60 protein-coding genes and 1 CRISPR repeat array (2 of these 61 only partly in view) are annotated in these 53698 nt (G+C 73.8%); of the genes, 30 read left to right on the top strand and 30 right to left on the bottom strand.

Features of this window, described 5'->3' with window-relative positions:
* Positions 1-431: the 3' end of an RtcB family protein gene (locus EMA09_RS26350; RefSeq protein ID WP_129843453.1), read on the top strand. The gene continues 760 nt to the left of window position 1, outside the view; only the last 431 of its 1191 coding nucleotides appear in the window; its start codon lies beyond the left edge, outside the window; it ends in the stop codon at positions 429-431.
* An 11-nt stretch (positions 432-442) separates the two neighbouring features.
* On the opposite strand, the gene EMA09_RS26345 is transcribed toward EMA09_RS26350, so the two are convergent.
* The 4 genes from EMA09_RS26345 to EMA09_RS26330 all read right to left on the bottom strand — a co-directional run bounded on the left by EMA09_RS26345 (position 443) and on the right by EMA09_RS26330 (position 3199).
* Positions 443-790: a hypothetical protein gene (locus EMA09_RS26345; RefSeq protein ID WP_129843452.1), complete on the bottom strand. Its 348-nt coding sequence runs from the start codon at positions 788-790 to the stop codon at positions 443-445.
* Positions 791-854: 64 nt separating this feature from the next.
* The gene (locus EMA09_RS26340; protein WP_129843451.1) at positions 855-2030 is read right to left on the bottom strand and encodes a macrolide family glycosyltransferase; all 1176 of its coding nucleotides are present in this window, start codon (positions 2028-2030) and stop codon (positions 855-857) included.
* A gap of 131 nt (positions 2031-2161) precedes the next feature.
* On the bottom strand, positions 2162-2551 hold the full coding sequence (locus tag EMA09_RS26335) for a hypothetical protein (RefSeq protein WP_129843450.1): 390 nt from the start codon (positions 2549-2551) through the stop codon (positions 2162-2164).
* Between the two features lie 129 nt (positions 2552-2680).
* On the bottom strand, positions 2681-3199 hold the full coding sequence (locus EMA09_RS26330; protein ID WP_129843449.1) for a cupin domain-containing protein: 519 nt from the start codon (positions 3197-3199) through the stop codon (positions 2681-2683).
* A gap of 156 nt (positions 3200-3355) precedes the next feature.
* Between EMA09_RS26330 and EMA09_RS26325 the strand changes: the two genes are divergently transcribed.
* Entirely contained in the window at positions 3356-4147 is a 792-nt protein-coding gene (locus EMA09_RS26325) for a hypothetical protein (protein ID WP_129843448.1), read from the top strand.
* A gap of 49 nt (positions 4148-4196) precedes the next feature.
* Here the strand turns inward: EMA09_RS26325 and EMA09_RS29175 are convergent, their stop codons facing one another.
* Positions 4197-4379 carry a hypothetical protein gene (locus EMA09_RS29175; RefSeq protein WP_240796582.1) on the bottom strand — a complete coding sequence of 61 codons (183 nt, stop codon included), beginning with the start codon at positions 4377-4379 and terminating at the stop codon, positions 4197-4199.
* A 315-nt stretch (positions 4380-4694) separates the two neighbouring features.
* Between EMA09_RS29175 and EMA09_RS26315 the strand changes: the two genes are divergently transcribed.
* From EMA09_RS26315 to EMA09_RS26305, 3 genes are all read left to right on the top strand, one after another.
* Positions 4695-6398: a SpoIIE family protein phosphatase gene (locus EMA09_RS26315; protein ID WP_168220599.1), complete on the top strand. Its 1704-nt coding sequence runs from the start codon at positions 4695-4697 to the stop codon at positions 6396-6398.
* 414 nt (positions 6399-6812) lie between these two features.
* Positions 6813-7949 carry a peptidoglycan recognition family protein gene (locus tag EMA09_RS26310; protein ID WP_240796581.1) on the top strand — a complete coding sequence of 379 codons (1137 nt, stop codon included), beginning with the start codon at positions 6813-6815 and terminating at the stop codon, positions 7947-7949.
* 143 nt (positions 7950-8092) lie between these two features.
* Positions 8093-8719, top strand: a complete 627-nt coding sequence (locus tag EMA09_RS26305) for a GNAT family protein (RefSeq protein ID WP_129843447.1) — start codon at positions 8093-8095, stop codon at positions 8717-8719.
* A gap of 28 nt (positions 8720-8747) precedes the next feature.
* On the opposite strand, the gene EMA09_RS26300 is transcribed toward EMA09_RS26305, so the two are convergent.
* Entirely contained in the window at positions 8748-9362 is a 615-nt protein-coding gene (locus EMA09_RS26300; protein WP_129843446.1) for a TetR family transcriptional regulator, read from the bottom strand.
* A 74-nt stretch (positions 9363-9436) separates the two neighbouring features.
* Here EMA09_RS26300 and EMA09_RS26295 point away from each other — a divergent pair, with 74 nt between their 5' ends.
* Positions 9437-9934, top strand: a complete 498-nt coding sequence (locus EMA09_RS26295; RefSeq protein ID WP_346655860.1) for a short-chain dehydrogenase — start codon at positions 9437-9439, stop codon at positions 9932-9934.
* A gap of 9 nt (positions 9935-9943) precedes the next feature.
* Here the strand turns inward: EMA09_RS26295 and EMA09_RS26290 are convergent, their stop codons facing one another.
* Positions 9944-11020: a saccharopine dehydrogenase NADP-binding domain-containing protein gene (locus EMA09_RS26290; RefSeq protein WP_240796580.1), complete on the bottom strand. Its 1077-nt coding sequence runs from the start codon at positions 11018-11020 to the stop codon at positions 9944-9946.
* Positions 11021-11170: 150 nt separating this feature from the next.
* Between EMA09_RS26290 and EMA09_RS26285 the strand changes: the two genes are divergently transcribed.
* The 4 genes from EMA09_RS26285 to EMA09_RS28555 all read left to right on the top strand — a co-directional run bounded on the left by EMA09_RS26285 (position 11171) and on the right by EMA09_RS28555 (position 13232).
* A complete protein-coding gene (locus tag EMA09_RS26285; protein WP_129843445.1) occupies positions 11171-12103 on the top strand; it encodes an AraC family transcriptional regulator in 933 nt (310 codons plus the stop codon).
* A 31-nt stretch (positions 12104-12134) separates the two neighbouring features.
* A complete protein-coding gene (locus EMA09_RS26280) occupies positions 12135-12329 on the top strand; it encodes a hypothetical protein (protein ID WP_129843444.1) in 195 nt (64 codons plus the stop codon).
* Positions 12330-12444: 115 nt separating this feature from the next.
* Positions 12445-13050 carry an XRE family transcriptional regulator gene (locus EMA09_RS26275; RefSeq protein ID WP_129843443.1) on the top strand — a complete coding sequence of 202 codons (606 nt, stop codon included), beginning with the start codon at positions 12445-12447 and terminating at the stop codon, positions 13048-13050.
* A gap of 38 nt (positions 13051-13088) precedes the next feature.
* Positions 13089-13232 (top strand): DUF6126 family protein, encoded by a 144-nt coding sequence (locus tag EMA09_RS28555; RefSeq protein WP_168220811.1) that lies wholly within the window; start codon positions 13089-13091, stop codon positions 13230-13232.
* A 15-nt stretch (positions 13233-13247) separates the two neighbouring features.
* On the opposite strand, the gene EMA09_RS26270 is transcribed toward EMA09_RS28555, so the two are convergent.
* The 5 genes from EMA09_RS26270 to EMA09_RS26250 form a co-directional block, all read right to left on the bottom strand.
* Complete coding sequence (locus EMA09_RS26270; protein ID WP_129843442.1) at positions 13248-13913, bottom strand: hypothetical protein; 666 nt, start codon at positions 13911-13913, stop codon at positions 13248-13250.
* A 36-nt stretch (positions 13914-13949) separates the two neighbouring features.
* A complete protein-coding gene (locus EMA09_RS26265) occupies positions 13950-14975 on the bottom strand; it encodes a B12-binding domain-containing protein (protein ID WP_129843441.1) in 1026 nt (341 codons plus the stop codon).
* A complete protein-coding gene (locus EMA09_RS26260) occupies positions 14972-16699 on the bottom strand; it encodes a PP2C family protein-serine/threonine phosphatase (RefSeq protein WP_129843440.1) in 1728 nt (575 codons plus the stop codon). The genes EMA09_RS26265 and EMA09_RS26260 overlap by 4 nt, the downstream gene beginning before the upstream one ends.
* A gap of 143 nt (positions 16700-16842) precedes the next feature.
* Positions 16843-17442 (bottom strand): M23 family metallopeptidase, encoded by a 600-nt coding sequence (locus EMA09_RS26255; protein ID WP_129843439.1) that lies wholly within the window; start codon positions 17440-17442, stop codon positions 16843-16845.
* A gap of 429 nt (positions 17443-17871) precedes the next feature.
* Complete coding sequence (locus tag EMA09_RS26250) at positions 17872-18894, bottom strand: LacI family DNA-binding transcriptional regulator (protein ID WP_129843438.1); 1023 nt, start codon at positions 18892-18894, stop codon at positions 17872-17874.
* Positions 18895-19140: 246 nt separating this feature from the next.
* On the opposite strand from EMA09_RS26250, the gene EMA09_RS26245 reads away from it, so the two are divergent.
* Entirely contained in the window at positions 19141-21162 is a 2022-nt protein-coding gene (locus EMA09_RS26245; RefSeq protein ID WP_129843437.1) for a beta-L-arabinofuranosidase domain-containing protein, read from the top strand.
* A gap of 84 nt (positions 21163-21246) precedes the next feature.
* Positions 21247-22107, top strand: a complete 861-nt coding sequence (gene bla, locus EMA09_RS26240; RefSeq protein WP_129843436.1) for a class A beta-lactamase — start codon at positions 21247-21249, stop codon at positions 22105-22107.
* Between the two features lie 8 nt (positions 22108-22115).
* Here the strand turns inward: bla and EMA09_RS26235 are convergent, their stop codons facing one another.
* Positions 22116-23522, bottom strand: coding sequence for a short-chain fatty acyl-CoA regulator family protein (locus EMA09_RS26235; RefSeq protein WP_129843435.1), 1407 nt, complete (start codon positions 23520-23522; stop codon positions 22116-22118).
* A gap of 335 nt (positions 23523-23857) precedes the next feature.
* Here EMA09_RS26235 and aceA point away from each other — a divergent pair, with 335 nt between their 5' ends.
* Positions 23858-25156: an isocitrate lyase gene (gene aceA / locus EMA09_RS26230; protein WP_129843434.1), complete on the top strand. Its 1299-nt coding sequence runs from the start codon at positions 23858-23860 to the stop codon at positions 25154-25156.
* Here the strand turns inward: aceA and EMA09_RS26225 are convergent.
* Positions 25095-25955, bottom strand: coding sequence for an MBL fold metallo-hydrolase (locus EMA09_RS26225; RefSeq protein WP_168220810.1), 861 nt, complete (start codon positions 25953-25955; stop codon positions 25095-25097). The genes aceA and EMA09_RS26225 overlap by 62 nt on opposite strands.
* 160 nt (positions 25956-26115) lie before the next feature.
* Between EMA09_RS26225 and EMA09_RS26220 the strand changes: the two genes are divergently transcribed.
* Both EMA09_RS26220 and EMA09_RS26215 read left to right on the top strand, forming a co-directional pair.
* The gene (locus EMA09_RS26220) at positions 26116-27291 is read left to right on the top strand and encodes a low temperature requirement protein A (protein ID WP_129843432.1); all 1176 of its coding nucleotides are present in this window, start codon (positions 26116-26118) and stop codon (positions 27289-27291) included.
* A gap of 73 nt (positions 27292-27364) precedes the next feature.
* Complete coding sequence (locus EMA09_RS26215; protein WP_129843431.1) at positions 27365-27853, top strand: hypothetical protein; 489 nt, start codon at positions 27365-27367, stop codon at positions 27851-27853.
* A 5-nt stretch (positions 27854-27858) separates the two neighbouring features.
* Here EMA09_RS26215 and EMA09_RS26210 read toward each other — a convergent pair whose 3' ends face one another.
* The 4 genes from EMA09_RS26210 to EMA09_RS28550 all read right to left on the bottom strand — a co-directional run bounded on the left by EMA09_RS26210 (position 27859) and on the right by EMA09_RS28550 (position 31038).
* Positions 27859-28551, bottom strand: coding sequence for an RraA family protein (locus EMA09_RS26210; RefSeq protein WP_206306100.1), 693 nt, complete (start codon positions 28549-28551; stop codon positions 27859-27861).
* A gap of 116 nt (positions 28552-28667) precedes the next feature.
* Complete coding sequence (locus tag EMA09_RS26205) at positions 28668-29678, bottom strand: hypothetical protein (protein ID WP_129843429.1); 1011 nt, start codon at positions 29676-29678, stop codon at positions 28668-28670.
* Positions 29679-29946: 268 nt separating this feature from the next.
* Positions 29947-30672, bottom strand: a complete 726-nt coding sequence (locus tag EMA09_RS26200; RefSeq protein WP_129843428.1) for a class I SAM-dependent methyltransferase — start codon at positions 30670-30672, stop codon at positions 29947-29949.
* A gap of 204 nt (positions 30673-30876) precedes the next feature.
* On the bottom strand, positions 30877-31038 hold the full coding sequence (locus EMA09_RS28550) for a hypothetical protein (RefSeq protein ID WP_168220809.1): 162 nt from the start codon (positions 31036-31038) through the stop codon (positions 30877-30879).
* Between the two features lie 178 nt (positions 31039-31216).
* Here EMA09_RS28550 and EMA09_RS26195 point away from each other — a divergent pair, with 178 nt between their 5' ends.
* A complete protein-coding gene (locus EMA09_RS26195) occupies positions 31217-32113 on the top strand; it encodes an SDR family oxidoreductase (protein WP_129843427.1) in 897 nt (298 codons plus the stop codon).
* 58 nt (positions 32114-32171) lie between these two features.
* Here the strand turns inward: EMA09_RS26195 and EMA09_RS26190 are convergent, their stop codons facing one another.
* Positions 32172-32351 carry a hypothetical protein gene (locus tag EMA09_RS26190; RefSeq protein WP_129843426.1) on the bottom strand — a complete coding sequence of 60 codons (180 nt, stop codon included), beginning with the start codon at positions 32349-32351 and terminating at the stop codon, positions 32172-32174.
* 91 nt (positions 32352-32442) lie between these two features.
* Positions 32443-34254 carry an amino acid transporter gene (locus EMA09_RS26185; RefSeq protein WP_240796731.1) on the bottom strand — a complete coding sequence of 604 codons (1812 nt, stop codon included), beginning with the start codon at positions 34252-34254 and terminating at the stop codon, positions 32443-32445.
* Between the two features lie 555 nt (positions 34255-34809).
* On the opposite strand from EMA09_RS26185, the gene EMA09_RS26180 reads away from it, so the two are divergent.
* Positions 34810-35388 carry a TetR family transcriptional regulator C-terminal domain-containing protein gene (locus EMA09_RS26180; protein WP_129843425.1) on the top strand — a complete coding sequence of 193 codons (579 nt, stop codon included), beginning with the start codon at positions 34810-34812 and terminating at the stop codon, positions 35386-35388.
* A gap of 5 nt (positions 35389-35393) precedes the next feature.
* Positions 35394-35885, top strand: coding sequence for an NUDIX domain-containing protein (locus tag EMA09_RS26175; RefSeq protein ID WP_129843424.1), 492 nt, complete (start codon positions 35394-35396; stop codon positions 35883-35885).
* 7 nt (positions 35886-35892) lie between these two features.
* Positions 35893-36592: a CRISPR direct-repeat array (repeat unit 29 nt; unit sequence GGGACCATCCCCGCGCGTGCGGGGAGCAC).
* A 175-nt stretch (positions 36593-36767) separates the two neighbouring features.
* Here the strand turns inward: EMA09_RS26175 and EMA09_RS29525 are convergent.
* Positions 36768-38423 (bottom strand): bifunctional NAD(P)/FAD-dependent oxidoreductase/class I SAM-dependent methyltransferase, encoded by a 1656-nt coding sequence (locus EMA09_RS29525; protein ID WP_129843423.1) that lies wholly within the window; start codon positions 38421-38423, stop codon positions 36768-36770.
* A gap of 85 nt (positions 38424-38508) precedes the next feature.
* On the opposite strand from EMA09_RS29525, the gene EMA09_RS26165 reads away from it, so the two are divergent.
* Entirely contained in the window at positions 38509-39126 is a 618-nt protein-coding gene (locus EMA09_RS26165; protein WP_129843422.1) for an XRE family transcriptional regulator, read from the top strand.
* A gap of 64 nt (positions 39127-39190) precedes the next feature.
* On the opposite strand, the gene EMA09_RS26160 is transcribed toward EMA09_RS26165, so the two are convergent.
* Positions 39191-40411, bottom strand: a complete 1221-nt coding sequence (locus tag EMA09_RS26160) for an MFS transporter (protein WP_129843421.1) — start codon at positions 40409-40411, stop codon at positions 39191-39193.
* A gap of 80 nt (positions 40412-40491) precedes the next feature.
* Between EMA09_RS26160 and EMA09_RS29160 the strand changes: the two genes are divergently transcribed.
* Positions 40492-40941: a hypothetical protein gene (locus EMA09_RS29160; RefSeq protein ID WP_240796579.1), complete on the top strand. Its 450-nt coding sequence runs from the start codon at positions 40492-40494 to the stop codon at positions 40939-40941.
* Here EMA09_RS29160 and EMA09_RS26150 read toward each other — a convergent pair.
* A complete protein-coding gene (locus EMA09_RS26150; RefSeq protein ID WP_129843420.1) occupies positions 40872-41513 on the bottom strand; it encodes a hypothetical protein in 642 nt (213 codons plus the stop codon). The two genes, EMA09_RS29160 and EMA09_RS26150, sit on opposite strands and share 70 nt — an antisense overlap.
* A 416-nt stretch (positions 41514-41929) precedes the next feature.
* Between EMA09_RS26150 and EMA09_RS26145 the strand changes: the two genes are divergently transcribed.
* Both EMA09_RS26145 and EMA09_RS26140 read left to right on the top strand, forming a co-directional pair.
* Positions 41930-42517: a TetR/AcrR family transcriptional regulator gene (locus EMA09_RS26145; protein WP_129843419.1), complete on the top strand. Its 588-nt coding sequence runs from the start codon at positions 41930-41932 to the stop codon at positions 42515-42517.
* Positions 42518-42551: 34 nt separating this feature from the next.
* Positions 42552-43352: an alpha/beta hydrolase gene (locus EMA09_RS26140; protein ID WP_240796578.1), complete on the top strand. Its 801-nt coding sequence runs from the start codon at positions 42552-42554 to the stop codon at positions 43350-43352.
* Between the two features lie 20 nt (positions 43353-43372).
* Here the strand turns inward: EMA09_RS26140 and EMA09_RS26135 are convergent, their stop codons facing one another.
* Complete coding sequence (locus EMA09_RS26135; protein WP_129843418.1) at positions 43373-44224, bottom strand: maleylpyruvate isomerase family mycothiol-dependent enzyme; 852 nt, start codon at positions 44222-44224, stop codon at positions 43373-43375.
* A gap of 113 nt (positions 44225-44337) precedes the next feature.
* Here EMA09_RS26135 and EMA09_RS26130 point away from each other — a divergent pair, with 113 nt between their 5' ends.
* A complete protein-coding gene (locus EMA09_RS26130; protein WP_129843417.1) occupies positions 44338-45030 on the top strand; it encodes a maleylpyruvate isomerase family mycothiol-dependent enzyme in 693 nt (230 codons plus the stop codon).
* Between the two features lie 16 nt (positions 45031-45046).
* Here EMA09_RS26130 and EMA09_RS26125 read toward each other — a convergent pair whose 3' ends face one another.
* The 4 genes from EMA09_RS26125 to EMA09_RS26110 form a co-directional block, all read right to left on the bottom strand.
* A complete protein-coding gene (locus tag EMA09_RS26125; RefSeq protein WP_129843416.1) occupies positions 45047-45781 on the bottom strand; it encodes a 5-formyltetrahydrofolate cyclo-ligase in 735 nt (244 codons plus the stop codon).
* A gap of 91 nt (positions 45782-45872) precedes the next feature.
* Positions 45873-46091 carry a DUF397 domain-containing protein gene (locus tag EMA09_RS26120; protein WP_129843415.1) on the bottom strand — a complete coding sequence of 73 codons (219 nt, stop codon included), beginning with the start codon at positions 46089-46091 and terminating at the stop codon, positions 45873-45875.
* Between the two features lie 147 nt (positions 46092-46238).
* Entirely contained in the window at positions 46239-46457 is a 219-nt protein-coding gene (locus EMA09_RS26115; protein WP_129843414.1) for a DUF397 domain-containing protein, read from the bottom strand.
* A complete protein-coding gene (locus EMA09_RS26110; protein ID WP_129843413.1) occupies positions 46447-47346 on the bottom strand; it encodes a helix-turn-helix transcriptional regulator in 900 nt (299 codons plus the stop codon). The genes EMA09_RS26115 and EMA09_RS26110 overlap by 11 nt, the downstream gene beginning before the upstream one ends.
* Before the next feature lie 145 nt (positions 47347-47491).
* Here EMA09_RS26110 and EMA09_RS26105 point away from each other — a divergent pair, with 145 nt between their 5' ends.
* Genes EMA09_RS26105 through EMA09_RS26095 form a run of 4 tightly spaced genes read left to right on the top strand, consistent with a single transcriptional unit; the run spans position 47492 to position 48512 of the window.
* Complete coding sequence (locus tag EMA09_RS26105; protein WP_240796577.1) at positions 47492-47755, top strand: hypothetical protein; 264 nt, start codon at positions 47492-47494, stop codon at positions 47753-47755.
* Between the two features lie 18 nt (positions 47756-47773).
* Entirely contained in the window at positions 47774-47917 is a 144-nt protein-coding gene (locus EMA09_RS28545) for a hypothetical protein (protein ID WP_168220808.1), read from the top strand.
* Positions 47918-47922: 5 nt separating this feature from the next.
* A complete protein-coding gene (locus EMA09_RS26100; protein ID WP_129843412.1) occupies positions 47923-48285 on the top strand; it encodes a hypothetical protein in 363 nt (120 codons plus the stop codon).
* Positions 48282-48512, top strand: coding sequence for a hypothetical protein (locus EMA09_RS26095; protein WP_129843411.1), 231 nt, complete (start codon positions 48282-48284; stop codon positions 48510-48512). Before EMA09_RS26100 ends, EMA09_RS26095 begins: the two co-directional genes overlap by 4 nt.
* A gap of 79 nt (positions 48513-48591) precedes the next feature.
* Here the strand turns inward: EMA09_RS26095 and EMA09_RS26090 are convergent, their stop codons facing one another.
* Entirely contained in the window at positions 48592-49038 is a 447-nt protein-coding gene (locus tag EMA09_RS26090; protein WP_129843410.1) for a helix-turn-helix domain-containing protein, read from the bottom strand.
* Positions 49039-49166: 128 nt separating this feature from the next.
* Between EMA09_RS26090 and EMA09_RS26085 the strand changes: the two genes are divergently transcribed.
* Entirely contained in the window at positions 49167-50039 is an 873-nt protein-coding gene (locus EMA09_RS26085; RefSeq protein WP_129843409.1) for an aldo/keto reductase family oxidoreductase, read from the top strand.
* A gap of 40 nt (positions 50040-50079) precedes the next feature.
* Here EMA09_RS26085 and EMA09_RS26080 read toward each other — a convergent pair whose 3' ends face one another.
* On the bottom strand, positions 50080-51177 hold the full coding sequence (locus tag EMA09_RS26080) for a glycoside hydrolase family 15 protein (RefSeq protein ID WP_129843408.1): 1098 nt from the start codon (positions 51175-51177) through the stop codon (positions 50080-50082).
* 275 nt (positions 51178-51452) lie between these two features.
* On the opposite strand from EMA09_RS26080, the gene EMA09_RS26075 reads away from it, so the two are divergent.
* Together EMA09_RS26075 and EMA09_RS26070 are read left to right on the top strand one after the other, a co-directional pair.
* Positions 51453-52652, top strand: coding sequence for a glycoside hydrolase family 6 protein (locus EMA09_RS26075; protein WP_240796576.1), 1200 nt, complete (start codon positions 51453-51455; stop codon positions 52650-52652).
* A gap of 148 nt (positions 52653-52800) precedes the next feature.
* Positions 52801-53698: the 5' portion of an RHS repeat-associated core domain-containing protein gene (locus EMA09_RS26070; RefSeq protein ID WP_346655859.1), read on the top strand. It continues 3722 nt past the right edge of the window; 898 of the gene's 4620 nt are visible here — the first part of the coding sequence; its start codon is at positions 52801-52803; its stop codon lies beyond the right edge, outside the window.

The raw sequence follows: 53698 nt of genomic DNA, 5'->3' as shown, positions 1-53698 counted from the left end.
TCGCCAAGGCCCGGCCGCGGTTCGACGACGTGATCTCCTGCCACCACAACTACGTGGCGGAGGAGCGGTACGACGGCATGGACCTGCTGGTGACCCGCAAGGGCGCCATCCGGGCCGGGTCGGGCGACCTCGGCATCATCCCGGGGTCCATGGGCACCGGCTCGTACATCGTGCGCGGGCTCGGCAGCACGGCGTCCTTCCGGTCCGCGTCGCACGGCGCGGGGCGGCGGATGAGCCGGACGGCGGCGAAGCGGCGGTTCACCGAGCAGGACCTCGTCGCGCAGACGCGCGGCGTCGAGTGCCGCAAGGACTCCGGCGTCGTGGACGAGATCCCGGGCGCCTACAAGCCGATCGAGCAGGTCATCGACCGGCAGCGGGACCTGGTCGAGGTCGTGGCCGCGCTGAAGCAGGTCGTCTGCGTGAAGGGCTGAGGGTCCGCCGGTCAGGAGCCCTCCGTGCCGTACGGCACGGAGGGCTCCCGCGCACCCATCCAGACCGACGCGCACCAGCCGAGCAGCACCAGCGCGGCGCCGACGGCCAGGAGACGCGCCCACCGGCGGCGCAGGACGGCGCCGGCCGCGAGGTGGACGAGCAGGGCCGCCACCGGGACGCCGCACACCACCAGCGGCAGGTCGACGGTGTACGGGGCGCTCGGCCCCTCCCCCTCGAACGACCAGCGGTACCCGGCCGGCGGCGCGTACAGCCACGCGCCGAACCCGACGGCGGCCCCGACACCGGCGATGGCGCACACCACGCCCATGGCGCCCGGCGAGTCCCGACGTGTCGTCATGATCCCGCGGACGCCGGGGCGTGCCCCGCCGGTTCCCGGCCGGGCCGGCCGGGAACCGTGAGGGTCAGGGCAGCAGCTCCTCGATCAGGTCGGCCGCCCGTCGCGTGCCGCCCTCGGCGAGCGCGTCGGCGCGCAGCCGCGCCGAGCGGCGGGCGACCTCCGGGTCGGTGACCAGCTCGTGCAGCGCCGTGCGGAGTGCGTCGGCGGTGGCGTCGGCCGTGTCGATTCGGCGGGCGACGCCGAGTTCGACGAGCCGGTCGGCGTTGGTGAACTGGTCGACGGCCTGGGGGACGGCGATCATCGGAACACCGGCGAGCAGCCCCTCGGCGCTGCTCCCCATTCCGGCGTGGGTGATGAACGCGTCGGCACGCTCCAGGACGGCGGGCTGCGGCACCCAGGAGCGGACCTCGACATTGCCGGGGATGCGCCCGAGCCCGGCCGGGTCGGTGTACTTCCCGATCTGGAGCACCATGTGCCAGCCGGGCAGGTCACCGAAGGCGGCCAGGCACTCCCGGTAGAACTCGGGGCGGCGCGTGTAGGCGGATCCGAGGGAGACCAGCAGGACCCGTTCGGCGCCGTCCGGGCGTTCCCAGGTGCCGTCGGCCGACCGGTCCCCGGGGCAGGGGCCGACGAACGTGACCGTGTCGCCGTCGGTCTCGTCCGCGTGCGGCTGCATGGCGCGCGGGATCAGGGCGAGCACCCGCGGCGGGCGTCCCGAGAAGGCGTCCATGTCGGTGGTCGTCGCGCCGCAGCCGGCCAGCCACCGCCCGAACCGCTCCCGGTACGCGTCGGCGCCGGGCAACCGCCAGATGTGGGCCGCGACTTCCCGCTCGTAGCTCTCCCACGCCACATAGGTCGGGGAGAGCTGGACGAGCGGGCGGCCCTGCGACTCGGCGAGGACGCGCGCGGCGTACGCGCCGATGTCGTAGAGGTAGAGGTCCGCGGGGTCGGGGTCGTAGACGGCGCGGAGCTGCGGGAGCGCCCGGACTGCGTCGTCGAGGAAGAGGCCCATGGCGGCGATCGGGTCGTCGGGCCAGGCGTTGTCGGCGACGGGGAGGGTGGAGGCGCACCGGACGAACTCGGCCCCGGTCGCGGTGATCAGGTCGGCGACCGGGAGGTCGTTCGCGTAGGTGACGCGGTGGCCACGGGCCACGAGTTCACGGATGACGGCGAGACCGGGCAGGACGTGGCTGACGGCGGGGATGCCGACCATCGCGACATGGGCGCGGCGACGGGACATGGAGGATCACTCGATTCAGGTGTACGGCTGGTGGGAGACGGCAGGCCGACGCGCCACCCGACGCCGGAGGCGTGGGGCGCGGTGGGCGGGGGCCGTGTCAGCCGTACATCAGGATCTGCATGGAGCGGAGTCTAGCCGGGGGCGTGATCCGGGCGCGCGGGGTTTTCCCGGACGCCCGGCGGTGTGCGGGGAGCCGGCCGCGCCGCGAGCCGGGTGAGGAGCACGCCGGCGGCGCCGTAGGCCAGGAGCAGCGTCCCGTTCCTGACGTCCCGGCGCCGCTGGGCCGACTGCACCCGCTGCTGCTGCGCGTACGTCCTGGTGGCGACCGCCGTCGATCCGTCGAGCACCGAGCACTCGGTGTCGCCCGGACGCATCGGCCCCGGTCGTTCCTCCCCGTCCGCGCCCACGTTCTCGCCGGGGCACACGACCTCGTCGGACGCGGTCAGGCCGCCGGCGAGATCGGCCGCTCCCCACACGGCAGGCAGCAGGAACAGCGCCACGAGAACGCCTCGGTACCCCATCGTGTTCTCCCTCCCGCCCGGACCGGCCCCACCCTATTGGGGTCCGGCCGCTCCGGCCCGGGGAGGCGGCCCCCCTGCCCGGGCCGGAGCGGTTGTCCCCGAACTCGGCAGTCCCTCGGCGGCCCCGGACTACTCCTTCCCGGGCTCAAGGTCTTCCACGAAGTAGCTGTCGTGCCGGATGCGGAACCGCTTGAGTTCCTCGCCACCGCGCCGCGTCATCTCCGCGACCCGCTCGAAGTACTCCTCGCGCGGTGCGCCGGGAGAGAAGAGCATGAGCATGGACATGGGCTCGTCGGTCACGTTCTTGAAGGCGTGCAGGCCGCCGACCGGTACGTACAGGAAGTCGCCCACGCGGCCCGTGACCCACTTCTCGCCGTTGTAGAGCTCCAGTTCGCCGGAGAGGATGTAGAAGGACTCCGACATCGCCTTGTGGAGGTGGGTCTTGGCTCCAGCGGACCGTGCGCCCAGCTCCACCTTGTACAGGCCGAATTCACCGCCGGTCGACTCGTGGGTGGCGAGGTAGTGGGTGGTGGCGCCGGGTGAGGAGATGTCCGGCGGGGTGCCGGCCGGGCGGAAGGTCGCGCTCACCTCGCCCTTGTCGCCGTGGTAGCGGACTTCCGGGTACGCGAGGTCTTCCGGGTACGACATGATGCGCTCCTCCTGATAGGTCTCCACCGGCATGGTGGTTCCCGCCTCACGAAGGCGGCATCGGGCTTGCGGATGGTCTTGCGGTCGGCCCGGGCTTACGGCTGGGGACTTGGCTAAGCTGGCGCGGTCCGCACGTGCTCGACGAGGGGAACGGACATGACGGGCTACGAGGACGGACTGGTGGCCATGCTCGCCGGCCTCCGTGACAACGACGCCATCACGGTGCGCGTCGCGGACAAGGCTCCCCTCGCCACCTGGCTCACCGGTCCCGAGCACGCGCTTGAGGTGATCAGGAAGGTCGCGGGCCTGGCCCTCGCCCCGTCCATGGCCCGCAACTTCCACCGGTACGGCGACCTGTGCTGCTACTGGAGGGCGACCGAGGACACCACTATCGGCGGCGAGGTGGGGCTCACCCATCTGGTGAACGCCTGCGTGGGCTCGGTTCCCGACACGGTGTCCGAAGGGGACTGGCCGGCGCCGGAGCGCGGAGACCACGGACGGGTCGCCAACGTTTCCGAGGTCTACGGCCCGGGGGACGAGGACGGCGAGGACGAGGAAGAGGAAGGCGGGTTCACCGAACGCGTCCTCCACGGCTTCGACGGCACCGCGCACACGGGGAACGGCGCGATCGCCGGGTTCAGGGCCGAGGACGGCGTCGTCCTCGACGGGTCCGGGCAGCCCGAGATCTGGTACTCCGTCAGCACCTCGGGCACCCTGGTACGCCTCGGCCTCAGCTACCCCGAGTACCTGGAGGCGCTGCTGCTCACCCGCGGCCTGCACGGCTGGCAGTACCTCTTCGCCGATCCCCACGACCCCGGCTTCCCGCCGTACTTCCGTCTGGACATCGGCTCCGGCCTCGACTTCATCGCGCGGACCTTCCCCCACGACGACTTCTCCGCGCTGCGCGCCCGGCATGAGGCTTTCACCCGAGCCCGCAAGGAAAGGTGACGACGTCGGTCCTCACGGCCACGACGGGTCATGAGGACCGGCGTCACGCTCAGCCCTGGACGGGGGCGTCCGGTGTCTCCTCCGTGAGCATCCACAGCACGAGGTGCCAGTCCTGGTCGTTCGCGAGCGGGTCGGCCCGATGCGCGGGACGGTCGTCGACCGCAGAGGGCGTGACGAAGGCGCAGGTGGCCGAGCCGTCCTCGTGGTGGTTCGCCATGTTGGCGGCGAGCACGGCGCGGGGCGTTTCTTCCGTGGCCGGCCCTCGAAGGGCTGGGTGAGGCGAGGTGAAACCATTCAGGACACGGTGCGAGAAAACCGCACGTGCCGTGGCGGTCCGGCGCAGACGCTACCGGCCCGCAGAGGAGTGTCAAGAGCCGCAGGTGACCGGCGCGCGCCTGGGTATCCGTCACAGGGGGTCGCCCGTGTACGACCGGACCGGAGCCCGGGGCACGTCCGCGCGCTGTGTCGGCGCCCCCCGGGGGCGCGGATCGGGGATCATCGGGGTCACCGAACGACCGGCCCGGCGGGAACCGACTGGAGGGCGCGCGTGGACGAGAGCGGCGACCGTGGGAAGGCGCTGGAACCGGACTTCTGGCAGAGCCTCTTCGCGCAGCTCGGCACACCGCTGGCCGTCGTGGACCCGGCGGGACGGATCCTCGCGGCCAACCCCGCCGCCCGCCGGCTGCTCGGCCGCACCGCGGAGGAGCTGCACGGGAAGGACGCCCACGGACTGCTGCACCGGCACACCGACGGGACCCCCGTTCCGCGCGGCCGGTGCGCGCTGCTCCGGGCGCTGGAGAGACGCACCGAGGCCCGCGGCGGGAACGACTTCCTGCTGCGCGGTGACGGGCGGGCGCTCCCCGTCGCCTGGTCCGCCGCGCCGGTCGTCCACGACGGGGTCTTCCGGGGCATGGCGGTGCTGTTCACCGACATCACCGCCGACCGCAGCGCGGACCGACGGCGCAGGGCGCACACGTCCGCGCTGGAGGAGCTGACGGACCGGCTGACCCTGGTCACGGAGATCACCGGGGTGCTCACCCGGACGCTGGACACCGAGGAGAGCCTCTCCCGGCTCGGCCGTCTCCTCGTCCCCCGCCTCGCCGACTGGACGGCCGTGGACTTCCGCACGGCGGACGGCGAGGCGCGCCGGGTCGCGGTCAACGGTCCCGAGGGCCGGGAGATCGGCGGGGAGACCTGGCAGGGCCCGCTGCCCGGCGACGGCGGACGGTCCCGCGCGCCGCTGGTGCGCGCCCTCCACGGCGGCGAACCCGTGATCCAGGGCGCCGCCGAGATCGCGGAGGAGCCCGACTCCCCGCTGGCCGCCGTCCAGAGCCGCTTCCTGCGGGCCATCGGGGCGACCTCCGTCATCGTGGTCCCCCTGGGCTCCGGCCGCCAGCTGACCGGCGCCCTGACGCTGGCCAGGACCGATCCCGAGCGGCCCTTCGACGCGGACGACCTGCGCCTGGCCACCGACATCGGCCACCGGGTCGGCCTGTCCCTCGACAACGCCCGCCGTTTCGGGCAGCAGCGCGACATCGCCGAGGCCATGCAGCGCAACCTCCTCACGCCGCTGCCCCGGCGCGGTCCGCTGCGTCTCGCCGCCCGTTACCAGCCCGCGCCGGCCGGGTCGCAGGTCGGCGGCGACTGGTACGACGCCTTCCTCCTGCGCGACGGTGTGACGGCGCTGGTCATCGGCGACGTCGTCGGCCACGACCTGACGGCGGCGGCCGGGATGGCCCAACTGCGCGGCATACTGCGCTCCCTGGCCTGGGACCGCGCGGAGCCGCCGGGCCTCATCATCGACCGTCTCGACGACGCCATGCCCGCCATCACCACCGTCTCGATGGCCACGCTCGTCCTCGCCCGGGTCGAGGGGCCGCCCGACGGCCCCTGGACGCTGCGCTGGACGAACGCGGGGCACCCCCCGCCGCTGCTGATGACGCCCGACGGGCACGCGGAGTACCTCGACGGCGGACGGGGACTCCTCCTGGGCACCGGTACGAAAGCGGGCCGGGGCCGTCCGGACGCCACCGCGCCCCTGCCGCCGGGCTCCACCCTCGTGCTGTACACCGACGGCCTGATCGAGATCCCCGGCACCGACCTGGACACCGGCATGGGCCGGCTGCGGCGGCACGCGCTCGCGCTCGCCGACGCGCCCCTGGAGGAGTTCTGCGACCAGCTCGTGGCCCGTATGCCGCCCGGCAGCACCGATGACGTGGCGGTGCTCGTCCTGCGCCTGCCGGAGTCGTGACGGCTGCCGCCGCAGATGCCCCCTCGGGTCCGCCGGCCGGGAGACGAGACGGCTCGGTCTCCAGGGCCGTCGTCACCGGTGGGACGCAGACGGCGTCGGGCCTCCCGGAGCCGCCGGCATCCCCGATCCGTTGAGCATCGGCCGCCTCCGCGCCCCATCGGCACACGCTGTTCCCGGAGGTGGACGAAGCCGGCTCCCCGTCGCCCGACTTCCCGTGACCGTGCCGCGGACGCCGCCGGACACGCTCGGTCCTACCGGACGGGTACAGGACCTTCGCCCGACCTTCGCAGGACATTACGCCGTTCGCGGCCCGAACGGGCGCGGCCGGGCATTAGCGTCACAGGATGTGCAGGCGCGCCGTCGCGGGAGCGCGCGACGTGCCGTCATGTGAACCACTGAAAGGGAAACATCTCCGTGTCAGAGTCCCCCCACACCACCACCCACCGCAGGAAGCGTCCCTTCTCCCGGCGTGCCGTGCTCGGCGGCGCCGGAGCCGTGGCCGTCGGCGCCGGCGTGACCCCGGCGGTCTTCGCGGTCACCGACTCCGGCGGATCCGGCGGGCCCGCCGACGACGCGGCTCCGCAGGCCGCCGCGGGCACACGGTCCGAGGACTTCCCCGAGACCCGTTCCGCCGCGGCCAGCGGTGACGGCGCGGCCTCGGCCGGGTTCGCCGCCTCGTACGTCGCGCTGCGGTGGCAGGGCGCGCGGGACGGCGCGGGCATCCGGTTCAGGGACGGGGACGGCGCAGCCGACGGCTGGCGGACGGTGCGCGGCGGCGGCTGCGCGGCCGTCGAGGACGGCGGCACCGCGCTGGTGGCCGCGGGCGCGGCCACGGCCTACGAGGTGACGGCGCCGGCGAGCGCGACGGACATACGGTCGGTCGCCATCGACACCACCGACGGCCCGAGCCGCGGCGTCGAGGTGCCGTCGGAGCCGACCCGCGTGCGGGGCGTGCGCTACCTCTCGCGCCCGGCCTGGGGCGCGGACGAGTCGAAGCGGTACAAGGACGGGCAGGTCAACTCGCCTGAGAAGTACTACCCGTTGCAGACGATCACGGTCCACCACACCGACACGCCCAACGGTGACGCCGACCCCGCCGCCACGATCCGGGCGATCTACGAGTACCACGCGATCACCCTGGACTGGGGCGACATCGGCTACCACTTCCTCATCGACGAGGCGGGGAACGTCTACGAGGGCCGCTACTCGGGCGAGGACGGCGCCCCCGCCTTCGACGGGAACGGCGATCTCGTCACCGCGTTCCACACCGCCGGCTACAACTCGGGCAACCTCGGCATCGCCCTGCTCGGCACGCTCACCGACACCGGCCCGACGGACGCGGCCAAGGAGTCCCTGGTCCGGCTGGTGAAGGTGCTCTCCCTCCTCGGCGGTCTCGACCCGCAGGCGGCGACCACGTTCGTCAACCCGGTCGACGGTGTGACGAAGGACGTGACGACGGTCAGCGGCCACCGCGACTGGCTGGAGACCGACTGCCCGGGGCAGACGATGTACGACCTGCTCACGGAGGTCCGGGCCGCCGCCGCGAGGTGACGTCCGGCGCCCGCCGCCCCCGTCCGGCCGCCGTGCCGGGCGGGGGCGGCGGCGAATCGGGGGTGACAACGGCACGACCGGCCGGGGAGGATACGGGCTCACCGGCGGCGGAGGGTCCGCGCGGGTGTGAGGGGTGCCGTTCGATGGGTGTCATGTTCCGGGGGCCGGTTCTCGAGGGGGAGCGGGTGCGCCTCGAACCGCTCGCGCACCGGCACACGGCCGGCCTCGCCGCCGCGGCGGAGGAGGACCGCAGCTCCTACGGCTTCACCTGGGTGCCCACGGCGGACGGGGCGGCGGCGTACGTCGACACGCAGCTCGCGCGTGCCGCCGCCGGAGTCGTCGTGCCGTACGCGCAGGTCGAGCGCGCGTCGGGGCGTGTGGTGGGCTCCACCTCCTACTGGGACCCGCGCCCCTGGCCCTCCGGGGACGGCCTGTGCGCGGTCGAGGTCGGTTCCACCTGGCTCGCGGCGTCGGCGCAGGGCACGGGCGTGAACACGGAGGCGAAGTACCTTCTGTTCCGGCACGCCTTCGAGACGTGGGGGGTCGCGCGCGTCGATCTGAAGACGGACGCGCGCAACGCCCGTTCCCGCGCGGCGATCGAGGCGGTGGGCGCGCGGTTCGAGGGGGTGCTGCGCAACTGGTCGCGGTCCTGGGTGCCGGGTGAGGACGGTCTGCTGCGCGACTCCGCGGTCTTCTCGATCGTCGCCGAGGAGTGGCCGCGGTGCCGCGAGGCGCTGGAACGGCGGCTGGCCCGTATCGCCGCCGGCTGACGTACCGTTCACCGGCGGCGCCGGCTGCTCAGCGGGCGGCGGGGGTGTCCAGCGCCGGGGCGATGACGGTGAAGGCCCGGGCGGCCAGTTCGACGGGGTCCTCGGCGCCGTCGCCGGCGGTCCAGCGGTGCAGCACGGTGTCGAAGGCGGTCAGCGCCATGCCGGCGGCCAGCCGCGGGTAGAGGTCGTCGGCGGGATCGAGACCGAGCCGGTGCCCCAGTTCCACCGCGAGGTCCTCGCGCCAGCGCGCCTGGCGTTCGAGGAAGCGCGCCAGCAGCGCCGGCGTGCCGAGGATCAGCCGCACGACGCTGAGCGCCCGGTCGGAGTGGCCGACGCAGGCGGCCAGGGGCACGGTCACGGCGTGCCGCAGCGCCTCGGACGGCGGCTCCTCCGGCGGGCGGGCCGCGAGCCCGGCGCGGATGTCCGTCCCCATGTCGGCGAGGAACCGGACGACCACGTCCTCCTTCGAGGCGAAGTAGCGGAAGAACGTCCGCTTGGACACGCCGGCGGTGGCGGCGATCTCGTCCACCGTGACCGCGTCGAAGCCCTCGCGCACCAGCAGGAGGAGCGCCGCCTCGGTGAGTTCGTCGGCGACGAGCTGGCGTTTGCGCTGGGCCAGGGTGGCCTCGGGGCGAGCGTTCACCCGGCGAGTGTAGCGCCACGCCACAGATGACACCTGACGACCCGCTTGACACCGAGTGACAACAAAGACAGCCTATGCCGCATGAAGCGGAACGATCACTGGAACGCGCGCGACATCCCCGACCTGACCGGACGCACGACCGTCGTCACCGGCAGTCGAAACTGGCCAACGCCGTCTTCGGCTGCGAGCTGCACCGGCGCCTCGCGGCGGCCGGCAGCCCGGTCCGCAGCGTGCTCGCCCACCCCGGCTACGCGGCCACCGGCCTCCAGCACGACGGCCCCACCGGGCTGTGGCGGTTCCTGCTCGGCGCACTCGGCAACCGTGTCCTCGCCCAGGCGCCGGAGCGGGGCGCGCTGCCGCTGCTGTACGCGGCGGCCCACCCGTCCGTGGAGAGCGGGCAGTTCATCGGCCCCGACGGGCCGGCGGAGCTGCGCGGCGGACCGGCCCTCGTGACACCGGCCCCGGCGGCGACCGACCGGGAGACCGGCCGGCGCCTGTGGGACCTGTCGGAACGTCTGACCGGTGTCCGCTTCCCCCTCCCCGCCCCGGCCCGGAACACCGGACGGCCCTGACGGTACGGGTCAGCCGGCCGGCGGCTCCTCGATGCTCCAGCGCAGCCCGTGCCGGCCGAGGTGGTCGAGGAAATCGGCGGCGCCGAAGGCCTGCGCGGGAGCGAGGACCCCGGCCCCGGGCGGTTCGGCGGCCAGGCGGCGAGCGCTCTCGACGGCGATCACCGCCGTCGTGCCGTACGTGTCGCTCCCCCGCACGATGCCCCGGGCACGCCGGCCGCCGGTGCCGAGCGCGTCGAGCACGTAACGGAAGCGCTGCCGGCGGCGTTCCTCACCGGTCGGCCCTTCGGGGAGACTGTCGACGACCTCCGGCGGCACCGGACGGTTCAGCCGCTCCGTCAGCCCGGCCTCGGTCAGTCCGGCCATGCGGCGGACGGCGACATGCCGCGGGACGGTGATCACCTCCGGCAGGGGGAACGGCGCGACCGGGGTCGCCCCCGGCTCCCCCGGCAGCGTGACGGCGGTCCGCGGGGCATCCGTGGCCGGACGCCAGTCCCCGTCCTCGTGGACGAGTCCGCCCGCCCTGATCGCCTCGATGGTCCCGATCGCGGAGCGCAGGGAGCCGCGCGACGGCGCGCCGCCCCCGGCGATCACATGGGTGCTGACCAGCTCGTCCAGCGGGCCGAGCCGGGCCGCGACGAGGTGGGCGAGGAGATCCACGGGCACGCACGCGTCGGTGGTGGCGGGCACGACGGCGACCCCCGCCTCCCGCGCCGCCGTCCCGAAGGTGTCGAAGACGGCCCGTATGTGGAGCTGTTCGCCGGACGTGTCGACACAGTGCAGTCCGCCCGCGATCGCGGCGCGCACCACCTGCGTACCCGACGCGGTGAACGGTCCCGCGCAGTTGATGACCGCGTCGCACCCCCGCAGCGCCCCGACGAGTCCCGGAGCGTCCTGAACGGTGGCGACACGCCGCTCCGCGTCGGGGACACCGACCGCGGCCGCGGCCCGTGCCAGCCGGTCGGGGTCGCGGCCGACCAGGACGGCGTCGATCCCGCGCCGCGCCAACTCCGCGACGACGAGCTTCCCCTGGTATCCGTTCGCCCCGAAGACGGCGATTCTCATGTCGGTGCTCGTGTCAGTGCTCATGTGGTTCTCCTGCTCACCGGGCCGGGTTCCGTGCGGACCCCGGCTTCCGTCGAACCGTATGGCGCCCGGGGAAGACGATTGAATACGTGAAGCGCTCCCCCGGTTGCGCGATCGTCTTCGCGCGGGCGGCGGTTGGCCTACGGTGAACGGATGGATGTCCTCTCGGACGTGGTCGCCGCGGCGCGCACCGGCCGGCCGCACTCGGCACGCGACGCGCGATCGGCTCCCTTCGGCCGCTGGTTCCCCGCCTCGCGGGCGGCCGGCTTCCACGTGGTCCTCGACGGCACGTGCTGGCTGCTGCCGCCCGGGGCCGAGCCGATCGCGCTGGACACCGGTGACGTGGTGTTCCTGCCGCACGGTTCCGCCCACGGCCTGGCCGACGCCCCGACGACCCCGGTGCGCGAAGTCCCCGCGCCCGACGCGGGCATACGGCACGGCGCCGGCGACGGGGATCCGACCGTGGTGCTGCTCTGCGGCGCCTACCTGCTGGACCGGGCCGACCTCCACCCGCTCCTCGGCGAGCTTCCCGAGATCGTCCACCTGCCGGCACGAAACGGCCGGCATCCCGAACTGCGCGCCGCGGTCGGGCTCCTCGCGACCGAACTGCGGCACCCGCCCCGCCCCGGCGCCGACGCGGCACTCCCCGCCCTGCTCGACCTGCTTCTGCTGTACATCCTGCGGTCCTGGCTCGACGCGCGGCACTCCTGCGACGACACCCCCACCGGCTGGGACGCCGCGCTGCGCGATCCGTCCATCGCGGCCGCGCTCCGGGCCGTTCACGCGGACCCGGCCCGGCCGTGGACCGTCGAGGAGCTGGGCCGGCAGGCGCGCCTGTCCCGCGCCGCGTTCGCCCGCCGCTTCACCCGGCTGACCGGACGCCCGCCGCTGGCCTACGTGACATGGTGGCGGCTGACGACGGCCGCCCGGCTCCTGCGCACGGGCGACGCCCCGGTCGCCTCGATCGCCCAACGGGTCGGGTACTCCTCGCCGTACGCCTTCACCCACGCGTTCAAGCGCCAGTACGGCACGCCGCCCGGCGCCTACCGCAGCCGCCCCGGGCGCGGAGGGACGCAGGAGTCCTGACATAGCGGGGGATGTTTGCCAGGGTGGGCCCATGGCTTCGATGGTGCAGCTCTACGGCGGGCCGCTCGACGGCGAACTGCTCGACGTCTCCGCCCTGTCGGCGGACGAGATCGCGATCGGTGTGGCGCTTCCCTCCGACCGGGGGACGTACCCCGGCGGCCGGTCCCTCTACGAGCCCGACCCACGGGCCGACGGGGTGTGGCGCTGGAGCGGGGACATCCCTTGAGGCCCGGCGGACTCACGGCCGGATGCGCCCCGGGTCCACGACGGGGCACCGCCCCGTCTTTTGCCTCTCAGGCAAAGGATTTGCCCCACAGGAAAGCCTCTGGCTCAATCGGAGCATGACCCCGAGCGTTCCCGAGACGTCCGGCGGGACGGCCGCCGTCGTGGCGCGGCTGCGTGAGCTGCGCCGCGCGGCCGGCCTGACGCTGCAGGCCGCGGCGGGCCGGGCCGGGCTCTCCCCGGCCCACCTGTCCCGGCTGGAGACGGGCCACCGCCAGCCGTCGCTGCCGGTGCTGCTGAACCTCGCGCGCGTCTACGGTACGACGGTCTCCGGCCTGCTGGGCGAGGCGGTCCCGGCGCCCGACCCGGTCGTGCGGGCCGGCACGGCCGCCGCCCACCGGGCCGGGAGCTGGACGTACCGGCGCGTCGGGGTCCCGGGCCGGGCCATGCAGGCGCTGCGTGTCCATGTGCCGTTCGAGAGCGCGCAGGGCGACCTCGTGCGCGTGCACCCGGGCGAGGAGTGGCTGTACGTGCTGACCGGGCGGCTGCGGCTGGTCCTCGGGGACGCCGAGCACCTCCTCGACGAGGGCGAGAGCGCCCATTTCGACTCCCTCACCCCGCACCGGATCGGCGCGGCGGCACCCCCGGGGGCGGACCTCCTGTTCGTCCACACCCTCCTGCAGTCCCCCACCGCCGAGCTGTGTCTCGGCGGCCCGGCGCACTGACGCACGACGCCCCCGTCCCGACGTTCGAGGAGACCGCCATGCCCGAAGAGCCGCCCGCCCCGGTCCGCCGCCGCGATGTCGACCGCATCCCGCGCGGGCTGTGGGTCCGGATCCTGGTCTACGGCGTCATCGGGCACGTCCTGGCCGCGTTCCTGTTCCTCCTCTTCGCCCTCGCCCCGTGACGGGCACGGCACGCGCTACGGGCGGGGCCGGGCGTCCCAGCGCCACGCGGTGAGGCGCGGCCGGCCCGGCAGGTCGGCGCGCCCCGTCGCCCACAGGAGCGTGCGCCACGGGTCGGGCGCGTCCGCCGGCCCCGGCGCGTCGGGGAACAGCCGCGCGAGCACCCGTGCGCACAGCCCGGCCGGCGGGTCCCAGGGCACCCCGAGGCCCCGGGCGAGGTCGTGGGTGTGCACCAGCGTCTCCACGACGCCCATCGCCGCGAAGCCCTCGGGGTCGGCGACGCCGTGGACGTGGTACGCGCGGACGTGCGGGGGCGTCGTGCGCGCCATGGCGACGAGCAGCGCGCCGCTCGCCTCCAGCACCTGCAGCAGACCGGCGGGTCCCGCGGCCCGGTCCGCGTGCACGGCGTTCGCCGGACCGCCGGGCCGCCGGCTCTCGCACACGAACGGCACGTTCCCGTCGAGCGGGGGCGCCGCGGGGCCGAGCTGGGTGGCGTAGGCGAAGAGGTCGTCGGCGAGGTGCTCGGCGGTCTCCCAGCAGTCCCATTCCAGGGAGCCGGCCGGGACGTCCCAGGCTCCTGCCGGTGCCTCGCGCAGCGCGGCCACGGCCAGACGGACGGCGAGGGCCACGTCGTCCGCGGTGACGGGGGTCCGCGGTATGCCGTTCTCGGGTGTTCGCTCCATGCCGGGACGATAGGCCATCGTCCCCGGCGGATCCCGTCAGGGCCGTGGGCCGGACAGCGCTTCCGCGCCCCGGGTGAGGATGCGCCGGGCGCGGGGCAGGTCGTCGAGGCGGCGGCGGAGCAGGGCGACGACGTCCGGCAGGTGGGCGGTGTCCTCGCCGCGCGCGGTCAGGACGTCCGTGGTCCAGGTGAGGTAGCCGGTGAAGAGGTCGTCGTCGTCGGTGTAGAGCGCGGCCGCGAGGAAGTCCAGCAGGGTGGCGACGCGCTCGGCGGGCGGGGGCGGGCCGTCGGCGGTGCGGGCGGTCTCGACGGCCTCCCTGACGAGCCCGGCGGCGGCCCGCGTCATGCGCAGGTGCTCGCGGTCGGCGAGGTGGGGCAGGTCGTCCGTGGCGCGGTGGTCGGACGCCGGCCGCGGCAGCGGGCCCTCGTCCAGGCGGTCCGCCGCTGCCCGCGCGTCGGGGAACCACAGGTCGGCGCCGAAGAGCCGCGCGTACCGCCCGTCCCAGCCGAACGCGGCGCCCCCGACGAGCACCGGCACGCCGGTGGCCTGGCAGGCGATGACCGCCTCGTGCGCTGCGGGCAGGCGGGTGGCCAGGGAGGTGGACAGCGCCACCGCGTCGGGGCCGGTGCCGAGGAGGTGTTCGACCAGGTGGGGTACGGGCACCTGCGCGCCGAGGTCGTCCACGCGCCAGCCCCGCAGCCGCAGGACCTCGACGAGGAGCCGGGCGGGCAGGGCGTGCCACTCGCCGTCGGCGCAGGCCGCCGTGATCCGGCCGCGCGGGGGACCCGGCCGGGGCGCGGCGGGGTGGGCGGCGACGGCGCTGATGACGCGGTTGTTGATGGCGGTGGCGGCGTGCTCGTCGGCGACGGTCACGCGGTTGGCGGCCCACGCGTCGCCGACACGGCGCTGTACGGCGCCGACGACGTCGAGGAGGACGTCCTCGGCGGGCAGGCCCGCCTCCAGGGCGGCGAAGGCCGTGTCGGCTGCGGCGGCCTCGTCCCCCGCGACGACGGCGCGCCACAGGCGGTCGGCCCACGCGCGGGCCGCGTCGTGGCCGCTCATCCCGGACCGTCCCCGGTGCGGTGCGCCGCCGGGGGGGCGGGGGCGCGGAGGGCGACGAGGGCGATGTCGTCGTGGCGGCGGGGGCCGATCCACTGGGAGACGAGCATCTGGACGTGCTCGACGATGGCCTCGGCGGGCAGCCCCGCCGTCTCGGCGAGCGCGGCGCGCAGCCGCCCGTCGCCGAAGAACGCGTCGCCGAGCGGGCCGCCCCTGGCCTCGGTGATGCCGTCCGTGTAGAGCAGGCAGACGTCGCCGGGCGCGAGGACGGCGGTGACGGTGTGGGCCTCCGTCTCGGGGAGGACGCCGATGAGGGTGCCGCCGGCGGCGACCTCGTCGACCGTGCCGTCGGTGCGGACGACCAGCGGCGGCAGGTGGCCCGCGCTGGTGAGCCGCAGCCGCACCGTGCCGTCGGCCGGGTCGGGGCGTACGGAGGCGAGCACGAGCGTCGCGAAGCGGTCGCCGGCCGTGCCGAGCAGGGCGCTGTTGAGGAGGTGGAGCACCCGTTCGTGGTCGGCGGCCAGGGGGGCGAGGGCGCGGAGGGTGCTGCGGATCTTGCCGGTGAGGACGGCGGCGTCCAGGCCCTTGCCGCTGACGTCGCCGAGGACGACGAGGGGTTCGGCGCCGTCGGCGGCGTCCGGGTGGACGTCGAAGAAGTCGCCGCCCACGCTCTCGCCGACACCCGACGGGCGGTACCCGGACGCGAACTCGACGCCGCGCAGCGCGGTGACACGGGGCGGCAGGAGGTCCCGGGTGAGCGTGCGCGTGATCGCCGCCTGCTCGCCGTAGAGGCGTGCGGCCGTGAACGCGGCGCCGGCCCGCGCGGCGAACAGGCGGACGAAGTAGTCGGCGCTGTCCGGGTCGTCCGCGCCGTCGCCGCTTCCCGCGCTGTTCCGCAGGGCCGGGTCGTCGTGGGTGGCGGGAACGGCGTCGAGGCGGTCCGGCGGCCGGTCCGGGACGTACAGCAGCACCAGGGCGCCCACCGGCGTCCCCCGGCCCGGGAGCGGCGCGACGACGGCGGAGCCGACGGGCCCGAAACCGGAGGGCACGGCCCAGTCGGGGACGGCCCCGGGGGCCAGGCGGCGGGTGGCGGGCAGGTGGCCGGTGAAGGCGGCGTCCAGTTCCGGGAGGCGCGCCGGGTCGGGGACCAGCCGTTCGATGCCGGGCTCGCCCCCGCGTACGCAGTGGGCGACGGGGCCGGCCTGCCCGCTCGTGGCGGCGACGACGAGGGCGGCGTCCGCCAGGTGCGTGGCGGCCAGCGAGGCGATGGTCTCCATGCAGCGGTCGGTGTTCAGGGAGGCCAGGAGGCGGCTCGACGCCTCGGCGAGGAAGGCGGCGCGCTGGCGCGCGCGGTCGAGGGCGGTGTCCAGGCCGCGCAGCTCCGTCTCGTCCGTGAGCCACCAGGCGACGGTGCCGTCACGGGCGCTGACGGGGAGTGCCCGCAGGGTGCGGTCGGCCAGCCGGCCGCTGACGGGGTGGTCGTCCGGGTGGTGCGACCGGGACCCCGTGCCGCCCGTGACCCTGCGGTGGGCTGCGGCCAGCCAGGAGGGGGCGGCGGCGGACAGGGACGTGCCCGGGGCGGCGTCGGGCAGCAGCGCGGCGGCCCGGGGGGAGGCGTGCAGCACCGTGCCCCCGGCGTCCGCGACGACGACGGGGAAGGGGACGGACTCCCAGACGGGACCGTCCCCCGCGCCGTGCGCGCGGCCTGCGGGGGCTGCGGAACTCATCACTCGCGGGACCTCACGGTGCGTGAGCGGGGGGATCCGGACGGGCGCGGGGGCGCCGTTCCCACACTCCCCCACCCCGCGCGGGACGGCATCCCGGCCGCCTCCGTCGGGGTGCGGGGGCGGCCGGGGCGGGTGGGCGCGGGTCAGGCGTCCACGTCGTGGTGGTGGAGGAACGCCATGGGGTCGACGGCGGAGCCGTAGTCCGGGGTGGTGCGGACCTCGAAGTGGAGGTGGGGACCGGAGCTGTTCCCCGTGTCGCCGGACTCGGCGATCGTCTCGCCGGTCGTCACCTTCTGGCCGACCGCGACGTCGATCTCGGACAGGTGCGCGTACTGGGTGTAGGTGTCGTCGTCGTGGCGGACGACGACGGCGTTGCCGTACGCCGGGCCGTCGCCGGCACCGTTGCCGCCGGCCTTCACGACGGTGCCGCCGTGGGCGGCCTGCACATCCGTGCCGGTGGGGACGGCGAAGTCCTGGCCGCTGTGCTTGCTCGCCCAGCGGTCACCGCTGTTCCCGTAGGTCGCGGACAGGGTGTAGTCGTCCTCGTGGATCGGCGTCGTCCAGGACGGGGCGGCCTGCTCGTGGCTCTCGGCCTCGGTGGCCGGGGCCGTGTCGTGCCCGCCGCCGGCCGTCAGGGCCGCACCTGTGACGCCCAGGGACGCGATGAGGCCGGTGGACAGGGCGACGCCCGCACGGGAGCGCAGTCGCAGGTTCAGGCTGCGGAGCGTGGTGCTGTTCGGCATGGGGATACCTCGCAGTTTTCCGGGGTCGTCCGCCCAGGCGGGCCGGACACGTTCATGGATAACCGCCGCCGCGGAGGCGTGCCAAGGCGCCCTGTTACGACCTTCCGTCGTAGCGGGGAGGAATCGCTCGGAGGGGAATTTCCGGCAGGGGACGAGAGACCGGGCGGTGGAGCGGGGGGTGACCGGCATCACCGCTCCCACCTGCGATTTCCGTCCGGTTGTCCGGCGGTGTGACGCCTTTCCGCCCGCCCTTCCCGGCATTGTCCCCGCCCGCCCGGGACGGAAGTCCCGCCCTTTCGTCATCGCCGTTTCCTCCGGGCCCGGTAGTGGACGCGGAATGGGACGTGACGAGCACCACGGGCGGGGTGCGGCCGGCGGTCCGGTCCCGGCACGGAACGTGGACGGAGGGTCGGTGCCCCGTGACAGGGATCAGGCGGACTCGCGGACGACCAGGCGGCACGGCAGGCGCCGTACGCCGGGTTCCGGGCGCCCTTCGATCGACTCCGTCAGGAGGAGGGCGGCGGTGCGGCCCAGCTCCTCCAGGTTCAGGTCCACCGTGGTCAGCGGGGGGCGGGTGGCGGCGGCCATGATCTCCCAGTTGTCGTACCCGACGACCGCGACGTCGTCCGGCACGCGCCGCCCGGACTCGCGCAGCGCGTCGGCCGCGCCGCGCGCGATCAGGTCGTTCGCGCAGCACAGGGCGTCCAGCGCCGGGTCGGCGCGCAGCGCGATCGCGGTCGCCTGCCGGCCCCACGCCTCGCTCCACGCGCCGAAGTACGGCTGTCCGCCGGCGAGGTCGAGGCCGGCGGCGCGGAGCGTGAGCGTGACGTGCTCCGCACGCTCCGTGCTGGCGTGGTGGTCCGGCGGGCCGGCGAGGTGGGCGATGCGGCGGCGGCCGGTGGCCAGGAGGTGTTCGACGGCCTGGCGGGCGCCGTCCCCGTCGTCGGGCACCACCGAGATGTCGTCCGGGTCGGTGGACGGCCCCAGCGCGTAGACGACGGGCACCGGCGACGGCAGGTCGAGCGGCGGGCGGGGGTCGGTGCGGCGGCCGGTGACGATGAGGCCGTCGATGCGCCGCTCCAGCAGCGTGCGGACGTAGTGCCGCTCGCGGATGCGGTCCCCCCTGGTGTCGGAGAGGAAGACGGAGATCCGGTCGGCGCCGAGGGCGTCCTCGGCGCCGAGCAGCACGGGCAGGCTGAACCGGCCGACGCTGTCGGTGGTGAGCAGCCCCACGGTGTACGTGCGGCCGGCCGGAGCCGCCGGCACCGTGTGGTGCGGGCGGAAGCCGAGGTCGTCGGCGACGCGCCGCACCAGGTCGCGGGTCTCGGGGCGGAGCCTGCCCCGGCCGTTGAGGGCCTTGGAGACGGTGCCGGGCGAGACGCCGGCGCGGGCGGCGACGTCACGGATCGTCGGCGTGCGCCCCGAGGGGCCTGGCGCGGGCCTGGCGGTCATGGGAAACGCGTTTCCTTCCTGCGCGGCAGCGCCGGGACACCGGGGTCCGGTGATGATGCCACAGCCGGGCCGGTCGGGCCATGGGCGGGAGGCTCGGGGGATTTCGCGCGCCGTGGGTGTTGACGCCCCGCCGGACGCGCTCCTAGCCTGCCCGGGAAACAGGAACCATTCGTTTCCCGGATTTTCCCACCCGGCGACGGCTCCGGGGCACCCCCGGAGCCGCCCCGCACACCCGCTGGAGCCCGCATGTCATCGGAACCGTCCACGCCGCCGCCCGCCGCGCCGGGACCCGTCCGGCCGGGAACGGACGCGCGCACCGCGCTGCGTCCCGACGTGCGGGCCACCGTGACGGGCGGCCTGTGGGCCGGGCGCCGCGCGGTCAACGCCGGGGTCAGCATCCCGCAGGGACCCGACCGCCTGGCGGAGGCGGGGAACCTCGCCAACCTGCGGCGCGCCGGCGACCGGCTCACCGGCGGCTTCGCCGGCGCGCGGCTGCCGTTCCAGGACAGCGACGTCCACAAGTGGCTGGAGGCCGCGGCCTGGCAGCTCGGCGACCCCGCGACCGACCCCGGCCTCGCCGCCGGGCTGCGGGAGCGGATCTCGGACTTCGCCGCGCTCCTCGCGCGCGCCCAGGAGGAGTCCGGCTACCTCAACAGCTTCTACCAGGTGGCGGAGCCCGACGTCCCGCACTTCAGCGACCTGCGGTGGAGCCACGAGCTGTACACGGCCGGCCACCTCGTGCAGGCCGCCGTCGCCCTGCACCGGACGACCGGGAGCCGGGAGCTGCTCGATGTCGCGACGCGGTTCGCCGAGCACATCGCCGACACGTTCGGCCCGGCCGCGTCGGGCCGGGCCGTGGACGCGGTGGACGGCCACGCCGAGATCGAGACCGCCCTCGTCGAGCTGGCGCGGGAGACCGGCGAGGCCCGGTGGACGGAGCTGGCCCGCTGGTTCGTCGACCGCTTCGGCAACCCGCCCGGCGACGGGCCGGCGCGCGGCATCGGGCGCCCCGGCTACTTCCAGGACCACGCGCCGCTGCGCGAGGCGCCCGCCGTCACCGGTCATGCCGTGCGCCAGATGTACCTGCTCGCGGGCGCCGTCGACGTGGCGACCGAGACGGGCGACGCGGAGCTGCGGGAGGCGGCCGAGCGGCTGTGGACCGACATGGTGACGCGGCAGACGTACATCACCGGCGGCATCGGCGCGCGGCACGCGGACGAGTCGTTCGGGGCGCCCTACGAACTGCCCGCAGACCGGGGCTACCTGGAGACCTGCGCCGCCATCGCGTCGGTGCAGGCGAGCTGGCGCCTCGCGCTGCTGACGGGCGAGGCGAAGTACGCGGACCTGATCGAGCGGACCCTGTACAACGCCGTGCTGTGCGGCGTGTCGCTGAGTGGTGACCGCTACCTGTACGACAACCCGCTGCACGTACGGGACGGCTGGGCCGAGCAGGAGGGCGCGAAGCCGCGCCGCACGCCGTGGTTCCACTGCGCCTGCTGCCCGCCGAACGTGATGCGCCTGCTGGCCTCCCTCCCCCACTACCTGGCCGCCGTCTCCGCCGACCGGTCGGAGTTCTCGGTGCACCAGTACGCCACGGGCCGGCTGGCGGCCGACCTCGCGGGCGGCCCGGTGGAGCTGTCCGTCTCGACGGACTACCCGTGGGACGGCCGGATCCGGATCACCGTCGAACGCGCCCCTTCGACGCCCTGGACCCTCGCCCTGCGCGTGCCGCACTGGTCGGCGGGCGAGTGGAGCGTCGCCCTGGAGGGCGGGACGGCGGCACCGGACGCGGAGGCGCGCGACGGCTGGGCGCGCGTCACCCGCGCATGGTCGCCGGGCGAGACGCTCGTCCTCAACCTGGACATGGCGCCCCGGTTCACGCGTGCCGATCCGCGCGTGGACGCGGTGCGCGGCACGGTGGCGATCGAGCGCGGCCCGCTCGTGTACGCCGTCGAGCACCTGGACCAGCCCGGCCTGCCGCCGGGCACCGGGCTCGACGACCTCGTGGTGGACCCGTCCGCCGGCCTGACCGCCGTGGACCGGCCCGACCTGCTCGGGGGCGTGGTCGCCGTGACGGCCACGGCCCGCGTACGGCCCCGCCCGGCGGTGGGGGCCGGCGGCGGCCCCGCGTGGTGGCCGTACACCCCGGCGTCCGAGCCTCGGCCCGAGCCCGGCGGCGAGCCACTGACGCTGACGGCCGTGCCGTACCACCTGTGGGCGAACCGCGAGGACGGCCCCATGCGGGTGTGGCTGCCCGCCGGCCGGTAGGCGGGACGGCGGCCGGCCGTGCCGGCCGGGAATTCCGGCGGCACGGCCGGTTCGGGCACGGTCACGGCCGGGGAGGACAGGGCCATGAGCAAGCCACCGGGAGCGCGCCGGGCCGCCGCCCTGCTCGTGCTCCTCGCCCTGGCCGCGTGCGGTCGGCAGGACGCCGGGCGGGCGTTCACGGACCTGGAGGCGGAGTACGGCGCCAGGCTCGGCGTGTACGCCCTGGACACGGGCACCGGACGGGAGATCACCCACCGCGCCGGTGAACGGTTCGCCTACGCCTCGACGTTCAAGGCACTCGCGGCGGGCGCCGTGCTCCGCGCGTACGGGACGCATGGCATCGACCGGGTCATCACCTACACGCGGGACGACCTCCTCGCCCACGCTCCCGTCACGGAGGACTTCGTGCACACCGGGATGAGCCTGCGCGACCTGTGCGCCGCCGCCCTGCGGTACAGCGACAACACCGCAGCCAACCTGCTGTTCGACGCGCTCGGCGGTCCTGACGGTCTTGAGGCCGTCCTGCGCGGCCTCGGCGACGGCGTGACGGAGGTGGACCGCGTCGAGCCGGACCTGAACGAGGCGGCGCCGGGCGACACCCGTGACACCAGCACGCCGCGCGCCCTGGCCGGGAGCCTGCGGGCGTTCCTGCTCGGCGACGCCCTCGCTCCGGACGAGCGCGGGCTGCTGCGGCACTGGATGACCACCAACACCACCGGCGGGACACTGATCGCCGCCGGTGTCCCCGACGGCTGGACCGTCGCGGACAAGAGCGGCAGCGCCGGGTACGGCGGCCGCAACGACATCGCCGTGGTGTGGCCGGACGACGGCGGCGCGCCCCTCGTGATCGCCGTCCTGTCCGGCCGGGACACCGAGGACGCCGAGCCCGACGACGCGCTGATCGCCGGCGCCGCGGCGCTCGCCGTCGAAGGGCTGGGGCGCTGAGGCGCCGCTCACCGCCGCCCGTCGCCCGGCCCCCCGCGCACGGGGAAGGGGACGAACGTGCCCCGGTCCGGGTCGACGGCGAGGCGGTGGCCGAGCGGCGGCACGGAGCGCTGCACGCAGTCCAGGCGTTCGCAGGCGCGGCAGCCGGGGCCGACGGGGACGGCGGCCGAGGCGTCGGTGAGGTCGAGCCCGTCCGAGTAGACGAGGCGGCCCGCGTGCCCGACCTCGCAGCCGAGGCCGACGGCGAACGTCGCGCCGGGTTCGCCCCAGCCGCCGCGGTGGCGGGTCACGGTCCTGGCGATCCACAGGTGCCGCCGCCCGTCCGGCAGCACCGTCACCTGGACGTGGACGCGGCCGGGCGCGGCGAACGCCTCGTGGACGTTCCACAGCGGGCAGGTGCCGGAGCGGGAGAACGGGAACCCGGTCGCCGACCGGCGTTTCGTCACGGTGCCGGCGCGGTCGACGCGCACCAGGGAGAACGGGACGCCGCGCAGCCGGGGCCGCTGCAGGGTGCCGAGGCGGTGGCAGACCGTCTCGAAGCCGAGGCCGTGGCGGGCGGCGAGGCGTTCGACGTCGTACCGGCTCGCCTCGGCGGCGGCGTGGAAGGCGCGGTAGGGCAGGAGCAGCGCGGCGGCGAAGTAGTGCGCGACGGCGGTCCGCGCGAGGGACCAGGTGTCGGTGCCCTCGGGGAAGTCCTCGGCGGCCAGGGCCGACAGCGCGTCGCCGTGCTCGGCGACGGCGAGGCGGACCGCCATGCGGAACGCCTGCTGTCCCGGGCGCAGCCGGGGCGAGAGGTGCAGGACGCGGGTGGCGCGGTCGTAGTGGTGGGGCTGCGCGGCGTCCAGGGCGATCCGCACGCCGTGGCGGGCGCCCAGCCGGTTGGCGAGGGCGCGGGGGGCCTCGCCGGGGCGGACGCCGATCTCGCGGGCGAGGTGTTCGGCGGCGAGGTCGGTCTCGTGCAGGTAGTTGTGGCGCCGGTGGAAGAACGCGCCGATCTCCTCGTGCGGCGCGGCCGGCGGGAGCGGCCCCGGGTCGCCGTGGCCGGGGGCGAGCCGCTGGGCGAGGTCCTGGTTGCGGCGGCCGAGGTCGAGGAGGGCCTGGGCGACGGCGGGCAGGCGGGAGGCGAGGTCGGTGAGGTCGCCGGTGGTGACCCGGCCGGCCGTGACCTCGGCGGCGAGCGTCTCGCGCAGTTCGGCGACGAGCCGGCCGGTGTCGTGGTCGGCGAAGAAGCCCGGTTCGATGCCGAACGTCTCGGTGAGGCGCAGCAGTACGGGGACGGTGAGGGGCCGGGCGTCGTGCTCGATCTGGTTCAGGTAGCTGGGCGAGATGCCGAGGCGGCGGGCCAGTTCCGCCTGGGTGAGGGCGCGTTCCTCGCGCAGGTGTCGCAGCCTGGCGCCCGCGTGGATGCCGCTCATGCCGGACCTCCTCGGTGACCGTGACGTCTTCGCGGATGTGGCACGGGGGCGCCGGACGATGCGCGGAAATTGGCGCCGCCCCACGGTTGCTGACACCGAGTGCCACTGCCACAGTCGATGGTGTGCCCTCCGCCCCGCGGGTGGAGCAACCGGCACACGATGTCCCGAAAACCGTACAGCCGAAGGGATCGGCTGAGGAGTCCCCGGGCGCACCGCGCTCCGGCCGACTCCGTCGGCGATGCGGCGCGAGCCGCCGGGACCGCACCTCACTGGCACGGAGTGACAGTCGTTCGCGCGCCCACCGCACGGCGCGCGACGCGGCGGGAGGAGAAGTCATGACGGGCACGATCACGGGGACCGGGACGCGCACGGCGGCCGGCCGGCTCGCGCGGCACTGGGCGACGGACCCGCGCTGGCGGGGGGTCGAGCGCCGCCACACCGCCGAGGACGTGGTGCGGCTGTCGGGCACCGTCCACGAGGAGCACACGCTCGCCCGCCGGGGCGCCGAACGGCTCTGGCGGCAGCTCCACGAGCTGGACTACGTGCCGGCGCTCGGCGCGCTGACCGGCGGCCAGGCCGTCCAGCAGGTGCGGGCGGGCCTCAGGGCCGTCTACCTGTCCGGCTGGCAGGTCGCCGCCGACGCCAACCAGGCGGGCCAGACCTACCCGGACCAGAGCCTGTACCCGTCGAACTCCGTGCCGCAGGCGGTGCGCCGTGTCAACAACGCCCTGCTGCGGGCGGACGAGATCGCGACCGCCGAGGGCGGCACCGACCCGACCGACTGGCTGGTGCCGGTCGTCGCCGACGCGGAGGCCGGGTTCGGCGGGGCGCTCAACGCGTTCGAGCTGACCCGCGCGCTGATCGCGGCGGGCGCGGCCGGCATCCACTACGAGGACCAGCTCGCGTCCGAGAAGAAGTGCGGCCACCTGGGCGGGAAGGTGCTCGTCCCCACGGCCCAGCACATCCGCACCCTGGGCGCCGCCCGGCTGGCCGCCGACATCGCCGGCGTCCCGACGGTGATCATCGCGCGGACCGACGCGCTCGCCGCCACCCTCCTGACCACCGATGTCGACGAACGGGACGCCCCGTTCACCACCGGCGAGCGGACGGCGGAGGGCTTCCACCGCGTGCGGGGCGGCCTCGACGCCGCCATCGCGCGCGGACTCGCGTACGCGCCCTACGCCGACCTGCTGTGGATGGAGACGGGCACCCCCGACCTCGGGCAGGCGCGGGCGTTCGCCGAGGCGATCCACGCCGCGCACCCCGACCGCATGCTGGCGTACAACTGCTCGCCGTCGTTCAACTGGCGGGCCGCGCTGGACGATCGGCAGATCGCCGCGTTCCAGCGCGAACTCGGCGCGATGGGCTACCGGTTCCAGTTCATCACCCTGGCCGGCTTCCACTCGCTGAACCACGCCATGTTCGACCTGGCCAGCGGCTACGCCAGGGACGGCATGACCGCGTACGTCGACCTGCAGGAGCGGGAGTTCGCCGCCCAGCGGGACGGCTTCACGGCGGTGCGCCACCAGCGGGAGGTCGGCACCGGCTGGTTCGACCTCGTGGCCACGGCCGTCAATCCGGACGCGTCGACGACGGCGCTCGCGGGCTCGACGGAGGAGGAGCAGTTCCACTGACGCCCGCCCCGTCCGGCGGCACGGTCAGCACCGTGCCGTCGAACGGCGCGCTCGCCCCGCACCGCGCGAGGATCGCATCGAGTTCGGGGCCCGGCGGGTTGGCGCAGCCGAGGGCCACCGCCACCACCCGGGTCCGCTCCCCGACGGCGCCCCGAGCGCGGAGGGCCGCGACGGTGCGGGCGAACGCGGCGAGGTCGTGGTGCTCCCCGGTGCCGGGGCGCAGCCCGTCGTTGCAGTCGAGGAGCACCACGTCGTACGTGGGGTGCTCGACGTCGGGCAGCTTCTCCCCCGTGTCCCAGGCGGCGAGGAGCCGGTCGTCGACCGCGTACAGCAGGGCAGGGCCGACGTACGGGTCGCCGCGCCAGTGGTCCGCGGCCAGCGCGCGGACCCGGTGGCCGCTCGCGAGGCGGACGCACTGACCGGCCGTCAGCGGCGTCCATGTGACGGGGGAGCCGGGCCTGACCCAGTCGCGGCACAGGTCGAGCGCGGCCGGCGGCCCGGCGATCTCCAGCGGCGCCTCGGCCCCGCGGCGCGCCTCCGCGTACTGCCGCCACAGCAGGGGCTGCGGGTCGGCGTGGTCGGGGTGCGCGTGCGTGAACAGGACGGTCCGCACGCGGTCCAGCGGGACGCGGGAACGCCGCGCGCTGCCCGTGTCGATGAGCAGCGTGCCGTCCACGAGGACCGTCGTCTGCCCGCGTTCCGCGCCCGGGGTCGCGCGCGCCCAGGCGCACGAGCGGCAGGTGCACCACGGGTTCGGCCAGCCGTCGGCGGAACCGGTGCCCAGCAGCCGTATCTCCACGCCTCCCGGCACCTCCCCGCTTCCCGTCACGACGGCGCCCATCATGCCCCCGGCGCCCCGGGGCGCCGCGCCGCGGGGTGGGTAAGCTGCGAACCTCCTATCGATCAAGGCCGGTTGACGACAGAGGTGGACAGTGCCCCCAGGCATACGGAACTCCCGGATGATCGCCACGGGCGAGGATCACCGGGTCACCCCGGCCGAGCTGTTCTTCGACCTGGTCTTCGTGTACGCCATCACGCAGGTCACTGCGCTCATGGCGGACGACCCGTCGGCCCTGCGGATGCTCGGCGGCATGGTCGTCCTGGCGCTCCTGTGGTGGTGCTGGTGCTGCTTCGCCTGGCTCGGGAACGTCGTGCGCGCCGACACCGGCGGCCTGTTCTCCGTGCTGCTCGCGGTGATGGCCGTCCTCATGATCGTGTCGCTCGCCGTCCCCGAGGTCTACGCGGACGGCGAGGGCGGCCTGCACGTCCCGCTGGTGTTCGTCCTGTGCTACGGGGCCGTCCGGCTGCTGCACCTCCTGTCGTACTGGGTGTCGAGCCCGGACGACGCGGCCCTGCGCAGCACCCTGCGCAGGACCGCACTGCTGTCCGTCGCCCCGCCGTTCGTCCTGCTGCTGGCGGGCAGCACGCTGTCCGGGGCCGCGCAGGTGCTGGTGTGGCTGGCGGCCGTCGCCGTCGACTACGTCGGGATCTACGTCACCGGCTCGTCGGGCTGGCGCGTCTCCTCGCCGGGGCACTTCGCCGAACGGCACGGCCTGATCGTCATGATCGCGCTGGGCGAGTCGATCATCGCCATGGGCTTCGGGATGCGCGGGTTCCCACTGAGCGGCCCGGTGCTCATCGCGTCCGTCGCGGGCCTGCTGCTGCTCGCCGGCCTGTGGCGGGTGTACTTCCGGATGGTGAACGAGGCGGCCGAGCACCGGCTGACCGCCCTGCGGGACGGGGCGCGCACGGCCCTCGGGCGCGACGTGTACACGTTCCTGCACCTGCCGCTCGTCGCCGGGATCGTGCTGACCTCGCTCGGTGAGAAGGCCGCGCTGCACCACATCGCGGACGAGCACCACTACGGGCTGTCCGAGCCGCTGCACGGGATCGTCGCCTGGGCGCTGCCGGGCGGCGCGGGCGTGTTCCTGCTGGCGGCGGCGGCCATCCTGCTGCGGGTGGGGCGGCGGCCGTCGCCGCTGCTGCTCGTCGGCGGCCCGGCGTTGCTGGCGGCGGGCGCGCTGGTGCCGCTCGTCCCGGCGCTGGCCGCGCTCCTGCTGCTGGCCGCCGGCGTGACGGTCCTGGTGTTCGCCGGGGGCGGGCCGCGCGAACGGCACGGGGTCGTCGCGGCCTGACGGCGGCGGGCCGGCCGGGAGGCGGGGGCGGGGCGGCGGACGTAGCCTCGGAGGAGATCCGGAGGGAGTCCGCATGCTGTCCGATCGTGCCCGGGCCTGTGTCCGGGGTGTGTCACGCGGGGCCGTCGCCGGCGCGGCCGGCACGACGGCGCTCAACGCCGTCACGTACGCCGACATGGCGCTGCGCGGCCGGCCGTCCAGTTCGACACCGGAGCAGACCGTGGAGAAGCTGTCGGACGTCACGCACGTCCCGGTGCCCGGCCACGGCGACACGCGCTCCCACCGGGTGTCGGGCCTCGGCCCGCTCATGGGGCTCGCCGCGGGCGTCGGCACCGGCGCGCTGCTGGGCCTCGGGCGCTCCGCCGGGTGGCGGCCCGGCCTCGTCGCGGGCGGCACGGCGGCCGCGCTGGTCGCGATGGTGGCCGGCAGCGGCCCGATGACGCTGCTGCGGGTGACCGACCCGCGGTCCTGGGGGGCGTCCGACTGGCTGAGCGACGCGGTACCGCACGCCGCCTACGGCGCGCTGACCGCGTGGACGCTCCAGCGGCTCGGCGACGACTGAGCGCCTCACTCCTCGACGGCGCCGCCCACCGACCGCAGATGCTGACGGAACGTCCAGTCCGGCTCCTGCGCCCGCCGCGCGAGGAACGCGTCGAACCGCACCTGGTCGCGCAGGGTCGTCCCGGCGCGGATGAGGCCGGCCTGGCGGCGCTCCGTGTCGCGGAGCGCCTCGGCGGCCGTGAGGAGGTCCCCGGCGCGCGCGGCCGGGACGAACAGCACGCCGTCGTCGTCGCCGAGGACGAGGTCCTCGCGGCCGACGGTCCACTCCCCCACCCCGGCGGCCGTCAGCGCGTCCGGGGCGCGGTCGTCGAGCCGCCGCGGGCCGGCCGGCAGCGCGCCGGCGCTGAACACCGGGAGGCCGATGGCACGGATGTCCGCCGTGTCACGGTGGAGCCCCCAGATGACGACGCCGTCGAGCCCGGCGGCCCTGGCCTCAAGGACCACCAGGTCACCGACGCACGCCTCGTCCGTCCGGCCGCCGTTGTCCACGACGAGGACGTCACCCGGCCGGGCGGTGACCAGGCTCTCCAGGAACACGTCCACGCTGCCGGCGTGCCGCGCCGGCACGACCCGGCCGGCGACGCGGCTGCCCGGCACGACGGGCCGCAGCCCGGCGGGCGCGCACCGTACGGGGACTCCCGTCCTGAGGCACGCGTCCGCCACGTGCGCGGTCGTCAGTGAAGCGAAGCGGTGGCGGATCTCCCGCGCCCGGCTGTCCACCCGCGTATCCCTCCCGGTCGTCGGCGACCGTGCCCGCGCTCCGCCCGCCCGGTCGCCCGGGCGGGCGTCACACGGCGGAGCCGTGCCTCACCGCCTCACTGGGCGACGAGCACGTCGGCGCGCAGCGCGGCGGCGTCCTCGGCCGCCTCGGCCGTGGTCATCTCGATCGTGCCACTGCCGGTCTGCCGCTGGAAGGCCGTGAAGCCGCCGGTGGAGCTGTCGGCCCACGCGCAGATCGGGACCTCCACCGTCAGCCCGACGGTCGGGTCGACGGCCTCCACCTGCTGGCAGAGCATGGAAGCGCCGTCCAGACCGCTGGGCTGGACCTCCTCCGGCTCCCCGACGGGCGTCATCGAGCCGGCCTCGGCGCCGGCGGCCAGGATCGCGCTCGCGGCGGCGGCCGGGTCCGTGACGGTGCCCGTCCACGTGTTGACACCGAGGGTGACGACCTCGCGGGTCCCGAGGTCCTCCAGGCTCGAGAGCTGCGACGCCTCTTCGAGGCTCAGGCCCTTGAAGTAGGTGGCGCGGAGGTTCGTGCCGGACTCGAGGCCGACTCCGTCCAGGGCGGTGCTGTCGAGGGAGAAGGCGTTGTAGTCGGCCTGCTTCCAGTAGTCGCCGCTGGTGTCGGGGAAGGAGATCTCGTAGACGGTGCCCGTGTCACCGCCTCCGGTGTCGCCCCCGCTGTCGCCACCGGAGTCGCCACCCGAATCGCCACCCGAATCGCCGCCGGAGTCGCCGCCGGTCCCCTGGCTGGTGCCCTCGCTGCCCGCGTCGTCCTCCTTGTCGTCACCACCGCTCGTCGCGACGACGACGCCGACCACGGCGGCCACGACGACCACGGCCGCGGCGACGATGATGCCTATCCTCTTCCCGGAACCGCCCGACTGCGGCTGCCCGCCCGGACCGGGGTACGGGGCACCGCCGTACGGGTTGGGCTGGCCGTAAGGACCGGGCTGGGCGGGCTGCGCCGGCTGCGCGGGCACGCCCGGCTGCGTGGGCTGCGCGTACGGGTTCTGGTCCGGCGGCGGGTTCTGGCCGCCGTAGGGGTTGTTCTGGCCGTAGGGGCCGGAACTGCCGGGCGGCGGGGGCGGAGGCGGCTGGCTCAACGCGCTGTCCTTTCGGTGCAGGTGGTCACGGCCCGAGGGCCGTGCCGGGATGGGGCTTGAGACTATGCGACGGGCCGGGGGCCGCCTGCGGCCGCCCGGCGTACGGTCGTCGCGCGCCTCTTGCCCTTCACGGACGCACGCAGGCGCCATTCAGTTCGTTGCCGGTCGAACGAAAAAAATGACGGGCCGTCAGTTCCCCGCGGGCTGCCCTGTGCCCGCCGCGCTTCGAGCGTGTGCCATCGAAGTCCGCGCAGCATGGATCACCGGGTCAGGGGCGTCGTGCGAGGAAGACGAACTCTTTGCCCGGCCGGTCGGGCGCATCGCGAACGTCTTCAACGGCGTAGCCGTGGGCGACCAGGTCCGTCTCGACCTCTGCTCGCTCCCGGAAGCGCAGTGTGGAGTCCGAAGTCATGACCTGTCCGTCCGCCGCGAAGACGTAGGTCCAGCGGAAGGTCACCAAGGGCAGGCTCACCTCGATCAGGTCGACCCAGCTCTCGACGGAGCCGATGGCCGGGATCTCCGTCACGCGGTAGGAGTTCTCACGGGTCCACTCCTCCCAGGCGCCTCTGGCCGGATCACGGGTCTCGAAGACCAGGCGGCCGCCGGGCCGCAGTGCCTCGTACGCGCCCCGCAGCGTCTTCCGCCAGGCATCCGGGCCGACGATGGCCTGGGCGACATTCGCCGTCATCGTCGCGAGGTCGACCTGCAGTGGCGGGAGGGCTGTGGCGTCACCGCAGATCCAGCGCACTCGCTCACTGCCCGGTTTGGCCCGGGCGACATCGACGGATGCCCGGGCGGGATCGGTGCCGACGACATCGATCCCGCGGTCGGCCAGGAGAAGGGCGAACACCCCGGTTCCGCAGCCGATGTCAAGGACCCGACGCGCCCCCGCGTCTTCCACGATCCGGAGGTAGGCATCGAGATCGCTGCGGTCGGGGTCGAGCGGATCGTAGATCGCGGCGAGTCGCGGATGCCCGAAGCAGTCGTCAGCCATGCGGTCGAACGTATGCAGACCAGGCCCCGAAGAGCTACTGGGTTTCGCCGGACCCGGCCGACCGAGGATGCGGGCGGTTCTGCCACTGGGCGGCGATCACTCGTCCGGAGTTCCCGCGGTTCCGGCACGGACCACAGCGGCTCCTTGTCCGGTGTTCCGGCCGAGGCGCCCCGCCCGGAGCCTCCGCGCCAGGACACGGCCTGCTCAGCCGTCGTCGTCCGCCCCGTCGTCGCGGTCGCCCTCCGCCTGGGACGGCGGCCTGCGGGGCTCCGGATGCCCGGCCCGCTCCCCCGCCGGGTGCCGCGGGTCGGAGCCGTCGCTGTCGTCGCGTTCGCCCTCGGCCTGCGAGGGGGTGTCGTCACTCATGTCCGCCCCTTCCGTTCCTCACCGCACCGCGCGTCCGGTGCGCGGCGTCGCCGACCGGGCGGGTGTCCGGCGCGCCCGGCGGTAAACGCGGCGCACGGGCCGGGGCGTTTGCCACCGCGGCCACCGGAAACCGGTGAACCAGTGACGATCAGGAGATATCCGGCAGGAGGGCCGTCCCATGGATCACGACACCGCGCCGCGGAACGACGAGGAGCCTGCGCCCCCGTACCCGCGCCAGCGCCAGCAGCGCCCCGGCCTCGAACGGGACATGACCCCGCGCCCCCGCTACCGCGCCGATGACTACCGCCCCTCGGGGAAGCTCGCGGGGAAGGTCGCGCTCATCACGGGCGGCGACTCCGGCATCGGCCGGGCCGTCGCCCTGCTGTACGCGCGGGAGGGCGCGGACGTCGCCATCGTGCACCTGCCCGAGGAGCAGCCGGACGCCGACGAGACGCGGCGCGGCATCGAGGCGGCGGGCCGCCGCTGCCTGCTGCTGCCCGGCGACCTGTGCGACGCGTCGTTCTGCGCGGAGGCGGTGGAGCGGACCGTGCGGGACCTCGGCGGCCTCAACGTCCTCGTGAACAACGCCGCCTTCCTCAACAGCACCCTCGACCTGGCCGACCTGACCTACGAGAACTGGGACCGGACGTTCCGCACCAACGTCTACGCGTACTTCCACCTCGTCATGGCGGCCAGGAAGCACCTCGGCGAGGGCGACGCGGTCATCGCGACCGCGTCGGAGGAGGCGCTGAAGGGCAGCGACACGATGATCGACTACGCGGCGTCCAAGGCGGCGCTCATCGCCTTCACCAAGTCGATCGCCCCGCACCTGGCGCAGCAGGGCGTACGGGCGAACGTCGTGGCGCCGGGGCCGACGTGGACCGTCCTCAACGTCGCCGACCAGGGCATGCCCGAGGACGGCCTCGCGCATCTGGGCAGCGAGGACCCGGAGCACCGGGTGGCGCAGCCGGAGGAGGTCGCGCCGGCGTACGTGTACCTGGCGTCCGAGGCGGACTCCAGCTTCACCGTGGGCGAGATCCTGGCGGTGACCGGCGGGCTGACCGGCACCCGCTGACACGGCGGCCGGGGCCGGCGGATCACCGCCGGCCCCGGCCCCGGAGCGTGCCGGCCGCTCACCCCCGGTCGTAGTCCTCGGGCTTCACGTCGGCGTCCCGCAGCGCCTCCCGCATCGTGCTGCCTCCGCCACGGCCCGGTTCGCCCTCGCGCCCGGTGCGGGGCCGCTCGCCCGCGCGCCGCTCCAGGGTCTCGTCGGTGCTGTCGGTCTTGGGCCTGTTCTCCTCGGGAACGGTCATCGCGCCGCGCTCCTCCTCGTGTCTCCGTGGTGTTCCGCGTGCGGGGGGCGGGTGCCCTGCGGCGCGGCGGGGGAAACGCGCGGCGGCGCCGTCAGCCGACGTGCACGCGGGGCCGGCGGGCCGGGTCGCGCTCGGCGCGGCGCAGGACCTCGCGCGCGACGGGCGCGACCTCCCCGTCGCCGAACACCAGGAACCGCAGCAGGTGCCCGAGGGGGTGGCCCTCGGTCCAGTTGAAGTACGCGTGCGGCACGGCGCCCGTCCGGTCCCGCAGGTGCAGCAGGACGGCGGCGATGGCGTTGGCGACGGCGGCGCCCCGTACGCGCAGGACGCGGTAGCCGTGGCACTGCTCACCGTGCACGGTGACGTCGGCGGAGAAGTCGGACGAGTCGTCGACGGTCACCTCGAGGAAGAGGACGTGCTTCCGGTCCGGGATGGGCGTCTCCTCGCACTGGGCGGTCTCCTTCGCCCGGTACGCGCGCTCGTCGCCGCCGTCCGGCTCGTTCGCGATGATGCGCAGCGGCCCGAAGGCGGCGGCCTCGTCGACGATGCGGGCGGCGGCGGCGTCGAGCGTCACCTCGCCCGCCCGCAGCTCGAACGCGCGGTGCACGCGGGACCCGAAGGACGTCACCAGGATGCCGACGATGAACAGGGCCGCAATACGCAGGCCGTCCGGGCGCTCCACCACGTTGACGACGAGGGTGTAGACGAGGACGGCCGTCACGACGCCGAACCCCGCGAACGCCCGCCGCTGCCCGCGGTGCCGCGCCGACACCGTCACGGCGAACGACGCGGACACCATGAGGACCAGCACACCGGTCGCGTACGCCCCGCCCTGCGCGTCCACGTCGGCCTCGAACAGGATGGTGATGGTGAACGCGATCGCGACGAACAGCAGGACCAGCGGCCGGACGGCGCGCGTCCACTCGGGGGCCATGCCGTAGCGCGGCAGGTAGCGGGGGACGAGGTTCAGCAGCCCGGCGAGCGCGGAGGCTCCGGCGAACCACAGGATGGCGATCGTGGACAGGTCGTAGACCGTGCCGAACGCCTCGCCGAGGTACTGGTGCGCGAGGTAGGCGAGGGCGCGCCCGTTGGCCTCGCCGCCGCTCTCGAACTCCTCGGCCGGTATGAGGAGGGTCGTGGCGAGGCTCGAGACCAGCAGGGCGCCGCTCATGATGAGCGCGGCCGTCGTGAGGAGCCTGCGGGTGTCGCGGATGCGGCCCGCCGGCCGTTCCTCCGTGTCGCCGGCGTCGCCGCGCACCTGCGGCATGACGGCGACGCCCGTCTCGAAGCCCGACATGCCGAGCGCGAGGCGGGGGAAGACCAGCAGGGCGACGGCGATCATCGCGACGGGCGACGCGTGCTCGGCGCGGGCGGCGGCCCACCAGTCGTCCACCACGACGGGGTCGGAGGCGACGTGCCACACGGCGGTGGCGAGCACGACGACGTTCAGCAGCAGGTACACGCCCACGACGCAGACGGCGACCCCGATGGCCTCGCGGAAGCCCTTCAGGAACACGGCGCCGAGCGCCGCGATCAGCAGCAGGGTGATCCAGACGTTGCCGTGCTCCATCCAGCCGGGCGCGAGGGGGTTCTCGACGGCGTGGGCGGAGGCGTCGGCGGCCGACAGCGTGATGGTGATCATGAAGTCGGTGGCGGCGAAGCCCAGCAGGACCAGTACGAACACCTTGCCCGCCCACCAGGGCAGCAGCCGTTCCAGCATCGCGATGGAACCCTCGCCGTGCGGGCTGTCCCTGGCGACGCGGCGGTAGACGGGCAGCGCGCCGAGCAGCGTGAGGCCGATGAGGACGAGGGTGGCGAGCGGCGACAGCATCCCGGCGGCCAGGGCGGCGATGCCGGGCTGGTAGCCGAGGGTGGAGAAGTAGTCGACGCCGGTCAGGCACATGACGCGCCACCACGGGTGGCCGTTCTCCCTGACGGGGTGGGTGGCGTGCGGGCCCGGGTGGCGGGCGGTCCGCTCGCTCAGTCCTTCGAGGAGCCAGGTGCGGAGACGCCGGGGCGGGCGGCCCGGTTCGCGGGCCTCCTCGCGGATGAGGAGGCTCTGCTCAGTGGCGGTCACGACCGCGCACCTCCGTCGTCGCATGCAATCCGGTGGGCACGAGGAGCGAGTATCGCCGACGGCGACGCCCGGTGACGGCTGCCGCTGGAGCGCCCGTACGCCCCTCGCCGGCGGGTGGCGGGCGCACGGAAGCACGCGGGAGCGCACCCGCGGCAGCTCAACTACCAGGCGAAACGGGCCGGGTGCCGGCCGTCCGGCATCCTCCCCCGCCCCCGGGGACGGCCGGCGGGGAGCGTGTCCGCGCGGGAATCCCATACGCCTTCTTAACGCCGGTCCGGCCGACGGACGGCCGGGAACGACAGTGCGCCCGCCGACCGTCACTCAGGGTCGTCGTGCGCGCGCTTCCCGGCACTACCGGCGTAGTGGGGGCATGATCGGTCCATGACCTCGCCGCGCGCCCGCCTGATCGCCGACACCGCCATCACCGTGCTCGCCGCCCGCGGACCGCGCGGGCTGACCCACCGCGCCGTGGACAAGGCGGCCGGCCTCCCGGCGGGCTCCACGTCGAACCACGCCCGTACGCGTGCGGCGCTGCTGCGGGCGACGCTGGAGCGGCTGGCGGAGGCGGAGGCGGCGGAGTACCCGCCGCCGGTGGGCGACACCCCGCGCGAACGGCTCACGGGCGCGGTCGCGCACGTCCTGCACACGGCGCTGACGGAGGGGCGCGCGCTGACCCTCGCGCGCCTGGAACTCGCCACGGAGGCCGCGCACCGTCCGGAGCTGCGGGAGCGGTACGACGCGCTCGGCCACGGCTTCCTCGACATGGCGGCGCGCCTGCTGGCGGCGGCGGGCTGCGAGGACCCGTGGCGGCGCGCGCGGTGGCTGGTGGCGTGGTGCGACGGCGTGCTGTTCCACGCGACGGTGGGCTCGGGCGCGTCCGCGCCGCCGTCGGCCGATGACCTGCGGGACCAGGTGGACGCGATGGTGGACGCGCTGCTGCCGCCGGCGTCGGCAGAATGACCGGCGTGCGCATTCCACGACAGGCGGCCCGCGTCGCCGTTCTCGCTCCCGACGGCTCGGTGTTCATGTTCCGCTACGACAACGAGGAGGTCGGCGTCCACTGGGCGCCCCCGGGCGGCGGCCTCGACCCGGGCGAGACCCCGGAGGCGGCAGCGGCACGGGAGGTACGCGAGGAGACGGGCTGGAGCGGCCTCACACTGCGCGGAACACTGTGCCGCTGGGAGCACGACTACACACGGTCGGGAGTGCCCGTACGGCAGAGCGAGGACATCTTCCTGGCCTACGGCCCACGCCGCGACCCGGTGGGCGACCTGACGGCAGCCCACGAGGAGGACGGCATCCTGCACTGGCGCTGGTGGACCCCGGAGGCACTGGCGGCGGCAACAGAAGCACTGTGGCCACCACAGCTACCGGACCTGCTGGAATCAGTACGCACCACCGGCAGAGCACCAACACAGCCGGTAGACCTGGGCTACATCCCAAACACACAACTCTGACCCCGACGGAACCATCCCCGCGCGTGCGGGGAGCACGTGCCGCGACGAATGGCCCGGATGGCGATGCCGGGACCATCCCCGCGCGTGCGGGGAGCACCTCCTGCTGCGGCACGTCCGCGACCGGGGCCGGGGACCATCCCCGCGCGTGCGGGGAGCACCCCTGGTGCTTCGTACTTCCGCAAAGCACCCCGGGACCATCCCCGCGCGTGCGGGGAGCACACGCCCGTGGGGGAGTCGACGCTCGACTGGGCGGGACCATCCCCGCGCGTGCGGGGAGCACGTGATGCCGTGCTGTGCGCGCCCGGTCTGCGGGGGACCATCCCCGCGCGTGCGGGGAGCACACGGGCTTGCGCCACGTCATCTGGTGTGCTCCGGGACCATCCCCGCGCGTGCGGGGAGCACACGCTGGCGTTCACGTTCGTGTCAGGCTGGACGGGACCATCCCCGCGCGTGCGGGGAGCACAGTCGCTTCCAACGGCCTTGCTTCGGTGAGTCGGGACCATCCCCGCGCGTGCGGGGAGCACGAGGACGCGGCCTGGGCGGCCCGCGACGAGGAGGGACCATCCCCGCGCGTGCGGGGAGCACTACGACCACGCCGACAACGGGCACCCCAGTCCGGGACCATCCCCGCGCGTGCGGGGAGCACGCCGAGGACCCGGGCTCCGCGACGGAGTGGGTGGGACCATCCCCGCGCGTGCGGGGAGCACACTCGCTGAACTGCGGGTTTCCGTCGCGCTGAGTGCCGAAATCCTGAACTTCGTTGAGTCCGGCATTTCGTGCCAATCGGACGCCTCCTTCCGCCGCTTCGTCCCGGGGGCACCGTAGCTCAAGTGGGTGTCGGGCGGAGGCCCGTCCGGGGGTGGACGGGCCTCCGGGGTGGGGTCAGTGTGTGCGGCGGCGCAGTTTCACCGTGTTGTCCGTGCGTGTTCCCGCTTCGCCGTCGGGGCTGAGCTGCACCCGTTCGTGGTGTTCCGCCCGCTGGATCTCCCATTCGTCGTCCGGCAGTTCCAGGGACGCGACCACTTCCGACGGGGTCGGGAGGTGGATGTCGGGGTGTTCCTCCTCCCACGACGGTCCCGTCGAGTGGCCCTCGATCAGCAGAGTCCCGCCCGGTGCCACGGCGGCCGCCGCCGCGCGCAGGATGCGGTCGCGCGGCATGTCGCTCCACGAGTGGAGGAACTGCGCCGACACCAGGTCGAACGAGCCCTCGGGGAACGACTCGCCGAGGTCGTGCTGCTGCCACTCGATCCGGTCGGTCACCCCCGCGTCGGCCGCGTGGCGTGCCGCCCGCTCCAGGGCGACGCGGGAGATGTCGACGCCCGTCACGCGCCAGCCGCGCCGCGCGAGCCACACCGTGTCCGCGCCCTCGCCGCAGCCCAGGTCGAGCGCGCGGCCCGGCGGGAGGTCGGAGACCTCGCGGACCAGGGCGTCGTTCGGGTTGCCGCTCCAGATCGACGGCATGGACGTGTAGAAGGCGTCCCACGTCTCGGCCTCGGAGAGACCCTCGACGTCCAGGCCGCCCCAGGGCCCACGCCCCCGGTGCTCGTGCGTGTGCTTCGTCATCGTGCTGTCCCCTCCATGGTTTCCCGCCCGGTGGGCCGCCACGGCCCGCCGGGTCTCCTCGGCGATCAGGTCGGCGTTGATCGCCGCCCCGGCCAGGACGCCGGCGGTGGCGGCGCCGATCACCTGCTGGGCCGGGTTCGTGACGTTCCCGGCCGCCCAGATGCCCGGCACGGGTGTCGCGCCGGTGGTGTCGGCCGGCAGGAGGCTGCCGATGGGGTGGCCGTCACGCTCCTGCACGACCGGTTCGAGGCCGAGGCCGGCGAAGACGCCGACACGCGCGGTGGCGTACGGGGCGACGGCCAGTCCGTCGCACGGCACCACACGCCCGTCCTCCAGGGCGACGCCACTGAGCCGCCCGTCCTTGGCCACGACCTCCGTCACCCGTCCGTGCACCACACGGATGCCACGCGCCGCGAACTGCTCCTTCTGCTCGGCGGTCAGCTCCGGCGCCGTGTGGCGGAAGTACGTCACGTCGTCGCTCCACTGCCGCCACAGCAGCGCCTGCGCCACGGACAGCGGCCCCGTGCCGAGGACCCCGAGCGCGCTGTCGCGGAACTCCCAGCCGTGACAGTACGGGCAGTGCAGGACCTCGCGCCCCCACCGGTCGGCGAGCCCCGGCACCTCGGGCAGGCCGTCCGCGAGGCCGGTGGCGAGCAGCAGCCGGGCCGCCGTGACGGTGCTCCCGTCGTCCAGGGTGAGGCGGAACCCGCCGTCCACCCGCTCGGCCCCCGTCACGGTCCCGTCGACGACCCGCCCGCCATAGCGGGTGACCTCGTCGCGCCCGGTGGCCAGCAGTTCGGCCGGCGGCATGCCCTCGCTCGTCAGGTAGGTGTGCACGCCGGACGCGGGCGCGTTGCGCGGCGTGCCGGAGTCGATCACCACGACGGAACGCCGCGCCCGCCCCAGGGTGAGCGCGCCGCTCAGCCCGGCCGCTCCCCCGCCGACCACCACGACGTCGTACTCCACAAGGCTCATCGGGCCTCACCTCTCTTCTGCCGCCGATGGTGGGGCGGATCCGCGCGATTTGACAAACATTGTTGCCGAGGCGGCAAATGGAAGGGTGAGTGACGACGATCTGACGAGCGTGTTGGACGCGGTCGGCCCCCGGCTGCGGGCGCTGCGGCGCGAGCGCGGCACGACGCTGGCGGCCCTCAGCGAATCGACCGGCATATCGCTGAGCACCCTGTCACGGCTGGAGTCGGGCGGGCGCCGCCCCACCCTGGAGCTGCTGCTCCCGCTGGCCAAGGCGTACGGGGTGCGGCTGGACGAGCTGGTGGGCGCGCCGGAGACGGGGGACCCTCGCGTGCACCCCCGGCCGTTCGTCCGCGACGGGCGGACGTACATCCCGCTGACCCGCTACTTCGGCGGGATGCACGCATACAAGCACATCCTTCCGCCCGGCTCCCCCGACGATCCGAAGCCGGGGCAGCGCACGCACGAGGGCTACGAGTGGCTGTACGTCCTCGCGGGGCGGCTGCGGCTGGCCCTCGGGGGCCAGGACCTCGTCCTCACGCCCGGGGAGGCGGCGGAGTTCGACACGCGGGTGCCGCACGGTTTCGGGAACGCGGGGCCGCAGCCGGTCGAGTTCCTGGCGATCTTCGGTCCGCAGGGCGAACGGGTGCACGTCCGCGCCCGCTCGGTGCGCACCGGGGAAGGCCGGGGTTCCGGGGACGGGTGAACGGGACCGTATGTCTTACAGCGCGCCTTGCTGCCGCGTCCGACGCCGGCCGCCGCGGGGGTCTCTATGCGTTGGCCGCCTGAACGCGGACGGCTCGGGCGCGGACCACGAAGGGCCGGGAGAAGACGGTGATGGCGATGGAGACGGCAGCCACCAAGGTGATGGCCGTGCCGGCGGTGAAGTGCTGGGCGATGCCGCCGGCGATCGCAGCTCCGATGCCTTGCCAGGTCATCCGGCCGGCAGACTCGACTCCCTGGACCTGGCCACGGACCGGGTCAGGGGTCAGCTCCAGAAGCTGCTCCTGGAGCGGCAGCGTGGCAGCGAAGCCGGCACTGGCGATGAACACCGCGGCTGTCGCGACCAGCACGGGCGGGTGGACGGCGAACAGCAGGTAGGGCGCGGCGAGCAGCAGTCGCAGGGCGAATGCGCAGCGGCGTCGCTGGTCGGCGGTGAACAGCCGCCCGACCGCAAGGTCACCGAGGAGCATGCCTGCCGATCCGGCGGCGAGGAAGACGCCGGCGTGGTGGGGGGCGTAGGAGATGAACAGGGCCTCGCAGCCGACGATCAGGCCATTGGGGACCCACAGGTTCAGCAGCAGCGCGCGCTGGCCGGAGTGGGAGAAAAGCTCGATGTTGGTCGTCCAGGTCTGGCGCAGTCCTGGGCGACGGGTCAGGCGGATCGAACGTTCCCGGACCGTCACCGCCACAATGATCAACCCACCGCCGGTCAGGGCTGTCGCGACGCCGAATACCTCCTGCGGGCTCAGGTACCGCGACATCACGGCGCCGGTGGCGTAGCCGAGGATGGCCATGCCTCCCGAGGTGATGTTCGTCAGCGAACGTGCCAGTGCATAGGCGGATGTCGGCACCACCTCGGCGAGCAGCCCCATCCGTGCGCCCGTTCCCAGGGACTGGAAGAACCCCAGCACAAGGAGCAGACCGAACCGGGCGGCGAGCGGCAGCCCTGGAACCGCCTGTGCGGCAACACCTACGAGCGAGACGCACTGAAGCCCGACGAGGGTCCGGCGAGGACGGCTTCCGTCCGCGACCGACATCAGCGTCAGCGCACCGAGCACCGTCGCGAAGGTGGCGCCGTACATGCTCACAGCGGTCAGGAACGGGGACTTGGTCTGCTGGTTGACCAGCGTGCCGAGCGAGAAGCCCGACAAGGTGCTCGCGGCGACCGTCAGTGTGAAGCTGGCGTACAGGCCGACGAATTCACGGTTGCGGAGCAGGTCACGGTAGGTGGTGGGAGGTTTGCCGGAGGCAGGTGTGTCAGAAGGCATGAAAAAAGCCTTCGCGCGCACTCGAGTTGGGGCACCGAAGGCCGACCGGTGGATCATAGCAAGGCCCGCATCGGGCCGGGGTGGACGCGGACGCGGATACGCTCGGGTCTCGGCGGCACCGCACATTCACCCGGGCCTTCGGCCGCAAGGGATGGCTGCCCGCCTTCCGTGACGCGACCCTGTTCAAGACCGCGTACGCCTACGGCCTGCGGCGCAACGAGACGCGAACGCTGGACGCCGCCGACTTCGGCCGCAACCCGCACGGAGGCGAGTCCGGCGAGTACGGCCGGTGCCAGGTTCGGTTCGGCAAGGCCAAGAAGGGCTCGCCGCCCGAGCGCCGCGGGGTGCTGACCGTGTTCGACTGGCCCCCGGACGTCCTGGAGATCACGCAAGGTCATCAACAGGCTGGCTTCCTCGGGGAGCCGGCGACGGTGGAACACGCGAGCGCACCAGTAGCCGGCTACAGAACCGCAATCCAGGGATGCCCCGGGTGTACGCGGTCGAGTAGTTCGGCCAGGATCTCGCGCTGAGCCGGGGACATGTGTGGGACGGTCGCGTCGAAGTCGGATTGATCTTTTCGGCGGGCATGCTCGGCCTTGAACAGCAGGACCAGTTCGGGCGCCAGATACGGGATGCCGTCTTGGGTGTGATGGATGATGTCGCTGTAGGGAAGCCGGATCCTCTCATCGCGTCGGCAGATCCAGGTGTCGCCGTCGTGCGGTTCGCGGAACACGTCGAGCAGGTAGTTGCCGGTGGCCGGATCGCGGAGCCAAGTCTGATGTACGGCGGCGAGCACCTCCGGTGTGGCGTCCTCCCAGATCCGGCCACTGCCTGCCGCGTCGAAGACATATCCGGGGAATCGGTGGTGGACCTCGGGGAAGCCCGCGGTCGGAATCGCGATCTCGATGTCCCCATGAGCGCGCGTCTGCCTGCCGCGGAACAGGTCCAGCGCCCAGCCCGCGGCCACGTACCAGGGCGTGCCGATCCCGGCCAACTGCTGCGCGACCTCACTCGGGGTCCAGCAGGAAGACCACCTGGCGTGGAGGGCTTCGATCTGGTCGGGTGACAGCTCCATGCCGCCGCTGGGCAGTTGCTCGCTCACCGCAGGAATCTATCAGCGGACTCAAGGCCCCTGGCCGTGGTCGATGAAAGAGACGGCCTGGAGCCGCACGCCGCTGGTGACCACACAAGGTCACCAGCCGGTTGGACTCCTCGGCGAACTGGCGACAGTTGAATAGGCGAGTCCGCCAGTATCGACCCTCGGTGGGGATTCGAGGGTCGGATGGTGTGCTCCGGGAGATCGATCGGTGGGTTCGTCTCGAACTCACGGTGGGGCATCCGAATCCGCGGGCGTCATCGCGTCGTGGGGATGGGCCTCAACCGGGCGGAACGGCCGGGACCGGCAGCGCGGTGCGTCCGGCTCGGAGATAAACGGTTGCGCAGGCTTTCCTAGGGGGCCTAGGTTACTGCCTTGCTGGCTTCGGAAACCCTGGAGCCCGGGAGCCGTGGAGGTGACGCATGGCCCGTGCCGGTCTGAGCGCGGCCCGGATCACGGAGGCCGCGGCGCGGCTGGCGGACGAGGCGGGGCTCGACCGGGTCACCGTCTCGGCCCTCGCGCGGCACTTCGGCGTGAAGGACGCGAGCCTGTACGCGCACGTCCGGAACCTCCGCGACATCCGCGTACGGATCGCCCTGCTCGGCGGTGCCGAGATGAACGACCGCATCGCCGACGCCATCGCGGGCCGGGCCGGCGAGGAGGCGCTCGTCGCGTTCGCCGGCGCCTACCGCCGCTACGCCCTCGACCACCCCGGCCGCTACGCCGCCACCCAGATGCGGATGGACCCCGGGGAGCTGGGGGATTCGCCGGTCCTGCGCCGCAACGTCGAGCTGACCTACGGCATGCTGCGCGCCTACGGCCTGACCGAGCCGGACACGACCGACGCCGCCCGGCTGCTGCGCGCCACCTTCCACGGCTTCATCCATCTCGAACTCGGCGGCGGTTTCGCCCACCCACGTGCCGTGGAGGAGTCCTGGTCGCAGGCCCTCGCCGCGCTGCACGGTGCCCTGCGGAACTGGCCGTCCACGTCTGAACGGAGCACGTCATGACCACGGCCGCCACCCCCGTACCGGCACGCTCGCGGTGCCCGGCGCCACCCTCCGCTACGAGGTGCGCGGCAGCGGCCCGGCCCTCCTGCTGATACCCGGCGGCGCCGCCGACGCGGGCCTGTACGCGGGCATGGCGCCACGGCTCGCCGAGCGGTACACCGTCATCTCGTACGATCCGCGCGGCCTGTCGCGCAGTCCCCTCGACGGACCCCTCGCCGACCAGCGGGTGTCCGAGTGGAGCGACGACGCCCGCAGGCTGCTGGACGCGCTCGCGCCGGACGGTGACGCGTCGGTGCTGGGGTGCAGTTCGGGCGCGATCGTCGCCGTCGATCTGCTGGCCCGCCATGCGGACCGGCTGCGGCGGGTCGTCGCCCACGAGCCGCCGCTGCTCGGCCTCCTGCCGGATCCGGCGCCCCACCGGGCGCTGTTCGCCGATGTGCGGGACGTCTTCCGGGCCGAGGGGGTCGCCGCCGCGTCGGCGCGGTTCGCCGAAGGGCTGGGCGGCACGGCGGAACAGGCGGAGCGCTCCGGCGAACTCCCGCCCGCGATCGTGGAGATGGCGCCCCGCATGCACGCCAACATGCCTGTCTTCCTCGGCCACATGCTGGTCCCGTTCTCCTCGACCGTCCCGGACGCGGCGGCGCTGCGGGCGGCGGCGGGGAAGCTCGTGCCGGCGGCCGGTGCCGAGTCGCGCGGCATCGAACCGCTGTACGGGCCGGCCGCCCGGCTCGCCGAGTTGCTCGGGACGCCGCTCGCCGAGTTCCCCGGCGGGCACCTGGGGGCGGTGGAACGTCCGGCGGAGTTCGCGGAACGGCTCCTCGCCGTGCTCGCCTGACGTCGGCCCGGCGAGCGGCGTCAGCGGACGATGGATATGATCCCGCAGGCCGCTTCGGCGAGCCTGCGTTCGCCCCGGACCTCGGCCCGGCCCAGCGCGGTGGCGGGCTCGATGCCTCGTGTGCACAGCAGCCAGAGCGTCTCCGTGTCCACGACCACCGAGGCGTCCGGCGCTCCGCCGGGCGGTTCGGCCAGGGACCAGCGGTCCGGGGTGGCGGTTGCGGTCCACCGGCCGCCGCCCGCACCCTCGGCGATCACCTCGACGCGGGTCCCGGCGGGTGCCGCCGTGTGCCGCAGGGTGTGCGGCAGCGCCCGCATGGAGGTGTCGAGGACCACGGACAGGGCGCCCGGCTCCGGGTCGGTGCCGTGCCCGACGGCATGACGGATCTGCTGCCGGTGCGTCCAGTACTCGGTGAACTCCCGGGCGATGTCCAGCCACGCCGGCGCCGGATCGGCCCCCGCCCACGAGACGCCCATGGCGGGCGCCTCGGGGTCGGCGGTGGCGAACCGTCCGGCGAGCCGGGTCCCCGCCGCCTCCAGTTCCCCGATGAGCGCGGCGGGTTCGTCGCCGGCGTGGAGATCGACCCACTCCTGGTTGGTGCGGTGGATGAACGCCTCAAGTGTCTCCCCGGGGCGCGGGCCGCCCCGCAGGCCGCCGGGGGTGTCGTCGAGGCGTGCGAGACAGTCCCCGAGGATGTGGGCGGCGACATCGTGCACGGTCCACCGCGGGACCGCCTTCCTGCGCCAGTCGGCCGGACGCAGGTCGCGCAGGGTCGCGACAAGGGTCGCCAGTTCCGGGCCGAACAACGGACGGGCGTCGATCGGGGCGCCCAGCCAGGAAGTACCGGGCAGGCCGGGGGATTCATGACTCATACCGCCGAAGCGTGACAGCCGGACTCCGCGCCCGCCAACGAATACATCGGTGCGTCCCCTCGCGCGGGAAAACGACCTGTCGTCCCCCGGACGGGCGACGTAGCGTGCTGCCCGTGGATCACAACGCCTATCTCACGCATCTCCGCCGGGAACTCGACGCGTTCCGGGCCACGCTCGCCGGCGATCTCTCGGCCCCGGTGGCCCACTGCGGCGACTGGACCCTCTACGACCTCGCCAACCACCTCGGTTCGGGCAATCACTGGGCCGCCCGCGCCGTCACCGAAGGGCACGGCGACCACCGGCCGCCGGACGCCCCCCGCGACCCGGCGGAGCTGGACGCCTGGTTCGGCGACGCCTGCGCCGTCCTGCTCGACGCGCTGGACGGCGACCCCGCCACCCCGGCGTGGACGTTCTTCCCGCCCGCGACGCGTGGCTTCTGGCAGCGGCGGCGGGCACTGGAGACCGTGGTGCACCGCTGGGACGCCGAGAACGCCGTCGGCACACCCACCCCGCCGGACACGGACCTCGCCGACGACGGCGTGTCCGAGGTGTTCGCCATGATGGCCCCCCGCCAGATCACCCGGGGCCGGGCCACACCGCCCGCGCACGCGCTGCACGTGATCGCCACCGACACGGGGACGACCTGGACGTACGGCCCCGGTGAGCCCGTCGCGACAGTGGCCGGAACGGCGGCGGACCTGCTGCTGACACTCTGGGGCCGCCTCCCCGCCACCGGCCCGGCACTCACCTGGACCGGCGACGAGCGGACGGCACGGAAGATCCTGGCAGGCCCTCTGGTCCCCTGAGCGGAACCCGGCAGGTTCAGCGAGCGCCGTGCCGTGGCCTGTCCTGCCGGTTCCCCAGAGCGGGGATGGACATGATCGCCTCCTCACTCAGGAGGTGCCAGAGGATTCCCCTGGATCTGCGGGGTGCGGTGGCGTGGATCGTACGGGTCGGAGTGACGATTACATCGACACGGAAGTCGTGTTCCCCCTCGGGAATCTCCTGGTCGAGGACCTGTGCGTCATGGACTGTCGTGACCATGAGCGTCTGTTCACCGATCAGCCCCGCCTCCTGCAGAAGCGCCGCCTCGATATCGGTGTAACCAGCGCCCTTCCCGAGCCGGGCACCCGTGTACCCGACGGCGACACTGCCGCAGACCACCATGTCCACGGGCTGCATCTCCGCTGTCGAGACCGGACGCCCCGCTTCGACGGCCGCATGCCGCTCCGCGATCGCGGCGGGTTCCCCGGCCAGACGTTCCGGGTCCAGGAGGCAGAACGGCTGGGGAGCAGCAAGCCGGGGGGCGGCCATGCACACGATCTTGCGCTCGCGGAGAGCCCTCGCGCGTACGGGCTGTTGCGCGCGATCCGGCACGGCCTTGATGACAGAGGCGGCCCGCCACGCAGGCAGCTCGGCAAGACGATCAGCAGCGAGTTCCGCCCCGACGAACGCCGGGATACGTCCCCGCCCGCCATGGGGCGCGATCCGCTCACGCTCCAGCACATCCCACACGCGGTTCCGCAGGCGGCTCTTCGACTCGGTGATCTCCGACATGCGCAGCCCTCTCATGTCGCCACCCGGCTCCGCGGCCCCGCCGCTCCTCCGTGAGGAAGGCGGGCGGGGCCGCTGTGGTCAGAGGAGCCGGTCAGGCTCGCACGTCACTGTGCTTCACCGCGCGGATGAAGCCCTGCCACCCACCGGTAGAGAAGATGAGGGCGGAGCCGTGCGGGACCTTGCTGTCCCGCACGGGCACCGCCCCCAACTCGGCGAACGAACGGCTGAACTCAACGCACTGCCCTCCAGTGGCCTCGCTGTAGGACGACTTGATCCACTCGGCGCCAGCAAGATTGAGGTGAACGCGCATTCCGTGACTCCTTCGAGTAGTCCCGATGGGTTGGCGGCTTCTCCCCCGCCAGAAGCGGCAGAGGCTTGCTCAGTCGTCGTGCGGCTCACGGCCCCACCGCTCCTCCGTAAGGATGAGCGACGAGGCCGCTGTGGTTGGAGGAGCCGATCAGGCTCGCACCTCGCCGCGCTTCACCGCGCGGACGAAGCCCTGCCACCCACCGGCAGAGAACGTGAGGGCCGAGCCGCCCGGGTCCTTGCTGTCCCGAACAGGCACCGCACCCAACTCGGCGAACGAACGGCTGAACTCAACGCACTGACCGCCGTCCCCCTGGCTGTAGGACGACTTGATCCACTCGGCGTCACCAATCTGCAAGTCAGCGTGCATCGTGCAGCTCCTTCAACAGGGATTCGATCAGGGACCGCGACCGGTTCAGAGACAAGGCGTTGGCCCGCAGACGATCATAGTTATCGAAACTCCATGCAACCGTCTCAGCAGAGTCGTAGACCCGGCCACCGCGCGGCCCGTCCGAATACATCACTGCAGGTCGGTCACTCAGCGCGAGCAGTGTGTATGGCATCAGGTGCTCAGCGACGACTCCAGCCGAGAAGGGCAGCACCTGCAAATCGATCCACGGGGAGATCGACGCTTCCAACAGATAGGCCAACTGCTCGGCCATCACGGTCGGCCCCCCAACCACAGTGCGAAGGCACCCTTCGTGAAGGATGACCCACAGCTCTGGTGGCTTCGCCCGTTGAAACACCACACGTCGGCGAAGTCTGGCTTCGACCTTGCCGTCGATCACTTGGGGCTCTTCCCGTGGGTGCGCCGCCTCGAACACCGCTCGGGCGTACGCCTCAGTCTGGAGCACGCCCATGATCAAGTTGGGCGAGTAGTCCAGTATCCGTGACGCGCGGCGTTCCAGTTGCAGGTAGGGCAGGAACCACGAGGGGGCGTCGCCCTCCTCCAACTGCTTGAGCAGGTCGGCGAACAGCCCGTGCGTCTCGAAGGCCGTGTCGCAGCCCTGTACGAATTTCAGGCTCGGGACCAACTGTCCTGACTCCACCTGGCTGATGTAGCTCTCGGAGTATCCGGTGGCGCTGGACAGCCCCTTCTGCGTCATCCGCCGACCCACTCGCACCCGCCGCACGTTGGCGCCGAGGCGTTCCACCGCCGTCGGCCGCTGTGGGGGTTCACTGAAGTCGTCCCGTTCTGGCACCTCTTGCAATGCGCTGATCTCCCCTTTGTCTGTCCGGAGCGCGGAGAAGTCGATCATGTGGCTTTCACTGCGAGCGCTGAAGCCGTCACTACCGCACTGGATACCCGATATACCGGTCCCGCAAAGGAGTCGAGCCCCCGCGACCGAGCCACCGGCCCGGGGGTGTGGACCGCCCTACCAGTGGAAGAGGAAGCAGGCAGCCATGGACCAGAGTACGACCGAGGAGTCGGTGTCCACCCGAACGGTGGATGCGGTGACGGGTGTGGAGTTCACGACGGGTGTGGTGATCGGGGGTGTGGTGCGGGACTCCGCGACGGCGCGTGTCGGGCGTGTCATGGACCTCATCAACGGGTTCGTCTACCTGCGGCCGTTGAGCGGCGGGCTGGAGTGGGACGCGCGGGTGGAGGCCGTACGGCCTATCGGTGGCGCGGAGGCCGGTGCCCGCAGCCGGCGCGGTCGTCCGTGACACGTCCCGCGTCCCGCCGTGCCTGATGGCCGTCACGCGCGCCGTCGCCCGTCGGTGGCCGGTGTGCTGTGGTCCGCCGCGAGCAGGGCCGCCGTCCCGGTCCTGTGCGGACTCGTCGGCGTCGCGCTCGGTGTGCTCCTGTCCGTCCTCGTCCACCCCTGAGTGCCATGAACCCTGTCTTCGTGTGCGGGCGGCGTGCGTTCGTCCCGCCCTCGTTCCTCACCGTCCGGTTGCGCGTCGAGACCACGCTCGTGCGGTGCGAACTGGCAGAACACCCGCCGTTCCAGCCCCACTTCGCCTACGCGGCCGACCGCCCCGACGCGCTCCCCGAAGCCGTCTGGGCCGTCTGGTCCGACCGCGACCCGACCGTCCGGTTCCACGTCCTGGCCGACTGCGACACCGGCAACGGGCAGGAAGGAGCCGAGGAACACTACTGCACCCTGTTCGAGGCGCACCCGGCTCCGTGTTCCTGGGCCATGATCTGCCTGCACCGGGAAGTCGACGCGCTGATGGCGGAGTTCGAGCGGTGACCACACCCCGAATGGCGCGAGACCTGCGGGACGCGCGGCGTGCCGACGTCGTCCGGCACGCGGCCGAGATCGTCACCGCCTACCGGAACGGCACCAGCCTCAACCGGATCTGCCGTGACTGGGAGGTGGACGCCCACTGGATGCGCGCCCAGTTGGTGACCTGGGGCGTGCGCGTCCGGTCCCGGGCGGAGGCGCACGAACTGCTCCGCGCTCAACGACCCGTATAAGTACTGCCGCCCCGGACCGGACAGGTCCCGGTCCGGGCGGCAGCGGGTCACGGGAGTACGCCCAGATCGTCGGCGAGGGTCAGGAGGTGCGGGCGTCGTGGTTCTCACGGTTCTCGAGAACCTCGGCCATGTGCGTCTGCGCCCATTCCCTGAGTCCGCGCGTCATGTGGTGCAGCGAGAGACCGAGATCGGTCAGCTCGTAGGAGACGGTGACGGGAACAGTCGGTGTCACCGTACGGGTGAGCAGACCATCGCGCTCCAGCGACCGCAGCGTCTGGGTCAGCATCTTCTGGCTGACCCCGGCCAGGAGCCGGGAGATCTCGGAGTAGCGCATCGCCTTCGGCGCATCGTCGTGGGCTGCGCCGGACCGGCCGGGGCGGTTGTCGCCGCCCAGCGCACACAGGATCAGGACGACCCACTTGTCGGAGATCCGGTCGAGCAACTGCCGGCTGGGGCACCCCGCCAGGAACGCGTTGTACTCCGCTTTCGCCCGAGCCCTCTTCTGGGCCGCCGTGGACGTCGTCACCGATCACACCTCTCACCGATGGGTGGGTTACGCACTCCTGAGTGCCTACTTCCCGACAGGAAGTTGCTCTCCCATGCTGATGCACAAAGGCGGCAGGCGCCACCCCGTGCACGACGAAAGGCAACACGATGAGCACACCTTCCCACTCCCTTCCGGGCGGCACCTGGGCTCTGGGGGACATGACCGTCACCCGGTTCGGCTACGGCGCCATGCAACTGGCCGGCCCGTGGGTCATGGGGCCGCCCGCCGATCGCAAGGGCGCCCTGGCCGTGCTGCGTGAGGCCGTCGGCCTCGGTATCACCCACATCGACACCAGTGACGCCTACGGGCCGCGCATCACCAACGAGTTGATCCGCGAGGCTCTGCACCCGTATCCCGAGTCGCTGCGCATCGTCACCAAGGTGGGCGCGGTCCGCGACGCACAGGGCGGCTGGCCACCGGCCCGGCGGCCCGAGGATCTGCGGCGCCAGGTCCACGACAACCTCACATCGTTGCGGCTCGACGCTCTCGACCTGGTCAACCTCCGGCTCGGCGACGCCGAGGGCCGCCGGCCCGACTCGCTCGCCGAGGCGTTCGGCACGCTCGCCGAACTGCGGCGGCAGGGCCTGATCCGCCACCTCGGAGTCAGCAACGCCACTGAGGATCAGGTCGCCGAGGCGCGGAGCATCGCACCGGTCGTGTGCGTGCAGAACATGTACAACCTCGCCCACCGCCATGACGACGAACTCATCGACCGGCTCGCCGGCGACGGGATCGCGTACGTGCCCTTCTTCCCCCTCGGCGGCTTCACCCCGCTTCAGTCCTCGGCGCTCACGGCGGTCGCCGCTCGCTCGGGAGCGACGCCGATGTCCGTCGCACTGGCCTGGCTGTTGCAGCGGTCACCGAACATCCTGCTCATCCCGGGCACGTCATCGACGGCGCACCTGCGCGAGAACATCGCCGGCGCGGGGCTCCCCCTCTCGGACGAGGATCTGACCGAACTGGACGGCATCGGCCGCTGAACGGGCCGGAACCGGAAGGCTCCCGGACAGCGCGGGTTCGTCACGGGAGTATGCCCAGATCGTCGGCGAGGGTCAGGTACATCGCGTGGGACCACAGCAGGGGTTTCGCCACCGGCCCCCACTTCGTCTCCCAATGCTCCAGGTGCTCGGGGTGCAGGAGCCGTACGCCGGGGGCCTGTTCGGGCAGGAGGCCGTCGTCGTCGGCCTGTGCGGCGATCCAGTCGAGTTCGCGGCGCGCGTCCGCCGTCCGTCCCGCGCGGACGTGGACCGAACCGAGGAACCCGGCGAGGACGGGCCACTGCCCGCCGCCGTAGAACACGTCCGCCAGGTGCCGGTGGACGCCGCCCTCCGGCTCCACCAGGTCGCGTTCGACCGCCGCGAGCGTGGCGGCGCCGACCGGGTCCGTCGGATCGACGAACGAGAACGGCGCCATGCAGGCGAGGAGGCTCGCGTCCACGGCGCCGCTGCCGAGGGAGCGCGTGAGGTGCCCGCCCGGGATGCCGCGCTCGGCGACGAGACGTTCGATGCCGCCGGTGACGCGCGCGGCGGTGGCCGGGTCGGCGAGTCCGGCGCGGGCCGCGGCCGCCATACCGCCGTACAGGGCGCCGAGCGTCGCGCCGTGGCGCTCCTCCTGCGTCTCCTCCCACCAGTCGTAGCAGGGGATGTTCCACGTGGCGGCGATGTAGTCCACGACCAGGGCGGCGGCCTCGCGGTACGGCGCGGGGTCGACGCGGTGCCGGCCGAGGTGGCCCGACAGTGCCCACAGCCAGGTGCCGTAGCCGTCGGTCTGGAAGTCGGCCCAGCCGGAGTCGCCGGTGTCTCCCCCGTCCAGTTCGTAGCGCGTCGGCAGGAACTCGGCCTCGTCCGGCATCTCACCGCGCCCGAGCGCCGCGGTGACGCGGCCGATCCGGTCGGCCCGGTCGGTGACGACCCGCGCACACCAGTCGTGGAACGCGGTCGCGGAGTCCGCGGCGCCCGCACGGGACGCGGCGTCGGCGATGAAGGAGCCGTCGCGGAACCACGCGTAGCGGTACACCGGGTACGCGGGGCACGCCGGGTAGGCGCCGCCCGTGTCCTGGTGGCCGGTGATGACGGCGAGGCTGCGGCGGAGGAGACGCGCGTGGTCGGGAGCGGACAAGGGGGAGCCTCCGGGAGGGTGGGGAGCAGCGGCGTACCGGGGACGAGGACGGGGGTCAACGTAGTGCCTCGGCGGCCGGTGGCGGCCTCGCCCCGCCCGACGGGCGCGCCTTTCCCACCGGTACGCGCACCGCCTCGGCGGCGGCCGGGCCGGGATTGACGGCCGGGTGGGCGCGCGGAATGATCGGCGCCACGTTCCGCAGGGGGCTCGTACGCGCGTGCGGGCCGGGCGAGAGGAATGCCGCCGTGCTGTCCCGGAGAGCTCCCGATTTCCGCGTGCCCCGGACGCCCCGGGGGAAGGCGCTGGCCGCGGCCGGTCTGGCCGGCCTGCTGGCGGCTGGCGGTGTGACGGCGGTGCTCGTCACCCGGTCCGGCGGCGACGACCGGCCGGGGGCCGCCGCCGGGGCGCCGTCCGCCGCCGAGGCGGAGGAGGCCCTGACCGCGCCGTCGGCCCAGGCGTCGCTCCTCGCGCCGTCCCCGGAGGCCGCGCTCGTGCCCGCCTCCCCCACGACGGAGGAGGAGACGGCGGGCGGGGACCGGGACGACGCGGGCGGCGACGGCGATGCGGCCGGCGCGCAGGACGAGGGCGCGGGCGGCGGGGACGGTGCCGCCGCCCCGGTGCGGGCCGCGCTGTTCGTGAACCCCGACGCACAGGTGCGCCGGTGGCTCGACGACCACCCGGACGACGGCCGCCGCGACGTGATCGCCGACAGCATCGCGAACCGTCCGCAGGGCGTGTGGTTCACCCAGTACGACCCGTCGTCCATCACCGGCGACGTGCGCGCCATCACCTCGGCCGCCGAGGCGTCCGGCACGGTGCCCGTCCTGGTCAGCTACATGCTGCCGAACCGCGACTGCGGCGGCGCCTCGTCCGGCGGCGCGCCGGGCACCGACGCCTACGACGCGTGGATGGATCGTTTCGCCGCCGGTATCGGCGCCGGTCCCGCCATCGTCATCCTCGAACCGGACTCGCTCGCCCTCGACGACTGCCTGTCAGGCGTCGACCGCGACGCGCGCCGAGCCTCCCTGGCGCGGGCCGTCGACACCCTGCACGACGCCGCTCCGCAGGCCCGCGTGTACCTCGACGCGGGTCACTCCCAGTGGCACGACCCGGCCGAGATGGCCGACCGTCTGGAGGCCGCCGGCGCGCTGGACGGCGCCGACGGCATCTTCACCAACGTGGCGAACTTCCGCGCCACCGACCAGGAGACGGCGTACGCCAAGGCCGTCCTCGACGCGCTCGGCGGCGGTCTGCACGCCGTCATCGACACCAGCCGCAACGGCAACGGCCCGGTGGGCGAAGAGTGGTGCGACCCGCCGGGGCGCCGCGTCGGGCACGCGCCCACGACCGACACCGGCGACCCGGACATCGGCGCCTACCTGTGGGTGAAACCGCCCGGCGAGGCGGACGGCTGCGCCGCCGACGCGGGGACGTTCTCACCGCAGATCGCGTACGACCTGGCCCTCGGCAACTGACCCGTCCTGCTGTCGCCGGGTCATGTTCCGGTGACACGGCGCGGACGATTTCGCTACACACGCACGATTGCCTACGGTCCGCCCCCACGGCTACCGTCGATTGACGGTTGATCACTTGAAGATCGTCACAACACGGGGGGTGTTGGCGATGGCTCGTGCGTCTGATTGGTCGCCGGTGGGGATGGAGTCGGATCCGACTCCGGGGAATCCGGACGAGGTCCGCACGTTGGCGGACGAGTTGCAGACGTTCGCCGATGATGTCGGTGAGGCGCTGGGGAAGATCCGGGGGCTTGCCGGGGACAGCGCCGTCCAGGACTGGTCGGGATTATCGGCGGACGCCTTCCGGGACGAGTTCGACGGCGTCCCCGAAAATCTGACCAAACTCCAGAACAGCTACGACTTATGCGCGCAGGCGTTGCAGACGTACTGGCCGAAGCTGGAGACCGCGCAGGGGGACGCGGACCGCGCGCTGGAACGTGCCATCGCCGCGCAGGCGGATCTCACGGCCGCGCAGAACGCCCTGGGTGACGCACAGGATTGGGTGTCGCGCGCCGGGGACGAGGCCGACCGTCTGGAGCGCGAGGGCGAGGGTGCACAGCCGCCGGACGACTCGGAGGTGCGTGCAGCGACGCGTGATCGGCAGGCGGCGCAGCAGGCGCAGGAGTCGGCGCAGGGGCGGGTGGACGACGCGCAGGGCCGTCTCGACGCCGCCCGCCAGTTGGCCGAGCAGGCGCGGGAGATGCGGGAGGACGCCGCCCGCGAGGCCGCACGTGACATCGACGAGGCGTCCGACGCCGGTATCCAGAACCGCAAGTGGTGGGAAGACGCCATCCACTGGGTGACCGAGAACTGGGACACCATCGTCGACGTCTGCAAAGCGATCGTCGCGGTCCTCGGCATCGTCGTCATGATCATCGGCGGGCCGTTGGCCTGGGTCGTCCTCGCCGCAGCCCTCGTCGTCCTCGCCGACACCCTCATCAAATACGCCAACGGCGAGGCATCCCTGTGGGACGTCGCGTTCGCCGCACTCGACTGCATTCCGGGGA

This window comes from Streptomyces sp. RFCAC02, from assembly GCF_004193175.1.
GTDB lineage: Bacteria > Actinomycetota > Actinomycetes > Streptomycetales > Streptomycetaceae > Streptomyces.
Note: the sequence above shows the minus strand (reverse complement) of the source record. Positions and strands in the feature narration are given on the sequence as shown.

Excerpts from the sequence above, each read along its gene's own strand:
- EMA09_RS26220 (WP_129843432.1), top strand. The coding sequence starts at position 26,116 with ATGATCGCCACGGGCGAGGATCACCGGGTCACCCCGGCCGAGCTGTTC.
- EMA09_RS28550 (WP_168220809.1), bottom strand. The coding sequence starts at position 31,038 with ATGAGTGACGACACCCCCTCGCAGGCCGAGGGCGAACGCGACGACAGC.
- EMA09_RS29525 (WP_129843423.1), bottom strand. The coding sequence starts at position 38,423 with ATGAGCCTTGTGGAGTACGACGTCGTGGTGGTCGGCGGGGGAGCGGCC.
- EMA09_RS26345 (WP_129843452.1), bottom strand. The coding sequence starts at position 790 with ATGACGACACGTCGGGACTCGCCGGGCGCCATGGGCGTGGTGTGCGCC.
- EMA09_RS26340 (WP_129843451.1), bottom strand. The coding sequence starts at position 2,030 with ATGTCCCGTCGCCGCGCCCATGTCGCGATGGTCGGCATCCCCGCCGTC.
- EMA09_RS26330 (WP_129843449.1), bottom strand. The coding sequence starts at position 3,199 with ATGTCGTACCCGGAAGACCTCGCGTACCCGGAAGTCCGCTACCACGGC.
- EMA09_RS26100 (WP_129843412.1), top strand. The coding sequence starts at position 47,923 with ATGAACCCTGTCTTCGTGTGCGGGCGGCGTGCGTTCGTCCCGCCCTCG.
- EMA09_RS26250 (WP_129843438.1), bottom strand. The coding sequence starts at position 18,894 with ATGACCGCCAGGCCCGCGCCAGGCCCCTCGGGGCGCACGCCGACGATC.
- EMA09_RS26120 (WP_129843415.1), bottom strand. The coding sequence starts at position 46,091 with ATGCGCGTTCACCTCAATCTTGCTGGCGCCGAGTGGATCAAGTCGTCC.
- EMA09_RS26110 (WP_129843413.1), bottom strand. The coding sequence starts at position 47,346 with ATGATCGACTTCTCCGCGCTCCGGACAGACAAAGGGGAGATCAGCGCA.
- EMA09_RS26325 (WP_129843448.1), top strand. The coding sequence starts at position 3,356 with ATGACGGGCTACGAGGACGGACTGGTGGCCATGCTCGCCGGCCTCCGT.
- EMA09_RS26195 (WP_129843427.1), top strand. The coding sequence starts at position 31,217 with ATGGATCACGACACCGCGCCGCGGAACGACGAGGAGCCTGCGCCCCCG.
- EMA09_RS26275 (WP_129843443.1), top strand. The coding sequence starts at position 12,445 with ATGACCCCGAGCGTTCCCGAGACGTCCGGCGGGACGGCCGCCGTCGTG.
- EMA09_RS26235 (WP_129843435.1), bottom strand. The coding sequence starts at position 23,522 with ATGAGCGGCATCCACGCGGGCGCCAGGCTGCGACACCTGCGCGAGGAA.
- aceA (WP_129843434.1), top strand. The coding sequence starts at position 23,858 with ATGACGGGCACGATCACGGGGACCGGGACGCGCACGGCGGCCGGCCGG.
- EMA09_RS26185 (WP_240796731.1), bottom strand. The coding sequence starts at position 34,254 with ATGTGCCTGACCGGCGTCGACTACTTCTCCACCCTCGGCTACCAGCCC.
- EMA09_RS26270 (WP_129843442.1), bottom strand. The coding sequence starts at position 13,913 with ATGGAGCGAACACCCGAGAACGGCATACCGCGGACCCCCGTCACCGCG.
- EMA09_RS26290 (WP_240796580.1), bottom strand. The coding sequence starts at position 11,020 with ATGAGCACTGACACGAGCACCGACATGAGAATCGCCGTCTTCGGGGCG.
- EMA09_RS26105 (WP_240796577.1), top strand. The coding sequence starts at position 47,492 with ATGGACCAGAGTACGACCGAGGAGTCGGTGTCCACCCGAACGGTGGAT.
- EMA09_RS28555 (WP_168220811.1), top strand. The coding sequence starts at position 13,089 with ATGCCCGAAGAGCCGCCCGCCCCGGTCCGCCGCCGCGATGTCGACCGC.
- EMA09_RS26285 (WP_129843445.1), top strand. The coding sequence starts at position 11,171 with ATGGATGTCCTCTCGGACGTGGTCGCCGCGGCGCGCACCGGCCGGCCG.
- EMA09_RS26280 (WP_129843444.1), top strand. The coding sequence starts at position 12,135 with ATGGCTTCGATGGTGCAGCTCTACGGCGGGCCGCTCGACGGCGAACTG.
- EMA09_RS26295 (WP_346655860.1), top strand. The coding sequence starts at position 9,437 with ATGCCGCATGAAGCGGAACGATCACTGGAACGCGCGCGACATCCCCGA.
- bla (WP_129843436.1), top strand. The coding sequence starts at position 21,247 with ATGAGCAAGCCACCGGGAGCGCGCCGGGCCGCCGCCCTGCTCGTGCTC.
- EMA09_RS26255 (WP_129843439.1), bottom strand. The coding sequence starts at position 17,442 with ATGCCGAACAGCACCACGCTCCGCAGCCTGAACCTGCGACTGCGCTCC.
- EMA09_RS26145 (WP_129843419.1), top strand. The coding sequence starts at position 41,930 with ATGGCCCGTGCCGGTCTGAGCGCGGCCCGGATCACGGAGGCCGCGGCG.
- EMA09_RS26115 (WP_129843414.1), bottom strand. The coding sequence starts at position 46,457 with ATGCACGCTGACTTGCAGATTGGTGACGCCGAGTGGATCAAGTCGTCC.
- EMA09_RS26265 (WP_129843441.1), bottom strand. The coding sequence starts at position 14,975 with ATGAGCGGCCACGACGCGGCCCGCGCGTGGGCCGACCGCCTGTGGCGC.
- EMA09_RS26135 (WP_129843418.1), bottom strand. The coding sequence starts at position 44,224 with ATGAGTCATGAATCCCCCGGCCTGCCCGGTACTTCCTGGCTGGGCGCC.
- EMA09_RS26305 (WP_129843447.1), top strand. The coding sequence starts at position 8,093 with ATGGGTGTCATGTTCCGGGGGCCGGTTCTCGAGGGGGAGCGGGTGCGC.
- EMA09_RS26215 (WP_129843431.1), top strand. The coding sequence starts at position 27,365 with ATGCTGTCCGATCGTGCCCGGGCCTGTGTCCGGGGTGTGTCACGCGGG.
- EMA09_RS26260 (WP_129843440.1), bottom strand. The coding sequence starts at position 16,699 with ATGAGTTCCGCAGCCCCCGCAGGCCGCGCGCACGGCGCGGGGGACGGT.
- EMA09_RS26125 (WP_129843416.1), bottom strand. The coding sequence starts at position 45,781 with ATGTCGGAGATCACCGAGTCGAAGAGCCGCCTGCGGAACCGCGTGTGG.
- EMA09_RS26245 (WP_129843437.1), top strand. The coding sequence starts at position 19,141 with ATGTCATCGGAACCGTCCACGCCGCCGCCCGCCGCGCCGGGACCCGTC.
- EMA09_RS26160 (WP_129843421.1), bottom strand. The coding sequence starts at position 40,411 with ATGCCTTCTGACACACCTGCCTCCGGCAAACCTCCCACCACCTACCGT.
- EMA09_RS26180 (WP_129843425.1), top strand. The coding sequence starts at position 34,810 with ATGACCTCGCCGCGCGCCCGCCTGATCGCCGACACCGCCATCACCGTG.
- EMA09_RS26200 (WP_129843428.1), bottom strand. The coding sequence starts at position 30,672 with ATGGCTGACGACTGCTTCGGGCATCCGCGACTCGCCGCGATCTACGAT.
- EMA09_RS26085 (WP_129843409.1), top strand. The coding sequence starts at position 49,167 with ATGAGCACACCTTCCCACTCCCTTCCGGGCGGCACCTGGGCTCTGGGG.
- EMA09_RS26335 (WP_129843450.1), bottom strand. The coding sequence starts at position 2,551 with ATGGGGTACCGAGGCGTTCTCGTGGCGCTGTTCCTGCTGCCTGCCGTG.
- EMA09_RS26190 (WP_129843426.1), bottom strand. The coding sequence starts at position 32,351 with ATGACCGTTCCCGAGGAGAACAGGCCCAAGACCGACAGCACCGACGAG.